Here is a 57671-nt window from a genome sequence, read left to right on the forward strand (position 1 = left end):
CAGTGGGTTAAGGATTTTTGTTATTTCGGAGACATTAAGAATTTTGTTATTCCCGGGCAGACGTTAGGGATTTTGTCATTGCCGAGCAGACGTTAGAGATTGTTGTCATTCCCGCGAAGGCGGGAATCTATTCATCAGTGGGCACGGCGCTTTGTTAGGAATGGGTTCCCGCCTTCGCGGGAATGACAGTGGGTTAAGGCTTTTTGTTATTTCGGAGACATTAAGAATTTTGTTATTCCCGGGCAGACATTAGGGATTTTGTCATTGCTGAGCAGAGTTAGAGATTGTTGTCATACCCGAGAAGGCGTTAGAGATTGTTGTCATTCCCGCGAAGGCGGGAATCTATTCATCAGTGGGCACGGCGCTTTGTTAGGAATGGGTTCCCGCCTTCGCGGGAATGACAGTGGGTTAAGGCTTTTTGTTATTTCGGAGACATTAAGAATTTTGTTATTCCCGGGCAGACATTAGGGATTTTGTCATTGCCGAGCAGACGTTAGAGATTGTTGTCATTCCCGCGAAGGCGGGAATCTATTCATCAGTGGGCACGGCGCTTTGTTAGGAATGGGTTCCCGCCTTCGCGGGAATGACAGTGGGTTAAGGCTTTTTGTTATTTCGGAGACATTAAGAATTTTGTTATTCCCGGGCAGACATTAGGGATTTTGTCATTGCCGAGCAGACGTTAGAGATTGTTGTCATTCCCGCGAAGGCGGGAATCTATTCATCAGTGAGCACGGCGCTTTGTTAGGAATGGGTTCCCGCTTTCGCGGGAACGACAGTGGGTTAAGGCTTTTTGTTATTCCTGGGCAGACGTTAGGGATTTTGTCATTGCCGAGCAGACGTTAGAGATTGTTGTCATTCCCGCGAAGGCGGGAATCTATTCATCAGTGGGCACGGCGCTTTGTTAGGAATGGGTTCCCGCCTTCGCGGGAATGACAGTGGGTTAAGGCTTTTTGTTATTTCGGAGACATTAAGAATTTTGTTATTCCCGGGCAGACATTAGGGATTTTGTTATTCCTGGGCAACGTTAGGGATTTTGTTATTGCCGAGCAGACGTTAGAGATTGTTGTCATTCCCGCGAAGGCGGGAATCTATTCTTAATATTATCTTTATAAAAAGGGGAATTAATTTGTTGGTTGTTGAAAAAATTATTGGGCATCGAGGAGCTTCGGCTTATGCTCCAGAGAATACTTTGGCTTCATTTGAAAAAGCTTTGACTTTAGGATGTCGTTTCATAGAATTTGATGTAATGTGCAGTGCCGATGGTGAGCCTTTTGTCATTCATGACGACAGTTTAAAGAGAACGACCAATGGACGTGGAGATGTTGGTTTGGTTGAAGCCAGTTATTTACAATCTCTGGATGCTGGCTCATGGTTTTCACGGCAATTTAAAGGCGAGCATATTCCTCATTTTAAAGAAGTCTTGAAATGGTTGTCTTTTTCAGGCGTACAGGCAAATGTAGAAATCAAACCGTATCCAGGTGCAGAAGAACAAACTGCTGTAGCGGTGATGAGTCACATTCAACGTTATTGGCCACAGGGAAAAGACTTACCTTTAGTGTCCAGTTTTTCCTGGGATGCTCTAGTGTTATGTCGAAGTATTGCACCAGAAATGCCCTTGGGGTTGCTACTGCACACATGGGATGAGCAATGGTTGCAAAAAGCAAAACAATTGCAATGTTTTTCAATTCATTTTAATCGCAGAGTGCTAACAGAAGAGCGTGCAAAAGCAATTAAAGCTGCAGGTTATATTCTATGTGCTTATACAGTGAATCGCCGGCGTTTGGCTAATAAATTATTTGGCTGGGGTGTTGATGCAGTTTTTAGTGATTATCCTGACTTACTAGCATGAAAAAATTATTTCTTTTTTTATTCATTATCTTTTCTACCTTCTCTGTTCAGGCAAAACGGGTTGAGTTGATATTTTGGCATGGGATGGCTGGGCATTTGGGGGATGAGGTTAGATTACTTGCAGATGACTTTAATCAAAGTCAAAGTGAATACTTTATTAAACCCGTTTATAAGGGAAATTATGTAGAGACATTAACGAGTTTTGCTGCTGCATTTAGAGCACATCATCCGCCTGCAATTGTACAGGTTTTTGAAGTTGGCACGGCCATAATGGAGTCACCTAAAGGGGTAATCAAACCGGTAGACGAGCTGATGTATGAACAAGGAATGAGCTTGCCCAAAGAGGATTTTATTCCATCCGTCCGTGAGTTTTATAGTAAAGATGGGCAATTGATGGCTTTACCTTTTAATCTCTCTGTTGCAACTTTGTATTACAATCTGGATATTCTTGCCAAAGTAGGTTATTCGCAGGCTAATTTTCCGCGCACTTGGGCCGATATGGAAGTGCTGGCAAAAAAGTTAAAAAAAGCCGGTTATGATTGTACTTATACAACAGCCTATCCAGGTTGGGTGCTTTTTGAATCTTTTTTGGCGATTCATGGATTACCGTTAACTCAAGGGAATCCTGCACGTGCTGTTTATGCAACACCACAATTAGTCAGCCATTTTGAACGTTTGAAGCGTTGGCATTCACTGCGTTATTTTAGATATGCAGGTAGAGTCGATGATGCCACCATTTTATTTACCAGTGGTATTTGTCCATTATTTAGCCAGTCTTCTGGGGCTTATAACAGTTTATCCGCTTTAGTACCCTTCCATTTGGGGATAGCCAGTATGCCTTTGGATACCGCAGTGAGTCAGGTACGACATGCTAATGTGGCTGGTGGTGCTGCATTATGGGCAGTAGCTGGGCAATCAAAGAAGCAATATAAGGGAATAGCTCAATTTTTTGCGTTTATCGCAAAGCCTGAAACACAAAAGCGCTGGCATGGGCATACAGGCTATCTTCCAATAGGTTTACAAGGGAGCTATGCTGATATTTTGCAAAGCAGTAACCATCCTGCTTTATTAATGGCACGTACTGATTTAGCCGGTGAGTTACACGAAAAACAGTTACAAGGTTTTGGACCACAAAATCAGATTCGCGGTATCAATGACGAAGTTTTAGAAGCGATGTTTGCAGGTCTTCTGAGCCCAAAGGAGGCGCTGCAGGAATCTGCTGTACGAACTGATCATGTCTTGTTACGCTTTGTGAGAAATACTAGAGGACAATAATGATAAGGAATTAATCATTTACACAGCGATTTTGAATATTTGTGGGATGAGTATAGTGGATTCTTTCGTAAGTCCTGTGAAGATAAAAAAACCTCCGCCGAGGCGGAGGTTTAAACGAAGTAAAAGAACATTTAATCCTTAATTTACAGAGTCATCTCTTGGTGGGTGATGCCAAGGTTCTCTTCCAACTGCTCTTTCGTTTCTTGCATTTTTTTCAGTGCAGAGGTTCCTTCCTTGAACAATTTTTCAAATTTATTTTCCTCAACTTTTAGTTCTTCTATTTCCTTTTCTACTTCTTCTAGGTTTTTTTGTATTTCGTTTAATACGTCTACCCTATTGGTTGCTTTTATTTCCAGTACCTCTCTCAAGAGTGTTTCTCTCACCCACTGGAGATAGAAAAATGGATTTCTAGCAAATTCCTGCGGAAGAGCTTGACCCACTTTTCCTCCTGGGATAAGCGATAACTCCTTCTCAGCCTTAGCTAACTCCTCAAGCTTGTTTTTTATTGTTCCTTCTGTTTCCAGGCTCTTCTTTATATCATCTAATCGTTCCTGGACTAACTTCAAGTCGCCCTGCAGTTTCTCAATATCACGGGGTAACGGTTTATATTGTTGAAACAGTCTAGAGGTTTGATAGCCTTTTACTGCACTTTGTATGCGAATAGCGGCTTGTTCTTCTGCTTGAGCCCGTTTTTCTCTGTTTTCCATAACTGCTCTTGTTTTTGCTGCCGAATCTTTAGGATGAATGATCTCTTCTACCGTGAGAATTAGACCTTTACCTTCATATTGGTTATCAATGTATTGCTGAGCACGAGCTGAAACATCTTTATTTCTGACACAACGACCCGTTGCCTGAGGTCCTGAAAGGATTCCATTAATCACATTGATATCTGATTCAATCACCGGTGAATGAGTATTTATAATTTGCACATTCAGGATGTCTCTAATACTTACTCCTGTTGCAATGACCTGATCGGCTACAATATGCGTCCTAAGTCCTACTTCAATTTGAGCAAGTTGCTCACCAATTATAGATGAATCCGTACTCATATCGATTGCAGTGGCGTAATTCTCGGTTGCTTTTAATGCCTCCAAGTTAACTGGAGTTGCCTTGGCCACAATATCAGATATAGGTTGTGACGCTTTGATGTTCGCCACCATTGCTTCTGCTCTATCCAAAATCAATTTGACTATGGCGTTTCTTTGTTCAGCAGGCAATTTAGAAATGGGGGCTCCCAGCTTTGTCAGCGCTTCATTTAATTTTACTCTGTCTTTTGCTTCACACTCTTTAAGCTTTGATAAAAATAGATCATGTATCTCGTCATTTTTTATCTTATATTTCGAAATATGCTGATCCCACTCTTTCAAATATTCTTCCAATTTATGAGTTCGGTCCTTCTCAGCAAGATCGGTAGGCTTTTCATTAAAGACAAGTGCAAGAGCATAGCTGTTAATTGTTCTTTGAATATCTTTTTGCTGTTCCGTATCGATATCTTTTTTCAAATCCACTGCACGCACAGGGACGTCTTTTTCTATTGTTTCTTTCTCAATTGCACCATTAAATTTCTTAGCCAACTGTAGTTTTGCTTTGATTTCAGAGTTTCTTCTAAATTCAGCGACTTGAGCTTGGTATTGTTCAATGGTAGCTCCATCTCCACGGGCAATTTTTTGATAGATTTCAGCTAATTTCTCACGCGTTGCTTTGTCATCAGAAAAACCCATATTGCGTTGACAACGGATACGGTTTAATTCCAATGCTTGCTCAATGGCTTGTTGTTCAGCCACACTATCTTCAATCTCTATATGTGCTTTCTTGATCTGTTCTTTTAATTCAACAGGATTAGTATAACCATTCATCCCTTCTTCGAGATAATAATCGTCAAAGTAATGGGCTACAGCTTGTGTAACTAAATCTTTCTCAGCTAAATAAGCTACTTCTGGTTGAATTGGACGAATTGTTCCTAACTCAATTGCAGCTCCAAGACTTAAATCATCCAAAGGTTCCCCTGGGAAAAGATCATACAATTTGGAAGTTGGTGTTGCTGTTAATGCCAGGATTGAATTGCGATCCTTTAATCCTTTCAAAATTTGAGCGTCTTCATCATTAAATGTATGACGATGGCTTTCATCAATTAATACCATGGAATTTTTTATTTCATCGGCAATATACTTGAATAAAGGATGTTCAGCTTGTAAAACGATTTGATCAAAATGATCTTCAGAAGTATTTTCGATCACTGAGGCGAAATACTTCTTGATTTCTTCAATATCCAACTCGGTTAACTGATCCCAATCTGCAACGTCAACATTTCGTTTAATGGTTTCCAAAGTGAAAACGCTAGGAGTATGCTTATTACCATTGACAACACCTGCACCAAGCATTTTTTGTGTTTCAAGCGATTGTTGATCAACTAATGTCTTATCGGGAACAATCATGACGGTGCGTCCAACAGCTTGAGCAATACCCGCCATAACAATACTTTTACCTGAACCAGTTCCCATTACTGCAAGCCGTTGTTCTTTCCCTTCTTTCAGACTGTTGTAATATTTTGCTAATATTTCAGTTTGATAAGCATGTGGAATAAAAGATTTGGTTTCTACGGATAACCCTTTCTTGGTTACCGCACGAAGATCGCCTTCTTTGTCATAGATTAATTTAACGGTAGCTGCTTGAGACGGGTCAAAGAATAATTTTCCTCTACTAACTTCTGCATTAAGTTTACTGGTAATATTCACAGTATACTCTTGTTTATCCTCTTGTATTCCATCATAGGTCATATCAACAGTATATACAGCGCCACCAATAGTGATTGCGGCTTCAAGATGTGGCTTGTTATCTTCTTTTTTTACCCATTGACTTTTTTCTTCTCCTGGTTTGCCTGCCTTTGCTAAAATCGCTTTCACGACATTTCCAATTTTAGGATCTTTCTTTGAGTTTTCTAAATCAATCGAATCCTTCGCTGAGCCAACTGTAACTACTGCTCCACCGGAAACTACTTCTTTAAGTAAGTGAACAGCTGCAACGGTATCGGTGTAATCTTTAAGATCGTCAATTTGTTTTTCAACAATTTTACTTTCTGCGCCCATATGATTTTCCCCTTAAGAATACATTTCTAACATTAAAGTTTAAGTTAGGTCATTGTGAGTTGTATTTGATAAGGTGAGTCACAATTTACCTAATAGGTGGGATTATACAAAAAAAATATTAAGTGACTATTAAGTGATTTTGTTGAAAATAAATTGATCATATGAGGGTATAATTAAAAGGAGCAGTGATGGTAAAGAAAAGATGATTTTGTGTTTTTATTATTTATTGTATTTTAAATTTCTTTTCTTTGTTAATATTTGTGGCGAGATGGCTCTTTTTTTGATAAAAATAAAATTTTATTGGTTTTTATTTTTGAAAAAAAGATAAGATGACACAGGATTGTGAGGCGAGGGCGGCAAATGACATATCTAAAGTTCAATCAAAGTGGGATAAAGAATAAAATTAATTCTCGTCTGGTCAGTTTAGGTCTGGAATCTGATGAGCGAATGATACAAACTCTAGAAGAAAACCCTCAATATATTAATCGCCTCACTTCCTTATTCAGTGTATTAAAGAAATATAATGTTGTATTGAATGATCTGCTTCATAAGGCCATCGCAAGTAATGTTGCTCAAGCTGGTGCTGTGGTCGATTTATTAGAATTTATGCACGAAGTAGGGATCGATCCCGAATTTATTTCCCTGGAACGTGTATTCGTGAGCGCAAAATCAGAAACAACTCTGAAACAAGGGATGCAAATACTTAAAACTAATAACTCACTTGATTCAGCGAGCTTGAATCTTATGTTTGCTTATCCTGAGGAATCTTTATTAATTGCTGATTTAATCGTTAATTTTCAAAAACACGCTTATTCCACTGAGAAAATAATTGAAAAGCTCCATCAATTTTCCGAAGGAAAGATGAGTACAGTAATCGAGCTCTTTACGTTGCTCTTAAGTAAGAACCTCTATTATTTTGAATGTTTCGATATTTTTTTAAGACAACAAAAAAATATAGATAAAATTTATGAAGGTGCAAAAAAACTTGTTGCTAAAGATAAACTGGCGCCAAGCTATTTCGAAGTTATTGAAAAAGATCCAATGAATGCCAATATTCTTGCTAATATTATTTTGTTATTAGATCTCGCATCATTAATTGATTATCGGAAAACAGAAGATGTATTAATAGCAAGCAAATTGGGAGTAGGGGCGTTTCATTTTTTGACCCACTTACAGCATGCAGATATGTTAGATGCTGAAAATTATAACAAAGTTTGTCGATATAATAGTCCTATTCTAAACCACCCTGATGTGATTAAATTGTTTAGTAGTTTTCCTTTGTTTGAAGAATTTGACAGAGAAGAATTAGAAAAAATGTTGTCTTTAATTACTAAAAAAACAAGTGCAGATGCTGATTTGGAAGAATTCATTGAAATGATTGAAAAACATCAATTTAGCAGCAAGCAACATCCCTAAGCAATAGAATTTTTTGCTTAATATAATCATTTTGTGTTATATTTTGTCCTTAGAGAGCAATTTAAGGACAGTTATGGTTGATATAACTAATAGCCAAGATCCCGAGCCAGTGGGAAGTAATAATACTCAAAAGAATAGTACTCAAATGATAATGCAAGTATTAACTAATGATGCAAAATCCACAGCACCCATCCCTGATTTTATTAACCGTCTAAAAAGGTTAAATTTGGGAACCGATCAGCACATGATTAGTCTTATTTCAGACCATCCTGATTATGGTAACCGACTAATTTCTTTATTTAAAGTTTTGAAAGAAGCCAAAGTTTTTATAACTAACGATCTTGAATTAATCATTTCCAAAAATATTAACAGTGTCGGTGGAGCTGTCAATTTGTTTGGATTGATTAAAGAATTAGATATTGATCCTCATGTGCTTTCATTGGATCGTTTATTTAAAGCTGCACGATTTGATTCAAACGTAGCACAAAGCGCGCGAGAATTACATCAGCTAGGTGTGCTTGATTTGGACACTTTTGAATTGTTGCTGACTTATCCAGGACAATCTCTTGACATTACACGCTTGATTATTAATCTTCAAGAACATGCCTACAATGCTTCAAGTTTAGTAGAGAAACTTCGTGATAGTTCGATTTCAGCAAATCATATGAGTATAGCGCTGGATCTGCTTAATTTAATGCTTGAAAATAATAGCTATTATTCAAATGCAATTAATATTCTTTTAAGACAAGAACAATATATCAATAAAATTTATGAAGGGGCTAAAAAACTTGTAGCAGAACATTACCCATTGTGTACCTATTTTGAGTTGGTTGAGGAAAACCCCCAAAATGCTAATATTTTCGCGAAAAATATTTTGTTATTAACTAATGCATCACTCATTGATCGTGACAATCTAGATGATTTATTAATGGTAAGCAAATTAGGTGTTGGAGCCTATCATTTCATGAAGCATTTGCAACTGGCAGGTATGTTAAATGCTGGAAATATGCAAAGAATCTGTCAGCCCAATAATATATTGAATCAAAATGAAATTATTGGAAAATTAAGTAATCTTCCTTTGATAGCGAGATTCGAAAGCGAAGAATTGGAGCGGATGTTAGAATTAGTGAGTAAAGCCGCAAGTTCCGGGACGGATATTCAACTCTTCAATGAAATCATAGAGACACATCTTATTCCATGTGCCGGATGTTCACATCCAGGACTACCGTGATAAATGAGTAAGCAGCTTGGCTGTTTGCTCTTTACTCCTCCAAATCAAAATTGAGTTCAAACGACGAAACTTTTTTCTTGTTTGAGGAAAGTTTAACACGTGAGCACTCATTCTATTCTCGAATGTTTCCTGACTCTTTTACTGAATTTTTGGCAGAGCATTTAATTGCAACTGGATTGCTTGCCGTCTTGCAGCTTCATCCTGCTTTTCTTTTATGGCAATGGAATCATTTATGGCATTAATCTTATGTTCCTGTTGGACAACTTCAGCGCTGTCTATAGATGTATTCGCATCCACGGGTACATCTGGATAAGCTACTTGCGGCGGATTATACCCCGGGGCATAAGTATACTGAATTGGTTGATTTGTTGTTCCAACTACATAGGCTGTTGGAGCACAGCCTATGAGAATAAACATCATTCCTAAGAGACTAACAGTGCAGGTTACCTTTATCATGAGACATCGCCTTTAAAGCATAAGGTGTAATAGCTTTTCACCTCAATTGTATAATTATAGATCAAGTATGTAATTATTTTTTATTGATGGTCTGCACGAAGGCGCAGCTGTGATTTGGATTTTCTGATAATGTTCATAACCCAGGTTCCTATTTACTCCACCTGGGCTATGACTCGATTATAATGGTTCCAGGAAATTACCTAGATTAGGTTTTTGGCCTAAGCGATATTGATAAACAATATAGAACGCCATAATATTTTTTAAATAATTACGTGTTTCTTGCCAAGGGAGCGTCTCTATCCACACATCAATCTCTTTAGGTGGGTGAGTTTTTAACCAATAAACTACTTGTTTGGGCCCTGCATTATATGCCGCGGCAATGAGTATTGGGTGATTGCCAAATCGCTTTGCAAGCTGTTTTAAATAGGCTACACCAATATTGATGTTCTTTTGGGATACAAACAACTGCTTTTGATCATTATAAGGAATCTTGTCTGCTTTTGAGACAACTCTCGCTGTATAAGGCATAACTTGCATTAGGCCTCGAGCACCAACTGAAGAAGTAGCATCATCCCTAAACCCACTTTCCTGACGAATAATGGCATAAATAAATTCTGGTGCTACAGCATATTTTTTAGAATAAAGGGAAATACTGTCTTTATAAGCTAATGGAAATCTTAGCGTAAGTTGATTATTTAAGGTTTCGTTATTACTTAAATAGACCGATTTACCATGCCATTGCAGTTTTTGATCGATCCAGTAGACCAGTGCGCTTGCTTCATCTTTAGGTAATTCACTGATGAAATCATTGAGCAAACGTGATGCTTGAAGTGTTTGCTTAGAGATATAGAGTGTTTGGATTTGCTCAATAAATGTTTGATAGGGTTTCAATACATCCAGGTTTGTTGTGGGAATTTCATTGGTAAAGCTGGGCTTTTTATTAAGGCGGAGGCTGGCAAGAAAACCATAATACTGTCTGTTTTTTGCTAAAGGTTCATAGAGGGTCCGTGCTTCTGCCGTTTTTCCTTGTTCCTCTAAAGAGCGTGCTAGCCAGTATTGCCAACAGGGTTCATCTTTACGTTTTGAATCATTAATTAGCTCAGTGACTTGAGTCCAGTTTTTTCTTTTTAAAGCAAAGCGTATTTGCCAATCCAATAATATATCATTGTAGTATTGTGGTTTGACTTTGGTGAACCATTGCAATGCATCTTCATGATTCCGCATGGCTTTATAAAGTGCGACATGAGCTAAAAAGGCCTGTTGTTGGGCTTGATTAAGCATTTTTTGAGTTTTGCTTTGTTGCCATAGCTTAAGCGCTTTATCCATATTAATCGAAACCATACGCTTGAGGCCATAAAGGTAAATGCTGCTATTTAATCCACCTTGGGGCAGCTTAATGATGTACTCCGGATTTTGATAAACGGCATTTAAATTATTTAACTCAGCTGTATGAGGTGTTTTATATTGTTTTAATAAATAACGAGCTAATTGGATATTGCGTTGCTCCAAAGCTAAATCAATTCGTTGAGTAATTAAATTTTGGTCAAAGTTATTATCGTTTAGAAGCAAAGCAAACAAGCTGTTGCAAGAGGGTGGCCTTGAATCACCGCTTAGCCATAATGGAATTGAAGCTTTTAATGCTTCTTGTTCTTTGCCTGTATTGTAGTTTGCAATTTGCTCATAGCAAACGAGATTCAGATCATTAGAGGGTTGATAATATTGGCTAAAGTGAGTCCAGTCCTTATTTTTAGCTAATTCATACAGCCATTTTTCACGCAATTTTGTTGATAAAGGCGTTGTGCCATTAATAAAATCTAAAAAGCTTACACTGGGCGTAGCCGTAGGGAGATTTTGGGTAAAGGATAAATAGGTATTAAAACGTTCCATATAGGCTTCCCCTGAGAGGGCAAGGCAAACCTGAGAACTAATAAATCCACATATGAGTAAAATTACTTTTTTCATAATTTTTCTTAATTAATTTTCTTTGATACATGCTAATTGATTTCGCATGGCATCAATTGTTTCTTTATAATTGTTGCTCTTGAATACAGCAGCGCCGGCTACAAATTGGTTCGCACCCGCGCGTGCCAAAGTAGCAATATTATCTATAGTCACTCCACCATCGACACATAGATCAAGTTGAGGATAGAGTTTGCGGATTTGGGGGATTTTATCAATAATTTCAGTAATCATCTTTTGACCTCCAAAACCGGGATTCACAGTCATTATCAGGATAAAGTCGAGTTTATGGGCACACCATGTCAAGACATCAATGGGTGTTGCCGGGTTTAATACAAGACCCGCTTCACATCCTAAGTCTTTGATGAGTGTTAAACTCCGGTCAAGGTGTATGGTGGCATCAGGGTGAATACTGATTCGTTTTGCTCCGGCTTTTGCGAACGCTTCAATCAGAGCATCAACAGGTTCAACCATGAGATGAACATCGATAGGGAGTTTCGGAAACCGTTTGAGAAAAGCGTCGCAGAATGCCGGTCCAAATGTTAAATTGGGCACATAATGATTATCCATGACATCAAAATGAATAAAATCTGCTCCTGCGTTCATTACGGATTCTACTTCATCGCCCAGACACGTGAGATCAGCAGATAAAATCGAGGGTAAAATATGATAATTCATATGTAATTTTTTAAATTTGGATTGGTACGTATATCATATGCTGTCTTGAGAAAACATTCTACGATGTTCAACAAACTGTAGTATTTTATTGTTCCTGGTTAATTATAGCAACCATTGCAAGCCTCCCTGTGGCTTGAAAATTTGGTCAAAATATGAGACAATATGTATCTATTTCTGCTCTTGCGATTTTTGCAAAGTATCTCAAGATTAAGCGGAATTTCAGAGACCTAATCATGCTTTTTAGGGAGAATAATATGAGTCAGAACTGGCCTACCAGAGACAAAGATTTACAAGCCGCCCGGGTGATTATGGAAGAATACGCCAGTGAGCGCGAAAGTGGCTCTTTAGGTCTTTTTGAAATTGTTGTGGATCAAGCGGAAAAAAAAATGAGTTTCCGTTTATCCGGATGGGTCGTTACCTTAGCAAAACATTATAATTCAATGTATGGCGTGAGTCAGGGTGATTTTGTAACCCGACAAGTCATTACACGGTGCATTACTCAAGGACAAACATTGCATTAATTCGCCATGCGCGCTTAGAATTCAAACAGGTATTTATTGTAATTTAGCTTATAATCCTCAGAATTTTGGAATTGGACGAGGGCTTGGTTGAGTTGTGTTAATAAGTCTGGGTCAGCAGGATTAACAGCTATCCCATAGCCATTACCATACATATAAGGTGGGCCTATTAATTTAAATGAGTCAGATGAATTAGATGCCCAATAAACAGCAGTTGCATTATCCATCAGAATAATATCTACATCTCCTCTAGCCAATGCTGAGAGTTGGTCATCAATATCAGGATACTCCTTAATCTTGGGATTTTTTACTCCCATCTCAGTCAGTTGGTCTAAAAATACAGTTCCAGATTCTATTCCTATCGTTTTAGTATTTAACAGATCCAGGCTAAAATTTTCTTTTGCAATAGTTTTTCTTTCTAAAAAACGCGAATAACTAAGTAGATAAGGTAAGCTGAAATTGATTATTTTTGCGCGGTCGCTAGTAATCGTTATCGAACTGACAGCAACATCCAGTTTTTGATTTGCAACGGCATCAATTAATTGAGCAAAACGCATCACATGGAAGGCACACGTTCTATTCATGATTTTGCATAGGCTGTTCATCATATCAACATCAAAACCATAGGCTTCATTATGAGTTCCTTGCATGACGAATGGGGGATCAAAGCTTTCAATCCCTACATTTAAAGGTTCACCCTGAGCAAAGAGCGAGGAAGTGAAACAAATAAATGCAATCTGGATTATTCGGATCATTTTGAATCTATAGAATTGTTATTGAATTTTATAGGTTATATTATAACGAGAGTACTAATTTTGGGAATGAAAAATAAGAAATTTATGCAAATAGAAATTCCTGAGTTATTGCAATCAAAAGCATGGTTCATTGAAAAGCATCTCTCAGAGATGCATCATCCTTTGCGCGAAATTGCCATCAAATTACTCCTTATTAGTGATTATGCATGTAGACAGATTCATTTATTAAAAGCGTTACTTATGGAGGATGATTGTCGTTCTTTGCTGTCACGTGAGGAATACTTTCATAATTTGAAGAGCCTGTCATTTCATGTGCCTCAAGCGACTTATTTGCGTTCGCTGCGTCAATTTCGTAATACACATTTTTTGCGCTTACTTCTTCTTGAACTATCTGGTATTGCCAATACGGAACAAATTATGCGCGCATGGTCTGATTGTGCTGATGCGCTTATTTTGCATGCAATTGCTTATTGCAAACAAGAATTGTCTTTACGCTATGGTATTCCGCGTGATGAAGCTGGGAATGAAGTTGAGTTATTTACGCTGGCGATGGGGAAGTTGGGAGGCCGGGAGTTAAATTACTCTTCAGATGTTGATCTTATTTTTGCTTATACGGTTGTTGGTGAAACTGATGGCGAAGAGCGCATCGATAATCAGCATTATTTTAGTCGATTAGTTCAACAACTCGTACAGACATTACAAAATGTAACCTCGGATGGATTCGTATTTCGAGTCGATTTAAGATTACGACCTAATGGCGATAGTGGTCCTCTGGTTTCAAGCTTGGCTGCAATGGAAACTTATTACCAAGAACAAGGTCGAGATTGGGAACGATATGCCATGGTTAAGACACGGGTCATTGCTGAGAAGATGGATGAGGTCCAGCTATGGTTTGAGCGTTTAATAGTCCCTTTTGTATATCGACGCTACGTGGATTTTAGCGTAATTGAATCTTTGCGTAGTATGAAGGCTATGATTGAGCGAGAAGTCCAATTAAATCCACGATTGGATGATATAAAACGGGGGCAAGGTGGGATTAGGGAAGTCGAGTTTGTTATTCAGAGTTTTCAGTTAATTCGTGGCGGTCGTTTGCCGCAATTACAAGAACAAAACGCCTTGGCGGCTCTTGCTGTTTTAAAGCATGAGAAACTCCTACCTCATACCGATGCTTTAAAACAAGCATATCTTTTTTTACGTAAACTCGAAAACACACTCCAGAGTTTAAATGATCAGCAGACTCACTCCTTACCTGAAGATCCGGTGAAGCAAAAACAAATTACTTTAGCTATGGGGTATCCTTCCTGGGACGATTTATTAAATAAATTACATCAATATCAGCGGATTATCAGTTATGCATTCCATTCAGTGCTTGGCACTGTTAAAGATTATGAAGATGAGAAAAGATTATTAGCGAATCAATTAGCCAGCCTTTGGCAAGGGCATGTTGAAACCACTATGGCCATTAATTTGTTAACGAGTTTAGGTTTTGCCAATGCAACCCATTGCTACCAAATGATTCATTCCTTCCGTCATAGCCCTCGTTGTCGACGTTTAACCCAAGGTGCTCGAATGCGTCTGGACCGGTTTATGGTGATGTTGCTTGCTGAACTTACTCATGTTGAAAAAACGGATGAAGTTTTATTACAGGTAATGCATTTGCTCGAAAATATTGTGGGGCGTAGTGCGTATCTTGCTTTGTTAACCGAGAATCCGCAAGTTTTAACAGAATTGTTGTTTTGGTTTGCCCAAAGTCCATTTATTACTTCCTTATTAGTGAACCAACCCTTTTTGTTGGAAGTATTGCTGGATCAGGGACAAGAATGGCGGCCTCAATCGTTGCATCAATTACAAAGGCTATTGGTAGAAAAACTAGCCCATCATCCTGATGTTGAAGTACAAGAGGAACTATTGCGTCAATTTAAGCTTACCAATTGGTTAATGGCTGCACGCGCCGAACTTTATGGTTTCTGCAATGCAGTGCGTATTGGCCAATTTTTGTCGGATGTGGCACAAGTGATTGTAAATCAGGTGTTAGTGATCGCAAGCGAGCAATTGTGTTTGCGATATCCGGAAATGGAACAAGCAAAATCACATTTTGTAATTATAGCCTATGGGAAATTGGGCAGTCGCGAAATGAATTATGCCTCTGATTTAGATTTGGTATTTTTACATTCGGCAAAACCTTCCGAAGAAGCATTGATTACTCGGTTAACTCAAAAAATTCTGCACATGTTGACTACTCGTTCCCAGTCGGGGGTGCTTTATACAGTAGATACACGTCTGAGGCCTTCTGGTGCAGCGGGGTTGTTGGTGAGTCATGTTGATGCTTTTGTTGCATATCAAAAAAATCAGGCATGGACATGGGAGCATCAAGCGTTATTAAAAGCACGTATTCTGACGGGAAATGCGAAGATCAGACACACCTTTTTGCAATTGAAAAAATCTGTATTGTTATTGAGGCGAGATAAGCCTACATTGTTGCAAGATGTATTGTCGATGAGATCCAAAATGGAACAATATCAAGAGCGAAATTCTATTTCTGGTGGTTTGTTGGACTTGGAATTTTTAGTTCAGTTTTTAATGCTTCATTTGGGAGAGCCTTCTTTTGCTCGGTATACCAATACATTAAGTCAACTTCATCATTTGTTTTTAGCAGGTGTTTTAAGTAAAGAGCAGTACAATTTTTTTAAGAAAGCATATAAGAAACACCATCAATTACTGCATCAGAATTTACTTCGTCCAGGCGCCATAAAGAGCAAAAACATGCAGGATGAGATATTGGCAATGTGCAAAGAAATTTTTAATCGTTTCCAGTAGCATTATGGACAGAACTTACGAAAACCCCAATCTCTTCGTTAAAAAATGTTTTTAATTCAGTCAATTAGTATATCTAAACTCCCTCATTAAAAACATTTTTTGCCTCGACCTGGCATTTTTCGTAAGTTCTGATGGAGTAATGATGAAACTAGGGAAATAGAGCGCCAGAAATGTTCACGTCCTAGCCCACTGAGCGGCTGCATTCGGCACGGCTTGCACGAAAACAATACTTCAGAAGCCTCACATACTGTGATGTATGCTAGGTTTCCTCAACATCATTTTCGCGCAGCCAGCGCTTAAATCAAACTCACCCCAGGCTTTCATGCTATTATTTGAATTCGGCGTAGAGGTCGTAATCATCACTATCAGTAATCATGACCTCCGCAAAAGATCCCACTTTAATGCCTGGGGTAGGTGGTAGAATAACAAGACCATCAATTTCCGGGGCATCACTTTGGCTTCGTGCGATAATCTGTTCCTGATTAACCTCATCAATTAATACGGTCTGAGTACTACCGATTTTATTTTCTAACTTATTGCGGCTAATTTCTGCTTGTAATTGCATGAAGCGATGATAGCGGTCTTCTTTAATTTCTTCTGGAACTGGATCACTTAATTCATTCGCTTTGGCCCCTTCAACCGGGGAGTATTTGAAACAACCCACCCTATCTAACTGTGCTTCATCAAGGAAGTCGAGCAGCTCTTCAAATTCTTCTTCTGTTTCCCCGGGAAAACCAACAATAAAGGTTGAGCGCAGTGTGATATCAGGGCAAGTTTCTCGCCAAGAAGCAATACGTAATAAGGTATTTTCGCTGCTTGCTGGGCGTTTCATTGCTTTAAGTACTCGCGAATTAGCATGCTGTAATGGAATATCCAGATATGGAAGAATCAACCCATCTCGCATTAAAGGGATAATCTCATCTACATGTGGATAAGGATAAACATAATGCAGACGAATCCAAATGCCTAACTCGCCTAATTGTTCGCACAAATCATAAAAACGCGTGTTAACTGTTTTGTCGTTCCAGGTTATTGGTTGATACCGTGTATCTATTCCATAGGCACTTGTATCCTGAGAAATTACCAAGATTTCGTTTACACCTGCATCTTTTAACTTTTTGGCTTCAGTTAAAACTTGTGCCATTGGATAACTTTGTAATTTCCCACGCATGGTAGGGATAATGCAAAAAGTACATTTTTGATTGCATCCCTCAGATATTTTTAAATAGGCATAATGGCGTGGAGTTAATTTGATTCCTTGAGGAGGAATAAGTTGTGTGAACGGATCTGCAGGCGGAGGCAAATGCTGGTGAACTGCATTGATTACTTCTTCATAGGCATGTGCGCCGCTAATATGCAGAACATCTGGGCATGCTTCTTTAATGATCTCTGCTTTAGCACCTAAGCAACCTGTGACAATGACACGTCCATTTTCTGCCATTGCTTCTTTTATTGTATCCAATGATTCTTTGACGGCACTATCAATAAACCCGCAGGTATTGATGACTACCACACCTGCATCTTGATAACTGGACACCAATTCATATCCTTGAGCACGCAGCTGGGTAATAATGCGTTCTGAATCGACCAGCGCTTTGGGACATCCCAGGCTAACAAAACCTACTTTATGATTCATAAAACTCTAACTGTAAAAAAAGTGAACGAATTATACCTCTTAATGAGTCTTATTGTCGACAGGATTATGGTGATTTAAATCATTTTTTAATTGCTGTACGTACCTGATTATTTTGGTTTAAAAAAAGTATACGCTTTAACCATGGTTTTATTCTATAAAGGAGAATTTTGATTCTTAGAAAGATGAATAACTGTTCATTTGCAGTGATTAGGATTAATTTGACTCATTAAGGTTATTCGATCTGATTTAAGGTTTTTAAAAATTCATTTGCAGAAACTTCGCCAACCAGTTTGTGATTATAGAGCTCTTTACCTTGGGCATCCAGAAAGATAAAAGTTGGTGGCGCCACAACATGGAAGTAGTTGAGCAGGGCTTTATGTTCGGCATTATTTGCGGTTACATCAATTTTAATTACAACAAATCGCGCCAAGGCTTCTTGCACCTGAGGGTCTTTAAATGTTGTTGCCTCCATTACTTTGCAGGATGTGCACCAATCGGCGTAAAAATCAAGCATGACCGGTTTGCCATAGGCGTTTGCTAGGGCTTGTTTTATTGTGCTCAAGTCCTGTTCCTGTTGGGGGTTAATTGATGCAGCACTTGCCGATTGTATAGTTAAGGGCTGTAAGGGATTTGTTGCCCCCATACTGGCGCCGACTAAAATCAAGAAACCATAGACGAGTAGAATGAGTCCTACTCCTTGATTGAATTTTTCTCGATGGGTTACAGAATAGGTCAGGGCGCCACTGTAAATTCCTGAAAAAATAAGTAAGCTTGCCCATAAGAGCATACTGAGCAGTGGGGGAGCTATCCGAGCAATGAGGTTAATAGCAACGGCAATAAAAATAATGCCGAACAGTGACTTGATGGTATTCATCCAGCTTCCTGTTTCAGGTAACCATTTGCCAGCAGAAGTACCGATGAGTAGAAGTGGTGTGCCCATCCCCAAGCCTAAGACAAACAAAGTCAGACAGCCGAGGAGAACGTTTCCTGTTTGAGCGATGTAGGTTAATACCCCAATAAGAGGTGCCGTAACACAAGGCGAAAGAATCAGAGTGGATAAACACCCCATGATTGCAGCCCCAAGATAGTGACCACCTCTTCGGTTACTGGAGCCGTGTATTTTCGCTTGCCAAGAATGAGGTAGCTTGAACTCATAAAATCCAAACATGGATACGGCCAGCACAACAAAAATCAGGCTAAACACTCCAATAGCCCAGGGTGATTGCATACTAATTTGCAGATTGGCTCCAAGCAAAGCAACTACAGCCCCGATGATTGAATAGGTAATCGACATGCTAAGCACGTAGCTTAACGAGAGAAAAAATGCTTTTCTTGTGGTAATTTCTTTGCCGTGACCAACGATAATTCCAGATAAAACGGGAACCATAGGTAAAATGCATGGAGTGAATGACAAAAGTAAACCAAAGCCATAAAAGGAAAATAGAATTAAGAACCAATTGTGGCTCGAAAAGATTTTAGTTACCCCATCATTTTGTGATTCTTCAGTGACTGTGGACTCGATATTTGGGGAAGACTCCAGGCTCGCTTGTGCTAAAGCCAAATCATTATCTATGGATAGTTGGATTGTCTTGGTTTCAGGAGCATAACAAAAACCATCATCAGAACATCCCTGATAATGTAAATCAATCAAGGCCTCTCCTGGCTTATTCCCTAAAATTCCAACGGGAATGGTGACTTGATTGCGATAGACGGAAAATTCATGTCCTAGTTTGTCTACTTTTTTCTCTGGGAAAGGGAAACGCAGGGTTCCTAAATGAAATGTACCATTCTTTTTCGTTGTTAATTTAATGCGATCGCTATAAAGAAAATAATGCGGCTTTACCTGGAAATTAATCGCAAATGTATTGGGATCAACCTTGCTTATATTCACATGAAATACTTCAGCAGCCGGAAGCGGGTTTGCGTGTAGAGCAAATGTAGTTATGCAACAAAATAACAACAAAAACCATTTTCTCATTCTGAAAACCTTTATAATAAGGGGCTTGAACATATTTATATGTAACTATATCAGAACATCATGTAGAGTGAATGAATTAAAAATTAAAATTTTTTTTATTTTAACCCTTGAAACTCTGTTCCTTGGCCCCATATGGCTTTCAGTAACATTGCAAATTGACTTTAAAGTTTAATTAATCAGGAGATAAAAGCATGAAAATTCGTCCTTTACACGATCGAGTTGTTGTTCGTCGTATGGAAGAAGAGCGTACCACAGCAGGTGGTATTGTTATTCCAGATAGCGCTACTGAAAAACCAATGCGTGGTGAAGTCATTGCGGTTGGTGTTGGTAAGATACTAGACAATGGTGATGTTCGTGCGTTAGCAGTAAAAGTGGGTGATATTGTCCTGTTCGGCAAATACTCAGGTACCGAAGTGAAAATTGACGGTAAAGAACTGGTTGTGATGCGTGAAGACGACATCATGGGTGTAATTGAGAAGTAATCGTTTCATTAGGAGAGAGAGATAATGGCTAAAGAATTACGTTTTGGTGACGACGCGCGTTTACAAATGCTCGCAGGTGTTAATGCATTAGCTGATGCAGTGCAAGTAACTATGGGCCCACGTGGTCGTAATGTTGTATTAGAAAAAGCTTATGGAGCCCCAACTGTAACTAAAGACGGTGTATCTGTTGCTAAAGAAATCGAATTTGACCAACGCTTCATGAACATGGGCGCGCAAATGGTTAAAGAAGTTGCATCTAAAACTTCTGATACTGCTGGAGACGGTACTACTACAGCTACTGTATTGGCTCGTGCGATTGTGGTTGAAGGTTATAAAGCAATTGCTGCTGGCATGAATCCTATGGATCTGAAGCGCGGAATTGACAAAGCAGTTGCTGCAATCACTAAGAAATTGCAAGCAATGTCTAAGCCTTGCAAAGACAATAAAGCAATTGCTCAAGTAGGTACTATTTCTGCTAACTCTGATGAGGCAATTGGCGCTATTATTGCTAGTGCAATGGATAAAGTAGGTAAAGAAGGCGTTATCACTGTTGAAGACGGTAACAGTCTTGAAAATGAATTATCTGTTGTTGAAGGAATGCAGTTTGATCGTGGTTATATTTCTCCATACTTCATCAACAATCAACAAAACATGACTTGTGAGCTTGAGCATCCATTCATTCTGTTGGTTGACAAGAAAATCTCCAGTATCCGTGACATGTTGTCTGTATTGGAAGGTGTTGCAAAATCAGGCCGTCCATTGTTGATCATTGCAGAAGATGTTGAAGGTGAAGCTTTAGCAACTCTGGTTGTTAACAACATGCGTGGTATTGTTAAAGTATGTGCCGTTAAAGCTCCTGGTTTTGGTGATCGTCGTAAAGCAATGTTGCAAGACATCGCAATTTTGACCAGTGGTGAAGTAATCTCTGAAGAAATTGGTAAGAGCTTAGAAGCTGCTACTTTAGAAGATTTAGGTACTGCAAAACGCGTCGTAGTAACCAAAGAAAATACTACGATTATTGATGGCGAAGGTAAAGCTGCTGATATCAATGCACGTATCGCTCAAATTCGTGCTCAAATCGAAGAAACTACTTCTGATTATGATCGTGAGAAATTACAAGAGCGTGTTGCTAAACTTTCTGGCGGTGTTGCGGTCATCAAAGTTGGTGCTGCTACTGAAGTAGAAATGAAAGAGAAAAAAGCTCGTGTTGAAGATGCATTGCACGCTACTCGCGCTGCTGTTGAAGAAGGTATCGTAGCCGGTGGTGGTGTTGCTTTAATCCGTGCACAAAAAGCTCTGGACTCTTTAAAAGGCGACAATGACGATCAAAACATGGGTATCAACATTCTACGTCGTGCTATTGAAGCGCCAATGCGTCAGATCGTATCAAACGCTGGTTATGAAGCTTCAGTAATTGTAAACAAAGTTTCTGAAAACAAAGACAACTATGGGTTCAATGCTGCGACTGGTGATTTTGGTGACATGGTTGACATGGGTATTTTGGATCCAACTAAAGTAACTCGTATGGCATTACAAAATGCTGCTTCTGTAGCAAGTTTAATGCTGACTACTGAGTGTATGGTTGCTGATTTACCAAAGAAAGAAGAAGCTGCTGGTGATATGGGTGGCATGGGCGGAATGGGCGGTATGGGAGGCATGGGCGGCATGATGTAAGCCTCTCTCCATTTCCATTCCTTTAAAAACCCGCCTTTATGGCGGGTTTTTTATTGAAAATAATGGAATTTTTGCTGTGTATCATCCAAAATGATGTTGAATAATAAAGTCAGGAGTCATGATGGGAGCAATGATTAAAAAGTTGGAAGTTGTTTTAGCAGATACATATGCTTTGTATCTTAAAACACAAAATTATCACTGGCATGTTAAGGGAATGCAGTTTAAAAGTTTGCATGAATTATTTGAAATGCAATATAAAGCATTGGCAGATGCTGTTGATGAAATTGCAGAGCGAATTTTAATTATGGGGCATAAGGCGCCGGCTACTTTTACGGCATTGAATCAATTAAAAACAATCAAAGATGGTGACTCAAATATTGATGCGAATCATATGGTGAGTGAACTGGCTCAAGATCATGGGGTTTTGGTTAAAGATTTAAACACAGCGGTTAAACTCGCACAGGAGCATGGTGATGAAGGGACGATTGCTTTGCTCAGCGAACGTATTGCAGCTCATGAAAAAGCACGCTGGATGTTAAATGCGTCTATTGGCTAAAATAATTTATAGTTATTCGTAGCCTGGGGGAAGCAAAGCGAAACCCAGGTTATATTCACGGTTTCACTCATTTTATCAAAGCTATATCTGTTATTTGTTCATTATCGTTTTCGTTTCGGCGCCTTTTTTTATGACAATGATGCTGATACGCCTGTTTTCAGGACTGTAGGGATCTTGTTGATTAAGAGGCTCAGTTGATGAAAAACCGGCTACACGCACGACTCTATCGGGATTCAAACCTGCCTTAACCAAAGCACGACGGGCAGCATTGGCTCTTTGAGCCGATAGTTCCCAGTTGGTGTATTCTAATTCATCCGGATTATGGTATGGATGTGCATCGGTGTGCCCTTCAATAGTAATTTTATTGGGGACGTTCTTAAGTAATTTTGCGATTTGGGTAAAGATCTGATCCATGCCCGGATTAAGTTTGTCTGAACCCACATCAAACATAGGTTTATTTTGATTGTCGATTAACTGAATACGCAACCCATTATTTACTACTTCCATAATTAATTGATTTTTTAAACCAGCAAGAGAAGGATCTTCTTTAATACTTAAATTAATCTTTGATTTCAACTCTTCAAGTTTTTGGGTTTCATTTTCAGTTGACTGAATTACTTGAATGTCTTGGGCTTTTTTATTCGGAGCAGATGGGTGATCTGTTGTTGAAACTTGACCATTCGTGTCTTTTACTTTAGGTCCACCTCCCTTAAGATTAATTTGCTGGTTACCCACATTTTCACCTCCAAAAAAAGTGATTTTCATTGGTTGTTTAAAATATTCGGCAATACCGTCTTTTTGAGCTTTATTCAGTGAGGCAATCAACCACATTAACAAAAAAAATGCCATCATTGCTGTTACAAAATCAGCAAAAGCAATTTTCCACGATCCACCGTGATGCTTGTGCTGATTTTTTTTTATTTTTCGAATTATAGGTGTTGAACCAGATTTTCCTTTATTGCTGTTATCATTCATTCTATAACCTCATTAGCCTGGAGTAGGTTCCGCAGAAGAACTCTCTCCTGAATCGGATGAGGATGCTGCTGGCTTGAAATTTTTAATTTCTTCATTGAGCTGGGTAAAGGAGGGACGTTGTGCGGAAAACAATACTTTACGTCCGAATTCCACTGCAATAATAGGTGGATTATTGTGTAAACTCGCCAATATTGTCGCTTTTATGCACTGTAGCATCAATTGCTCCTGATTGGCATGATGCTCCATTGCTGAAGCTACAGGACCAATAAATCCATAACCGATTAAAATCCCCAAAAACGTACCTACAAGAGCATGTGCAATGAGAACTCCTAATTCTGGCGGCGGCAAATTGATCGATTCCATGGTATGTACTACACCAAGAACTGCCGCAACGATACCAAAGGCGGGCATGGCATCAGCAAGTTTTGTTAAAGCATTAGCAGGAATCATTTCTTCCTCATGATGCGATTCAATTTCCATATCGATTAAGGCCTCCAGCTGAAAAGGTTGGAGATTTGAAGTAATGATTAATCTTAAGTAATCACAAATGAACTCAATAATATGATGGTTTTTCATTATTGAAGGATAAGCATTGAAAATAGCGCTTTCTTGAGGTGCTTCAATATCCCTTTCCAGAGACATAAGTCCTTGTTGGCGTGCCTTATTCAGCAGAGTGTATAATAGGCCTAACAGATTACTGGAAGTTTCCTTAACGGATTTTTCCCCACGAAAAACCTTGGGTAGTGCTTTTAACAATGATTTTAACACTGTAGCGCTATTCCCTACAATTAGTGAGCCTATGGCTGCTCCTGCAATAATAAGCAATTCAATCGGTTGAAAGACCGCAGCAAGATGACCTCCACCCAAAGCGAATCCTCCAAAAACACAGAGTAGTATGACGATATAACCAATTAGAATTAACATTTTTATTTGAACTCCAAATTCCCTTTAAATTCTTGCAAATTCTTTATTTAAGATAATCGTGGACAACACGACCATAAGGCAAGGTGAGATCTGTCAATAAATGTACACCATTTACGATGCGTTTTACGGGGAGATTTGCTACAGGAGCCAATGCATGATGTGCTAATTGCAATTGAGCTGGTCCTTGCCAAGCCCCTTTGATAACCACATTTTCAAGATAATATTCAACAAGCTCACAAATTCGAACACTACCATCAACATGAGGGATGATTTTAAGTAAATAATTTGGCGTAGCGAGTGATTCTGCTACTTTTTTTACATCCAGCGCTTCATATTTATAACCCATAGTTGCTGTAGCGATCCGACAAGGGCCATATTCGAGAGTGCCCAACAACGTTTCATGTACGACTTCCAGTTTGGGTTGTGCCAGCTTTTTGGGAAAGCCCCAAATTTCTCGACCACCAGCTATAGGAGGAAGATCATCTAAAAACATAGCATGGGTGTAATTTCCTATTTTACCTTTATAACGTACCGGGATGACTTGACCTGATTCTGTATAATCTCCAAATCCCGTTGAATCAGGCATGCGAATGAATTCAAACTTGACTAGAGGTTCTACTACTTCTAACGGTTCAGGAACCACTTCACGAAGCAGATCTATATCAGTTTCATAGGTAATAATTAAAAATTCCCTGTTGATGAAACGGTAAGGGCCACGAGGATAAGATGGACTGATGAGTGGCATGGCAAATGCTCGTTGAATTACATCCGCTTCATTCATTTTCAGACTCCTCCTTTAGATGTTTATTTGACGCCATATCATATACGGCAATACCCGTTGTATCTGGCATTTTTTTGTTCCAAGGTGATTTTTTGATGGCTTTTCTCCCATCAATGTAGCCGTGTTTTATGCGTTCCAAGATGCTTTTGTTTGAAAATTCATAATCTTTTGAAGAAAACTCAGTCTCATCATGTTCGTATAAAAAGCGAACTAAAGAAATTGTAGATTGATGCCCACGTGCCATACACAGTTGAAGTTCTGGATTTTCCTTTTCTTCTTCAGGAATATAACGCGAAAGAATATGAATGGTATTTTTTAAAGCATGAATTTGCTGATACGTTTGTACTGCTTTGGAAAAGCGGCTGGAATACTCTATGTCTTTTTTTCGTTTCAGTACGGCATCTAATGAAGTGGGATAGAGGCCATAAGAGTCAAATAAATGAATTGAGAAACACAATAAATTATGGGGGCATTGATTTGCAGATAATATATAAGTTACCGGGGAATTACTGGAAATTCCACCATCCCAATAATATTCACCTTCAATTTCAACAGCTGGAAAACCAGGAGGTAATGCGCCGCTGGCCATGATATGCTCAGGCCCAATTTTTGTATTTTGTGAATCAAAGTACACCATTTCACCAGTGCAAATTTCAACGGCACCAATGCTTATGCGTGTCTCTTGAGCGTTATTGAGTCGATCAAAATCAATAAATTGTTCTAGAGTCGACTTTAAGTTTTTGGTGTCGTAAAAACTCAAGGTATCAGGCGTGTCATAATATCCCATAAGCAGCGGTGGAAAACGAGGTGTAAAAAAACCTGGCTGGCCAAAAAGTAGTGCGGTTTGGGCGGATAGAATATGTTCAATTCTACGGCTTGCATCATCATTTGGAAGGAGTTTGCTCTCGATAAAAGAAGGAGTGGCTATGGTCTCCCAAAATTGATACATTTTTTCAACCCGTACCTTGGGTGGATTACCTGCTGCAATTGCCGCGTTAATCGCGCCGATTGAGGTGCCGGCAAACCAGTTTGGGTTATAACCAGCCTCATCCAAAGCATGCAAAATTCCCACCTGGTAAGCGCCTAAAGCGCCTCCACCTTGAAAACAACAAGCAACATGATGATGGGGCATTGTAGTCTTACTTTTTTTTGTTCGAGCCATAGGCCTTACTCCATGAACCATCCATGACTAACAATTAGCGACTGACCTGTCAGAGCATTTGATTCAAAAGAAGCAAAAAATAATGCAGTTTGTGCTACGTCATCGGTGGTAGTGAATTCTCCATCCACTGTATCTTTCAGCATTACATTTTTAATGACTTGTTCTTCTGTAATTCCTAATTCTTTAGCTTGTTCAGGAATTTGTTTGTCGACTAGCGGGGTACGTACAAATCCTGGGCAAATCACGTTAGCTCTTACGTTATGGGCGGCTCCTTCTTTGGCTACCACCTTACACAAGCCAATTAAACCATGCTTTGCTGTCACGTACGGTGCTTTCAGTTTAGACGCTTCTTTAGAATGGACTGAACCCATATAGATAATGCTTCCTCCCTTACCAGAAGCATACATATGTCTTAGTGCAGCTCGAGTTGTTAAAAATGCTCCATCCAATTGAATTGATATTAATTTTTTCCAATCAGAAAATGACAGTTGCTCTACAGGGCTGATAATTTGAATTCCTGCGTTGCTGACCATAACGTCAAGGCCGCCAAAGTATTTAGCAACATCATCCACGCCTTTATCAACCTGATTTTCATCGGTGACATTCATGGCAACGGCCATGGCTTCTCCACCTTTAGACTTTATTTCTTCAGCTGCAAGATTTGCTTGATCTAGATTAAGGTCTGCAATGGCAACTTTGGCTCCTGCTTTTGCATAGACTAAGGCGATTTCTTTACCTATGCCACTGGCGGCACCGGTAATTAGTGCTACTTTGTTTTTTAAGCGCATGATTACAATCCTTGTATAAGTATTATTTTGATTTAACGATCAACTATTTAGGCTTAATCTAAAATTCTTTTACAAAGTATAGCAATGGAAATTTGATATTGCCTTATATTCCTAAGATTTTTGTTATCATTTAGAAAATTATAAAAACAAATCCTTTTTTAATAGGTGGCCTCTTAACCTCATTTTGGAGGTTAAGAGGGAATTTTACTTGTATTAGTAGTAATATGGACGATAGTAATGATGATAGTAATAAGCGCGACGATCCTGTTCTTGGCCGATTGCATTTCCTACTAGTGCTCCAGCTCCTGCGCCAATTACAGTTCCAACTGCACTGCCTCCAGATACAGCATAGCCTATACCTGCTCCGGCAGCACCGCCAGCGGCAGTACCTACTTGAGTATTGGTGCATCCCCCAAGCATAAAAGCTGATAAACCAATAAAAAATAAGGGAGCGATAATTTTTTTCATAGTGTAACTCCTTTTATAGTGTTCAGGATTTTTGTATTGATAGAGCACAATTCAGTACAAAAAATCCTAGTTGCATCATCTTCACTATGATTCTAGTACAAAAATAACATTTTATGTAAAATAAGTGAGCATAAATTGTATTGCATACTATTTTTTAAATATCTAATTTTACTCTGACCCACATTTTCCAGTAGTATTAGTAGTATGAAGAATAATAAAAAACAGAGGACTTTATGTTTAAAGGAAGCATTGTCGCTTTATTAACACCCATGAAGAATGATCAGGTGGATGTCCCACGTTTGCGAGAATTGGTCGAGTTTCATATTGAAATGGGGAGCCATGGTCTTGTCGCAGCCGGTACTACCGGAGAATCAGGTACTTTATCACATGAGGAAAAACTACTAGTCATTAAAACAGTAGTTGATCAAGCCAAAGAACGAATTCCTGTTATTGCAGGCACTGGCATGAATGCAACCCGGGATTGTATTCAACTCACCCTTGAAGCTATGGAGTGTGGTGCTCATGCTGCGTTGATTATGACCCCTGCCTATATCAGACCGACTCAAGAAGGGCTATATTTACATTATAGCCAGATAGCAGAAGCGGTTGCTATGCCGATTATTCTGTATAATGTACCAACGAGAACTGCTTGTGATATGTTGCCTGAAACAGTAGCCAAGCTTGCAAAGATTTCCAATATTGTGGGAATAAAGGATGCTACAGGACAGATGACTCGCTTACAGCAAATTTTGCGTCTTTCAGAAGGCAGTATCGATGTGTATAGTGGAGATGATTTTACTGCTGCATCTTGGATGTTGGCTGGAGCGAAGGGAAATATTTCAGCAGCGGCTAATGTGGTTGCCAAATTAATGGCTAAATTATGTGACTCGGCTTTAGATGGTGATCATGCAGCATGTTTACGTTTAAACGAACAATTAATGCCTTTATATGAATTATTGTTTGTTGAAACGAACCCGATTGCAATAAAATGGGCAGCAAATAGAATGGGGCTAATGGAGAATGAATTAAGATTGCCATTAACCCGTTTATCAAAAGAACATCATGAGCCATTGGAAAAGATGATGAAGAATTTGGAGTTGATTTAAGTGAAAAAGTTGTTTTTTTTAATTTTTGTAACACTTGTGCTCTGTGGTTGTAGTCGTTATGCCAGTAATGGTGAACATCTTTACTTGAGTAGTCGTAATGGCCCCCCATTGGAAGTTCCACCGCCATTATCGAAAGCAAACATTAGTAGTTTTTATGATTTGCCTCAACAGAACCAGGATGCGCGTGTAAGTATCGCACCACCTGTATCATAAGGGGTTTATTATGACACCATCAGAATCAGCTGAGTTACTTATTGTACAGGAGTTATCGCAGCGTATTGTGGAAGCGCAGCGTAAAATCAGGATTCTTGATAGTATTAAATGGGATGAATCAATAAAAAAGGAATTTTTTAAACATAAAGGCAAAAAGCTTCCAGTTGTTGATAAAGAATATTACGATAAGAAGCCTATACCTTTCGATGTTCATGATAAACAAGAAGAATTCCGGATTATTTTGCGTGATACCCAGAATCAACTTGGACAGTATTCTACTTTAACTCGTTTAATACGCCGTCAGTGCGAAGAATACAGTCGGGCTACGCAAATGCTTGCCAAACGAGGTACCCCTGCATTTTCCGAGTTGGCAATGGAATTATATGGAAGTCCAAACGATGTATTCTATGCAGGTGGGCCACGAATGTCAGAGATGGGCACTTTGCTCTTTGATGTGTTAACAGGGCTTAGTGTCCAATTACAATCTGAAGCCGATGTAAAACGTTACACGCCCCAGCAGGCTCAAGAAATTTTGCAAGCGCGTTTAGGTCAATTTTTTGATAAACATCCTGGCAAGGTAACTGTGATGGTCAGTGATGATATGATTGCGGATGCTTCTGCAGGAGCAGATAGCATTAAATTGAGCCAGCAAGCAATGTTTAGTGATCGCGATCTTCGTTATCTTGAAGTACATGAAGGTTGGGTTCACGTTGGAACAACCTTAAATGGCTCCATGCAGCCCAATTGTTTTTTTCTTTCCAAAGGCTCGCCATCCAGCAGCGTCATTCAGGAAGGTTTGGCGGTGATTACGGAGATTGTAACTTTTTCTTCATATCCTAGCCGCATGTTAAAGATTACCAATCGCGTAATTGCTTTGGATATGGTGACACAAGGGGCAGATTTTCTCGATATTTATAATTATTTTATGGATTGTGGTCTAAGCGAAGAAGACAGCTACAATCAATCAGTACGTGTCTTTAGAGGAAGTACGCCTACAGGTGGTCCTTTCACCAAAGATTTGTCTTATGCCAAGGGCTTTGTATTGATTTACAATTACATCCGTTTTGCGATTAGCCGCAAGCATGTGGAGTCCATACCTTTATTATTTACCGGGAAATTAGTGCTTGACGATTTGCCTTTACTTACTGAACTTAAGGAGCGTGGAATTTTAACCAATCCTGTTTATCTTCCCCCCCCATTTCAAGATTTGGCAGCGTTAAGTGCGTGGATGAGTTTTTCTTTGTATTTGAATCAATTTGATTTAAATGAGATCCAAAAGAATTTCCGCTTTTTGATCGTTTAAAACATCCCCTAGCCTTGACGCGCAGCGGACCCCGGAAATGAATGTGACTCCGGGGCTACCGCTCCGCTTTCACCCATAGCAAAACCCGAGGATGAATATATGGAGAGTCTGGGTTACGGACTTTGCTTTCACCCAGGACTAAGACATTTAAAATTAAGCTTTACATGCTAAAGCTTCAACAAGCTCAACAGGTTCTTCTCTTAACCGTTGATGTGTAAAGAAGCGAGCGTGGTTATAACTTAAATTAGGTTTCTCTTGCTCTTTTATTGTTTTTGAAAGTTCAGGGTATTCATCCAAAAGCAATCGAGCTTGTTCTTTGATGTATGAATCATTAGATTTATTAATCATATTGAAATAATAGGTCGCTGTTTGTAAATCATTGGCATCATTTGAGTTCCCCAATATTTGCACCATAACCAGCATGGCATTAGTGCATTTCAAATTCGCGGCCTGGCGCATGGTTTGTTTGTACTCAGAAGATGTTGGTGGATAAATATGGGCTAAATGGTATAAAGCCATAGGATTATCTCGAGCTAAAACGATCATTTTAGGTAAATGTTGGAGCACAGCTTGTTGTAAAACATGATCGTTAGGTGAGCTGTGTAATTGATTTACCAGCGCAGCAAACTCATTACTTGAAGTGGCCATATCCTACCCCCTAACATTGACTACATTCCCTTGTAGGATAAAAGGTTAAGGTTAAGGCAAGATTAACGGAGGGAGGCTTTACGATTTTTTTACGTTTTCAAATGCTGCCCAGCCTATATGGAATAACATATGAGCCAAAATCGCTGCAATAAGCCCATGTTGCCAAAATAAATATCCAAAAAGTAATGATTGACAAAGGCTAAGTGTGATCAGCGAGTAAATGAAACGTCGGTTTGAAGTACAACCGGCAGCAAGGTACGCAGGAAGTTGGCTTATTGCTAATACCAATCCACTAATAAGCATTGAAATCCAGATGATCAAGTTAGGAAATTGCTTTGTAAAGAGTAATGCGAAAAAGGTTGCAAGGTTCATTAACCCCCATCGCCCAATAATTTCTTCTGCTACCCCGCCATAAAGAACACAGCCATCAACACCAAGGGCTGTGCGTAGATGAGTCATGACTTTCATGTTGTTCTTATCGATGATGCGTGCGATGAGACCATAATAGAGAACTAAAAAAAACATTAGTCCAAAAAAGGCATACAAAACAGTAGGTAGTAAAATAGGAAGTAATACACTTATTCCTGCTGTACCCTGTAACAGTGCCTCAAGTTTTGTATCATGTAATCCCGTCGCAGGAGATAACACGGCGCCTGCAAAACTTAGGATAAAGATCATGAATAAGGTTTGCAAAATGGCAAACCGACTCATCCTTTTTTTTAGTTCTTCGGAGTTATCAGGCAATAAAAAATAAATCAATCGTTTGATTGCAATGACTACCCCAGGGATGGATAAGCAGAACAAAACAGTGATTACAGGCCAATTGATTGTCATTTTTTATCCTTAAATAGCACTGCATAGAAAAATCCATCCATATCTTGTTCTCCCGGTAAAATTTGTTGACCATGTCCAGTAGCGTGGCCCCATGCCCTAGGTTCTTTAATTATCGTACAGTCTGGATGGGTTGCAACAAAATTTGCGATTTGCTGCTCATTTTCAGCGGACATCACCGAACAGGTGGCATAAAGCAGTAACCCACCTTTTGCGAGTAAGGGCCATAAGCAATTCAACATGTTATGTTGGATTTTAGTTATGGTAACGATTTCCTCGTCGTTCCGTAACAGCTTAATGTCCGAGTGGCGTCGAATGACGCCTGTTGCAGAACAAGGGGCATCTAATAAAATACGATCAAAGAGTTGGCCATCCCACCACGTGGCAGGGGTTAATGCATCACCTTCTACTAAATTGGCATGCAATTGAAGGCGATCTAAGTTTTCTTGAACGCGTTTCAATCGTTTCGGATCAACGTCCAGAGCAATACATACAGACAGGTTTGGTTCCTTTTCTAGAATATGACAGGTTTTTCCTCCAGGAGCACAGCAGGCATCGAGAACACGTAACCCAGGTTTTAAAGACAGTAAAGAAGCTGCTAATTGCGCTGCACCGTCTTGCACAGAAACTCGACCCTCTGCAAATCCGGGAAGTTGGCGTACATCGCAAGGTTTGGTTAGAGTAATCCCTTCAGCTGCAATAAGATGAGGTTTAGCGGCAAAGCCTGCTTCATTTAAAATCTGTAAGTATTCAGTAACAGAATTTTTTTGCACATTAACACGTAATGTCATGGGCGGATGCATATCGTTTGCTTGGGCGATTGCTTGCCAGTTATCAGGCCAATCTGTTTGCAAGCGTTCCAGTAACCATTGGGGCTGACCATGAATAAATCGGGGATCCTTGCTCAGGCGGTCCAGAATTTCATTTTGCTGGCGGCAGAAATTGCGCAAAACAGCATTAACCAACCCCTTTGCCCATGGTTTTTTGATTTTTTCAAGTAAGGATACCGTTTCTTTTACTACAGCATAATCAGGTACCTGCATGTAGTGCAATTGATAAAGGCCAATGAGTAATGCAATCCAAATTTCCAGTTCTTTTGGTCTTTTTTGAAGCAAACATTCTGCTAAGGCTTGTAAACGAAAATAATGACGGCAAAAGCCAAAGCAAATCTCTTTAGTCATTGGTGTAGCTTCGGCTGTTGCAGGCATAAGCTGGGATAAGGATGATTTATCAGTCAATAACTGGGTTAAAATTTTTAAGGCGTGCAGTCGTTCATTCTTGTTCATTAAAACACAAATCCTGCATGTACTTGTGCTTTAGATGAATTTAACCAATCGGCAATGGAGATCACTTTGGCACCTGGAAGTTGGATTCGTTCTACAAGCAAACTTTGGTCTCCTGTAGCAATCAACATGCCTTTTTTATCGATACTAATGACTGTGCCTGGCGCTTGTGAAAATGATTGGTCTACGACTTTAGCTTGATGAATGCGCAAAGTTTCCTCTCCGAGGGTTGTATAGGCGATTGGCCAAGGATTGAACGCGCGGATTTTTCGATCAATTTCTGCTGCGGAGTGTTGCCAATTGATGCACGCATCTTCTTTGTTAATTTTGCTGGCATAAGTGGCTAATTCATTATTTTGGATTTCGGGTTTTGCGGCTTGAGCAGCTAATTCATCCAGGGTTTGCAATAAAGGTTGCGCAGAGATCTGTGCCAGCTTGTCATGTAACGTTTGCGCGGTTTCTGATGCAGTTATAGGGCAGGCAACTTTATGAAGCATCGCGCCTGTATCCATACCTGCATCCATTTGCATAATCGTTACTCCAGATTCTGTATCGCCATGCAGTAGAACTGACTGGATAGGGGAGGCACCACGCCAGCGAGGCAACAAGGAGGCATGCACATTAATACAGCCTAAGCGAGGGATTTCAAGCACTGCTTTAGGTAAAATTAATCCATAAGCAATAACAACCATGACGTCTGGCTTTAATGCGGCAAGCTCTGCAATTGCCTCAGGATTCTTGAAATTCACCGGTTGATAGACTGGAATTTTCTGGTTTAAAGCCCATTCTTTCACTGCAGAAGCTTGTAATTTTCTACCACGTCCAGCAGGACGGTCAGGTTGCGTATAGATTGCTTTAATATGATGTTTTGAATGCAATAATGCCTCAAGACAAGGCAAGCCAAATTCTGGAGTTCCAGCAAAAACGATATTCAATGTGCTCATGGTAACTACCTGTTTCGATCAAGGATCGTCTTTAGAGGACGTATCTTAATGAATAATCTTATGGAAAATACAAGACTTATTTACGTGCATGTTGACGCTTGAATTTATCTAATTTTTTTCGTGCCATAGCTTTTTTCAATGGGGAAAGTAGGTCAATGAACAGTTTGCCATTCATATGATCAATTTCATGTTGCAAACATTCAGCGAGCAGGCCTTCTGCTTTAATCTCAAAAGGGTTTCCGTTTCTATCTAAAGCTTTTACAGTAACCTTTTCTGCGCGAATAACTGTATCATAAGCACCTGGGACAGAAAGACATCCCTCTTCAAATTTTTGTTCGCCTTCAGAAGTAATGATTTCTGGATTGATGATAACCAATTGATTCTGCTTATCTCCCGTAATATCAATCACAGACAAACGCAAACTCACACCAATTTGAGGTGCTGCCAGTCCGACACCACGTGCGTCATACATCGTTTCAAACATATCGTCGATTAACGTTTGCAATTTATCATCAAAATGCATAACCGGTTTTGCAACATCTCTTAATCGAGAGTCAGGTAAATATAGAATCGTATGAATAGCCATTGTTTATCTGGTTCTGTGTACAAATATCATGTTAATATTATCCTTCATATATTGTAAGGCTGCAAGATATTCCAACAAAGGATTGACTCTAATGAGATTTATTCTCTTTATATTCTTTTTTTCCCTCGCTAATTTAAACTATGCTCTAAGCTTAAAAAAAGATGCTCCGGCACGTTATGTTGTTCAACCGGGTGATAGTTTATGGACCATAGCCAATCGTTACCTAAATAATCCTTGGGAGTGGAAGGAACTCTGGCATGCCAACCCTGAGATAAAAAATCCCAATCGTTTATACCCTGGTGCAGTGCTCGTTTTAAGTTATTCTAAAACCAAACCTTACCTTAAGGTATTATCAAATGGCACAATTAAATTATCACCCAATGTTCGGCCCTTACCTTTAGATGAGCCCATTCCTGCGATACCTTTAAGCGATATTAAGCCTTTTTTAAATGAATCCTTGATATTGGATCAGGATGTGGTCAGTCGAGCACCTTACATTGTTGCGTTAGTAGGAGAGCACATGATGGGTGGTCAAGGGGATGAGGCCTATGTTCAAGGATTGCATCCATCTCGAGAAATACCTCCGGGGAGCATTCCTGCTTATTCCATTTTCAGAGGGGGGAAAGATTATGTGGATCCAAAAACTAAAGAGCTCTTGGGATATCGAGCTGATCTGGTAGGTTATGCAGAGTTGATTGCGGGCGGTGAGCCAGCAACTATTTTATTAACCAGCATTAATGAAGGTATTCGAGTTCACGATAGTGTTCTGATTAATAATAGCCCTGAATTTAATTTGTTCTTTGAGCCTAAAGCTCCTCTATTTCTCGTAAGAGGATATATCATTGATATGCCTAATGGGATGCCTAACGGGAATGTCGAGGAAGCTGCTGGTGGTGTGGCGGTGATTAGTTTGGGTGCCCGTGATGGATTGGAAGCTGGGGATGTTCTGGGTATCTATAGAGAGTCAGGCACCGTTAATGACCCTAAAAATCCTCTCATGCCTATTTTATTACCGCCTGAGCGTATTGGCGAGCTTATGGTATTTCGGGTATTTAGCAAAACCAGTTTCGCCTTGATTGTTCGTTCAACACGCGCAGTTTATTTATTAAATTATGTGGCTAATCCATGAGTAATTTACCTTATTATCTTGCATTAAACCGAATGGAACGAGTTGGACCGCGCACTGTAGCCAAACTACAAAAGCGTTGGCCTGATTTGCAGCACATGTTCCAGCTTTCAGCAATGGAACTCGAGCAAGCGGGCTTACCGCAGGCCCTGGCGCATACTATCGCTCACTTCGATATGAATGTGATTCAAGAAGATTTAAGTTGGTTGGCGGCAGCAGACGATCATCATCTACTTACTTGGGACTCCTCTGAATACCCTCCTTTATTGAAGGAAATTATGGATCCCCCCATTGTTTTGTATGCAAAAGGCCAGCTTGCTTGTTTAAATCAACCCAAATTAGCTGTGGTAGGTAGTCGTAATCCGACTGTAACTGGAAGTGAAAACGCACGGCAATTTGCAAAGGAGATCGCTTCACATGGCGTGACTATTGTGAGTGGTTTGGCTTTAGGTATTGATGCCCAAGCCCATCAAGGTTGTTTGGAGGCAGGGGGACAAACAATTGCGGTGCTGGGTACAGGAGTCGATCGCATTTATCCTCATCGGCATCGCTCATTGTCGCACGAAATTGCTCAAAATGGCCTATTAATGAGCGAATTCCCCTTGAAAAGCCCTCCTATCTCTGGACATTTCCCCCGGAGAAATCGTATAATAAGTGGTTTATCATTGTGCATTTTGGTTGTTGAGTCAGCAATCAAGAGTGGTTCGTTAATCACAGCGCGAATGGCTTTGGAACAAAACCGAGATGTTTTAGCGATTCCAGGCTCCATTCATAATCCTCTGGCTCGAGGGTGTCATTACCTGTTGCAGCAAGGAGCCAAATTAGTTACTTCAGTTGCCGATGTTCTTGAAGAGTTACGGATTGATTCGGAACAGCAAACAACTGATAAAGCTATTTTACCTCTTGCCAGCGGGAATAAAAACCTAGTAAAGTTCATTGGCTTTGAAATGACTACAGTGGATCAGATCATTTTACGTAGCGGATGCACCGTTGAGCAAGTCACTAGTGAGCTTGCAGAATTAGAATTAAATGGGGCTGTTGTATCTGTGCCCGGTGGCTATATGAGGTGTTAGTATATGAAAGATAACTTATTTGAGATGTTATTGAGTTTATTTGAACAAAGTCTTACCCAGCTGCAAGAAAGCCATAAAACCGCTGATCAGGATGCATCGGAACAACTAAATGAGGATGAAAACTTAGCTTCTGAAGAACAAGTTTTACATTTGAAATTACAACAACATACATCAACACGAGTCTTTACGTATGATGAGCAAATGAAACTGACTAAGGCCAGTTATCAATTTCTCATGCGTATGAAATTATGGAAAGTTCTTAATCCAGAATCATTTGAAATGATTATGAATCAATTGCAATTTTCTGAATCTCGTATCGTAACTCTTCAAGAGACCAAATGGACTATAAGAAATGCATTATCGAGTTCTTTGAATGAAGAACAATTGGCTTTTCTTGATTTAGTTCTTTATCAATCAGAAGATGAATTGACAATTCATTAAAAGATCGTCTATTACCTATATTACTAGAAGTTGGTGATATTTCATTTTCAGCACCATTATACCGTGTTTGCTCTTAAGCACGGGTATTTTTGATGCTTAGGGATGAAGTGAAAAGGATAAGGTTAACGTTATATGAGTAAACATTTGGTGATTGTAGAATCACCCGCTAAAGCGAAGACAATTCAAAAATATTTGGGTGGTGATTATGAGGTTGTGGCCTCTTATGGACATGTGCGTGATTTGCCAGCACGCAAGGGCTCCGTTAATCCCGAAAATCATTTTGCCATGACGTATGTTCCTATTGAAAAGAACTCACGTCATATCGAAACGATTGCCAAAATGCTCAAAAAGTCAGATTCCTTATTGCTCGCAACGGACCCTGATCGAGAAGGCGAAGCCATTTCCTGGCATATTTATGAATTAATGAAAGAAAAAAATCTAACAAAAGATAAGCCCATTCACCGGATTTTTTTCAATGAAATTACTAAATCAGCAATTCAGGATGCAATAAATAACCCACGTTCTATTTCGATGGATTTAGTCAATGCACAACAGGCGCGGCGCGCGTTGGATTATTTGGTGGGATTTAATTTATCTCCCCTGTTATGGAAAAAAGTGCGAAGAGGACTTTCTGCAGGACGAGTGCAAAGTCCAGCATTGCGACTTATTGTGGAGCGAGAAGAGGAAATCGAACGTTTTATTCCTCAAGAATATTGGAAGATTTTAGCTGAATGTATTCATACAAAGGTGTCCTTTGAAGCGCGTTTGACGCATTACAAAAATGAAAAATTACAGCAATTTACGGTAACCAAGGAAGAGCAGGCCCAACAAATCAAAGAGGATTTGGTTCGAGAAGCCCTCGGCTATTTACTCGTTACTCAAATCGAGAAAAAACAACGCAAGCGTAAACCATCACCTCCGTTTATTACATCGACTTTGCAACAAGAGGCTGCACGAAAATTAGGTTTTACCGCGCGAAAGTCGATGATGGTTGCACAACAATTATATGAAGGAATAGATATTGGAACGGGGACTGTCGGTCTTATCTCTTATATGCGTACCGATTCGGTGAATTTATCGGCGGAAGCAATAGAGGAAACACGGCAGTTTATTACGGAACGTTATGGTGCCGATAATTGTCCTGCAAGTCCAAGAGTTTACAAAACCAAATCCAAAAATGCTCAAGAAGCACATGAGGCGATTCGCCCCACATCGATTAAACGTACACCGGAAATGGTGCAATCGGCATTAACTGCTGATCAATACAAACTGTACAGTTTAATCTGGAAACGTACCGTAGCCTGCCAAATGGCTGATGCGATATTGGATACGGTTGCTGTAGATTTAAGCTGCGGTGAAGGCAATATGTTCCGCGCGAATGGTTCTACAATTACCTTCCCAGGATTCCTCTCGGTGTATGAAGAAGGTCGTGATGATACCAAAGATGATGAAAATGAAGGTTCATTATTACCTGCATTGAATGTCGGTGAAAAAGTCAAAGTACAGGACATATTAGCCAATCAACACTTCACAGAGCCGCCACCAAGATACTCGGAAGCAACTTTGGTTAAGGCACTGGAAGAATATGATATTGGACGACCGTCAACTTATGCATCCATTATTCACACATTGCAACAACGCGAATATGTTATTGTTGATAAGAAAAGATTCTTTCCAACGGATGTTGGTCGGATAGTAAACCGCTTTTTGACGGGTTATTTTACGCGGTACGTAGATTATAAATTTACTGCAGAACTTGAAGATACGCTTGATGCTATTGCGCGGGGTGAAAAAGAATGGATTCCGGTCTTAGAAGAATTTTGGCAGCCATTTGTGCAACAAATTACAACTACGGATCAACAAGTACAGCGTAAAGATGTAACCTCTGAAGTTTTAGATGAACAGTGTCCGAAATGTGGAAAACCGTTGTCAATAAGACTAGGTAAACGTGGGCGTTTCATTGGTTGTACTGGCTATCCAGAGTGTGATTACACCCAAGATATAGCAGGTCAGGATAATGAAAAAAATGAACCTGAAGTTGTCGAAGGAAGAGTATGTCCAGTATGTTCCAGTTCATTACATATAAAAACGGGACGTTATGGCCGTTTTATTGGCTGCAGTAATTATCCTCAATGTAAGCACATGGAACCTATAGAAAAACCAGCTGATACAGGCGTGGAATGTCCCAAGTGCCACGAAGCAAAAATCCTACAGCGCAAATCAAGAAAAGGGAAAATTTTCTATTCCTGTGGTAATTATCCTAAATGCGATTATGCGTTGTGGAATGAACCGATTAACCATCCATGCCCAAACTGCAGTTGGCCAATTTTGACTGTGAAAGAAAGCAAAAAATTCGGTCGACAAATCCTATGCCCACAGGATGGATGTGGTTATTCTACCAAGGAAGAACTAGAGGCAATGAAATAAGATACATTAAGCCTGGGTACAGTGTTTGCTGCACCCAGGTATCAATGTTTTGATCAATAAAAATCAATAGTTGTCGTAGTCACATCTAAAGGACCTACAGGATAAGAATAAACCGATACGGGTTCAACAACTGGTGCAACAGCGGGTGTAACAACACGCGTAACAGCGACAGGTCTGTATGAAACTACAGGTCTATATCTAATCACGGGTTTGTAGGTAACTGCTGATGTATATGCGATTGCCGGAGTATATACCGGTGTATATGCGGTGGTACAGCAACATCCTGCCATCAAAACAATACTTCCTAACAAAATTATCCATTTCATTATGTAGCCCCCTTTAATGGATGCCTACAAAAAGTGTAGATTATTTAGTCATAAATCACAAGAATTGAGCTATCTGGTTTTTTGGGGCGTTATTAAGATGCTGGATCTTTCTACAAAAGGGAGAGGGCCTGGTGGGAGGGAACTTATACCCATTGAATACAAACTCATTCTTCCTGTTCATTTTGAATCAGTATATACTCATCATCATCTTCTTCTTAGAAATAACTCAAACAGGATGTAGTGATGTTAGACAGGACCATTGTAGTTGATGAGCAATTTTTAAAGCGAGTACAACAAGCAGATTTTCCAAAACCTAATAGTACAATGAGTCCGGAAACGGCGGAATTGGATAAGAAAACTGCTATAGAGCTCTTTGATTCGCAAATCAAGTCACGTCTTCTTGATTTGATTGCCAGGCAGCTTAAGGAAAAGGGTTTATCATTTTATACTATAGGCAGCAGTGGACACGAAGGTAATGCAGTTTGGGGACAAGTATTTCGTCCCGATGACATGGCCTTTTTGCATTATCGGAGCGGGGCTTTTTATTTACAGCGTGCCAAGAAATTACAAGCTACTGACGGAGTGAGGGACATTTTACTTTCTTTAGTTGCCGCAGCAACTGATCCCATTTCAGGAGGACGCCATAAAGTTTTTGGAAGCGTTCCGCTAAATATCCCGCCACAAACCTCGACTATTGCATCACATTTACCTAAGGCTTTGGGCGCTGCATTATCGATTACGCGAGCCAAAGAATTAAATATTCACAGCAATCTAAATCCAGACTCCATCATTATCTGTTCCTTTGGTGATGCATCAACAAATCATGCTTCAGCGCAAGCTACCTTGAATGCATGTTCATGGATTGCCCAACAAAATTATCCTGTACCGATCGTGTTTATTTGTGAAGATAATGGAATAGGAATTTCAGTACCCACACCATCACAGTGGATTGAGCGTTCTGTCAGTGCTCGACCAGGTTTGCATTATATTGCATGTGATGGCTTGAATATTGCTGATGCTTATGCGAGTGCACAAGAAGCAGAATACTTGGCGCGTGTAAAAAAACAGCCTGTTTTTTTACACATGCGGTGTGTGCGTTTATTAGGTCATGCCGGTTCTGATATTGAATCACAATATTGTACACAAGCTGAAATTGAAGCCAGGGAAGCTCAAGATCCTTTATTGCATACTGCTGGTCTTTTATATCGTGAAGGCTGGATGAGTATTCAAGACATACTGAGTCTTTATCGAGATAATAAAGATTTAATTGAAGCCAAAGCAGTGGATGTGATAAGACAGCCTAAGCTCTCCAGTGCTGAAGCTATAATGTCTTCATTGATTCCCAGTGTACCGAAGAAACAACCATTCCCTTTGCCAAGTGAAGAGAAGCGTGCAGAAGTATTTGCCAATGCATTTTCACAATTAACTCAAAAGCGAAATTTATGTCAGCAGATTAATTTTGCATTGACTGATTTAATGCTGCAATATCCTAATATGTTGGTATTTGGAGAAGACGTAGGCAAGAAGGGTGGGGTGTATCGAGTGACGGCTGATTTACAGGCGCGTTTTGGACAACGCCGAGTATTTGATACGATTTTAGATGAAACCACAATTTTAGGAACTGCAATTGGCATGGCGCACAACGGATTTATTCCCGTGCCAGAAATTCAGTTTTTGGCTTATTTGCATAATGCAGAAGACCAACTTCGTGGTGAGGCCTCCACTTTATCCTTCTTTTCCAGTGGCCAATATCAAAATCCTATGGTTTTGCGGATTGCTTCATTAGCTTATCAGAAAGGATTTGGTGGTCATTTCCATAATGATAATTCTATTGCTGTATTACGTGATTTGCCTGGAGTGATTGTCGCATGTCCTTCAAATGGTCCAGATGCAGCAAAAATGTTGCGTACATGTATGCGTCTGGCTTATGAAGAGGGACGGGTAGTTGTCTTTTTAGAGCCGATTGCTTTATATATGACCAAAGATTTACATGAGCCTGGTGATAATGGATGGCTATTTAATTATCCAGAACCAGATGCTCTGATTCCGCCGGGAGAGGTAGGTGTTTTTGGAGAAGGACCAACCGTTATCTTAACCTATGCCAATGGTTATTATTTATCACGGCAAGCGGCTAAGGTATTGCAAGAAGAACACAATATTCCTGTGAAAATAGTGGATTTACGTTGGCTTAGTCCCTTACCGGCCGAAGCAATTTTGAAAGAAATAGCCAAAGCAAAACAGGTATTAATTGTCGATGAAGGCAGACAAAGTGGTTCAGTAAGCGAAGGCTTGATGACCTTGCTATTAGAAGAAGCCTCATCCAGGTTGAAAATCAAACGCATTACCGGTAAAGATTGCTTTATTCCTTTGGGTAATGCTTGGCAGTATTTGTTACCCAGTAAAGAAAGTATTATTGAAGCGGTTATTGCGTTACAGTCTGATAAAAGGGAGAAGGAAAGTGGACGACTTGTTGTTTCTTGATGAACAGTTGAATGGCGATGAACGCATGATACGTGATAGTGTCGCGCGTTTTGTCTCCAATGATGTAATGCCTTTGATGGCTGAGTCTTTTGAAAATGCTCAATTTCCACGAGAGCTTATTAGAAAATCTGCAGAACTGGGATTGTTGGGTTTGACCTTACCCGCGGAGTACGGTGGTGCCGAAGCATCTTATGTCTCTTACGGATTGGTTTGCCAGGAGTTAGAACGCGGCGATAGTGGATTACGTAGCTTTGTTTCGGTACAAAGTTCCTTATGCATGTTTCCTATTTTTCGTTTTGGTTCTGAAGAACAACGGGTGCGTTTTTTGCCAGGAATGGCTGCAGGTGAGATCATTGGCTGCTTTGGTTTGACTGAGCCTGATTTTGGTTCCGATCCGGCCGGTATGAGAACGACTGCAAAGAAAGTTAAAGGTGGATGGACTCTAAATGGTGCAAAAATGTGGATCACCAATGCACCAATTGCGGATATTGCTATTGTTTGGGCAAAAACAGATGAGGGTGTTCGTGGTTTTATTGTAGATACTAAATCAGAAGGATTAAAATGCCCTGAAATCAAGTTAAAGATGTCATTACGCGCATCGATTACCGGTGAATTGGTTTTTGATAACGTTTTTGTCCCCGATGAAAATTATCTTCCTGGCAGTGAGAAAGGTTTAGGCGCTCCTTTAAGTTGCTTAAGCCAGGCGCGATATGGTATTGCTTGGGGCGCCATGGGCGCTGCAATGGCCTGTTTTGATATTACTCGCGACTATCTGTTAGAGCGTAAACAATTTAACCAGCCTTTGGCATCGTTTCAGCTTATTCAAAAAGATCTGGCAGATATGTATACTGAAATTATTAAGGCACAATGTCTTAATTTACAGATAGGCCGAATAAAAGATAATCATCGTGAAAGTCCCGTGATGATTTCCCTGGCTAAAGGTAATGCATGTCGTGAAGCATTAAACATTGCGCGAAAATGCAGGAATTTATTGGGAGCAAATGGAATCAGCCTTGAATATCATGTGATTCGTCACATGCTTAACTTAGAATCAGTCTTTACGTACGAGGGTACGGATAACGTTCATACTCTGGTACTAGGAAAACATATTACTGGAATTAATGCTTTTGCTTAAACCAGGCACGAAAAGGTTAAGCACCAAGATCAATGACTTTAATGGCAACCCGGAAACTCAGCCCGGGTTGCCATTTGTTTCGCCCAGCACAAGTCATTGGCATCGGTAGAGTTTAACAGGGGTTCCTTCTTCAAAGTGGAACTTATTCTTCATGCAATGGGATTGTGTGAAGTAAAGCAGGTTTATTGGGCAACTTACAGGAGTATCTATGTTTAAAATGATTTTAAAAAGAGCGTTAGTATTAAGTTTACCTGTATTAAGTATGAATGTGCAGTCCGGGCCAAGCAAGGAGTTTTTAGCCAATCAGTGCTATGAGCTTTCACGAGTGGTGTTATCCTTGGCAGATAATCAGGAAAAAAAGATTTGCATTAATAAGCTTTATATGGCCTCCGTACAAATGAGCACCGCATCTTTTTTAATTATGGAAGACACTTCTGATGTAGCAAAAGAGATATTGAATAATGCAGTAGCAGCTCTGCAATATGCAGAATTACTAAGCTGCAAACAATACATTCAAATTGCACACTCTAAATTTGAGGCTCAGAAGATTAAAACATTATTGTAATAATTGATACTCTTCAAGTGCTTACAGAAGCCTTGAAGAGTTGTTAGGAGCTTTTAAGTGTATTCATATTTAAAAATTATTTTCTTAGTTCTCATTGTTTTTGTTGTTGGCGTTATGGCAGGAGTTCATTTTCATCCGTCAATTCATGAATACATGGAAAAAATTTGGAATAAATTCACGCAAGAGAAAGTAGCTGAGGAAGTTCATTTTTGTCCTCCACCTAATATTGTGCAAAAACATCAATATGATCCCGAAGCATTTCAAGTAGAAAAATTATACTGGCAGATGGAGTATCAGGGCTGGAAAGCCCCTGAGAATATAGGTTTTATGCAAGCACTTATTAATTCAAATAATAATTTAGTGTGTTATTACCAATGGCCAAGTCCAAAAGATAAAGGTACTTATTTATGGATGACCATACACTTATCTCCCTCGGTACATCAAAGTGTGAAGCCTTACGGTCCATACTGGTCAATTCAAAAGAAAGAAAAGCAAGCACGGTGTAATTCAGGAATAAATGCCTGTGGCATTATCCTTTTAGAAAGCACTCAATGAATCATTACCTCAAAAATAAATGCACTAGCAGTATCCTGGTGCAGCGCAGCTCAACCCGGGTTAAGAGGAGCAAAGATCTCGGATTCGACCGCGTTGCCCCAGGCAAAAAACAACTATCATCCAATAACCCCTTGTTATTTCTCCCAGACTTAGTTATCATTTGCCGACCAAGTCGGGGCGTAGCGCAGCCTGGTAGCGTACTAGCATGGGGTGCTAGTGGTCGAAGGTTCAAATCCTTCCGTCCCGACCAAAAAATCCCCTTTAAAATCAATCAGTTACACATCCAATTTTAAATCAATTTTTATATAAAAATATTTTTCTGGGTACTTTGCTGGGTACTTTTTAATTTACCATAATTGGGGTTGAGCCAATAGTTCGGACAAAAAAAAGCAGGCTGAAAGCCTGCTTGTCTAATATATTGGTAGTATTATAATGCATCTTTTTCACCATTTAAAATAGTTTGTTCAATCCATTCATCTATTTCATCGCTATGCCACGCAAGTGTTGTGCCATTAAGTTTGACCGGACGGGGAAATTTACCTGTAAGCCACCAGCGGCGTAGGGTGACTCTGTTTCTGCCGATCATTTTTTCAAGGTCTGGTACGAATAATACTTTTTGTGAAATTAGCTGTTGTACTCCTTCGATCATGGTGATCTCCTTTGTATCCAATTTTGTTCGGTTTATGGTATCGGCTTGGTTGTCGGACTTACCGCTAGTAAATGTTTTAAACATAAGCTTGCTCTCCATAAAAGTGCCTTCGTAATCCAGTAAGAGAGCTATTTTCCTGATTCTTATTTATTTCAAGAACAATCTGATATAGCTTCATAAGCTCAATTTCAGATTTAAAATTGTTTGGAACTGAATCGTTGCAATAGATCATTCTAAGGTTATCAAGAGATGAGTTTGACAGCTGAGCGATGTGTTTGAGGGTGTAGTGTGTTGAGTCTAAGATATACTGAATCATTCCTTTGTAAATGTTCAGCTTTGAATGGTGTTCCATAGATTGACCTCCTCCTTACTGCAAAGTATGTATATAAATGCTGGTGATTGCGCTAATTGGGTAATAATTTCTACAAAGTCACTAATAATCTACATGAAATTGGCGTAAATTATGGTAGTATCTATTTTTACATCAGTGTAATTAATTACGCCGGTGTAATTTATTACATGAATGTAACTAAGTCAAGGTATGTCTAATACTATTTTGAATGAATCGAGCCAATTGTTATTGGCGCAGACACTTAACGATTTAATTGGGCGTGATAGAAAACTCTCACCGGCTGCACTCGCGCGAAACTTAGGAATCCCAACCAATAAAATCACCAGAATTTTGAATGGTGACGTGACCGATCCGAAAGCCAGTACTCTAGTTCAGATTGCAAACTACTTTAATATCAGCATTGAACAATTACTCGGTTTAGAACCTATCGTTCGCAAAGGGGAATATGAGCAGCAAGAAGTAACAAGACCTTTACCTGTTTTTGAATTTAGTAAGGTAGCGCAATCAAACTCACCAAAAGAATGGTATCGATGGGCAGAGAATGATGTTGATGGGGAATATTATGCTCTTGCAATCGATACTGATTTATATGAACCAACATTCCCACAAAACTCGCTACTCATTATAAATCCAGATATCAAACCAGATGATCGTTCATATATTGTTGTTAAAAAGAATGGTTCAACACATTACTCAATAAGAAAATATGTTGTTGAGGGGAGCGAGAGTTATTTGTATCCCATCAATCCCAAATTGCCTGTAGAAATTTATGATGAGAGTTTATACACTGTTGTAGGCGTGATCCTTGAGGTACACCAAAAATTGCGCTCTAAAAAGTAAGTTGTTTAAGTTGTAAGGATGTAACCATGGAAAAATGGAGCCCCAAAAGTAAATTTCTACGCATTATCTATCAGCAAATCGTTGTGCGATTCACTCGACAGGTGAGAGAACCCTATCTAATCCGGATTGATCGAATCTTTACTGATCCAGATACCAATATATTATCAGTGGCGTTTCACATCGCGAACAAACGTGTTAATCAGGAGATGTCAGTAGCCAATTTTGTAAAGTCGGATATGATTTATCTCATTGATCCCCGTGTTGTCTTTGATATGGGACAGCAATTTGGTGCACATGCTGAACAGCTCACCATCTTGGAAAAGAAGCAACTGAATTTTAAAACAAAATGTTTTACTGGCTTAAAGCGAGTGTTTGTTGATGAGTAGCCAATTGATAGGTAAATCAAAAACGCCACTTCAATTTAAATTGTTTCATACATTGATAGGCTTTACAGTCTTCTTCACCTTAATTACTGTTCCTGCAGAAGCACAAGTTATCAATTTATTTGGAATACCAATAGCATCAGAATTTCTGTGGTGGCCAGTTGTATTTTTTTTCTTTCAGCTGATACAAAACATTTATGGCTTTGCCTACCTGCGCCATGCCGTGTACTTGGTGATTTTATTTCGCGCTATCTACATTTTGTTTTTAAAATTTGCTATTTGGTTACCTGCATCTTCATTCTGGCAAATGCAGGATATCTATACGCAGGTGCTTGGTAGGAATTTATTCTACCTCATTGAGAGCTCGATGTTTTTATGGGCTGCTGTTCTTTTGCCATCCGCTTTTTCAAAAGCCTCTAACGAAAAAGAAGCCAGTCATGTGATGTTAGCTTCTCTCATGATATTTTCGCTGCTAAATATGTTATGGCTTAGCCCTAAAGATATAGTCGGTGCTTCTCAGCTTATTATTCCACCTTTGATTTATTGCTTTTTAAATATTTTTTCACGTGTGTTGATGGGTATTATTGCGAATGTTGAACAATCGGATCGTAAGAAGAACGTAAATAAGCAAGTGTTTAAATTTCAGCTGCCCAGTGTAGCGGATAACAAAACTAATAATATTTTCAAATATCACCACATTCTTTTCTGCTCCAGCATCGTATTTTTTATTGCATCTAAAACGATGGCGGCTAAATTCATCTCAATTGGTTTTTTGACTATTAATGTGGGTGGAATTGTATTTTCTTTGGCTTATCTCGCTGCTGATATGATGACGGATGTCTATGGTATCGAGCGTACTAAACAAATGGTTCTGTTCGTTATATTTTGCAATTTACTTTTTGTGTTCGATGTTTGGATAACTAACCTGCTAGCCGTAGGTGTGAATAGCTCATTTAAATTAATTTTACATAATCAAGCGCGAATGTTTATTGCTTCGGCGACAGCTTTTTTTCTAGGGATGACAATTAACTCGACTGTAATTTCAATTATAAAATTAAGACAGCGAAGGAGGGGGATTTCGCTTAAAAAAGAATTTATTACCACGGTTTGGACAAGAATCGCAACATCCTCCGCTTTTGGAATCATAATTGATGTTAGTTTGTTTTCCCTGGTAGCATTTTACGGTATTGTACCAACTGATAAACTGGCAAGTGTTATCCTATTTGAGGATGCATATAAAATATCTTATGAAATCGTGTTGGCGCCAATATCAATTCTATTAATCTATTTTCTCAAGGTGAAAGAAAAAGTGGATATCTATGATGAATTATCTAACCTGAATCCATTTAGAATTGATACCGATTACAAAATTAGTGCTAACAAGTTTGATGAAAATTATATTCAACCAAAGAGAAGCAATGATGGATAAGAATATTTATGATTTTATGGCAGAAACAATAAAGATAGCATCAGAAAACCCAATAGCCCCATATGGTGCCATAATTGTTTATGATAACAAAGACATTCTTTTAAAATCAGTTAATAGTGCGCACCATCATCCTTTGATGCATGGTGAATTGTCGGTTATACATACGCTGTTTAATAATGGTTTTGATGGTGATGTCAGCAAATTGAGCCTCTACACAACTGCTGAGCCTTGTCCTATGTGTGCCGCTGCCATTTATTGGGCGATGATACCTAAAGTAATTTACGGTAGTTCAATATCTTTTTTACACGATTTATTTGGTAGGCAGATTCAGCTTAGGGCTGAGGAAGTTCTGTCTAAAACGCCAGATTTTTATAGCTGTCACTTGATTGGTGGAGTGATGGAAGACGAGTGTAATAATCTATTTATTAAAGCAAAACAATTAAGAGAGTAATCGTTATTTCATTAACTGAAGAATAACCTTCTATAATGAGTAATTAGTGTATGAATATGCTTGGATATCATTGTATAGAGCCTAATTTTTAATTCTTTCAGAGATTATTTGCACAAGTTCTGAAAAAAATTAAATAAAAGCTTGCATGCATTATTTATATCTATTAAATTTCGCGCGTTCTTTATTCTTCATAAGAATAACATTCTCGGTTTAGAATGTTCCTGAAAAATGTATATAAACGGAGTTACAGATGGATACTATTATCAATAATCAATCTTCTGAAATCGATCTAGATAATGATGAAACTGTTGTGTTTGATGATGTAGGCGAATTTGATGCGTCTATGTTAAGACCCATGCAGGAAGATTAATCTAAATTTCCTTTTGTTTCTTTTATTCTTGTTAAAGGATTGTCGCGGGGTAAATATGTCAGCTAATTCACTACTTTCCACATCTATTCCAGATGAAGAAGGGGCGAAAAAACTTATAATTTATGCTGCAGAGAAACAAAAAAATGATTTATTGGATTTATTGAAGAATTGTGAAAAAAAACTCCGCTATGACCTAAATGATCTTGCGGAGTTCATACAAGAAATAGATTGTAGTCAAAAACTTTCTCCAGCATTTTTTTTATACACCCAAGAATTGCGCGATGCCATAAAATCCACATCTATTGATAAAATAATGGATGCTATTCAACATGTATCATGGTTGAAAACATATGGAATATATGAGCAAGAATTACGAATCAGTTCTGTTTTATCGGAGTTTTGGGAAACTTCTTATGTCTCAAAAATGAGACGATATGAACAAAAAAATATTTGTGGTGAGACCACATTGGTCAGACCAGTTTCTAGCAAACAATTAGAGTTTCATGCTTCTAACATAAGAAAAGCAATTGACCTGATCAATACAGGTGATATGGATGTTGCTCATGAAATATCGATACTTATCTCTTCCATTAAAATCTTTCAAGGCAGAGTACTTCGAGGTCAGGCATCAGGAGATACAATGGGTGCTGTCTGGTTAAGAATACCTGATCCCCATGATGATCAAGTTGGCTATTGGATAGAGCATATCGTTCATGAAGTATCACATTTACGATTACATGCAATGTTTTTTCAGGAAAAGTTTGTTCTAAATCCTGATGATGAGTATAAATTTAGAGCTCCAATACGCGACGATTTAAGGCCGATGCTGGGTGTTTTTCATGCTACTTTTGTTTTGGCCAGGATGATTCGGGTCTTTAAGAAATTATCATTTAAAGGCTATGCTTCAAGATTTCGAGATCGACTTCAACTATGCCAATTACAATTTGAAATTGGTCTTAATTCTGTTTACTCGAAGGATGCGGAATTAACTGATAATGGGAAACTAATCCGTGAGAGTTTTAAGGAATGCGCTTTAATACTGGAAAATTAGAAATAGAAAAAATTCCAATAAGATTTTCTTGGTTTTATCATCCGCTCGATTCAAATTTGATTATTTCTGATAGTGTCTCTTCGATTAGAGATAAGCAATCCATTTCACATCGTTTTTTTGGCCATGCTGCGGGCTATGACTTAGAAGAAGTAGTCCATAGATCCAGCTATGAGGTTTTGGAAAGGATGCTTTCTTTCAGTGCAAGTTACTCAGAAAAAAAATTGCATGAGGGCTTTCTGGCAAAAACTATTTTTGCAGAGGAGACTCAGGAAAAAAGAATATCTGCTGAATCAATATTAGTACGCACAAATAATGAATTGGCTTCAGCCAGTGGTTTAAGTCTGCATGTTAATTTAGACCTTGCAATTCAACATGCCGTTTATGAACTTATTGAACGAGATATATTGTGTAGACTTTGGTACTTTGATTATCAGTTGTATCAAATAAAGAGGGAACTCGTAAAAGATGATTATTTCATTGAGTATTATACTGTTGTAAATATTCCTGTCCCTTTTGTATTGGCCATTGTTAAATCCAAAAACAATTCGATTATGTATTGTGGTTCTCGCTGTAGTGCAAGTTGGGAATATTCCTTAAAAAAAGCTAGAGAAGAGGCTTTATTATTAATTACTGATCTACTTTGTCGTCAGCGGAACAGTAATATAGGAAATCGTTTGGATACTATTCAAAGATTAAATACCTTGTCTGGAGAAATTGCCGCGCAACAAGAAGAGCATTTGGAGCGTAAGTTACTGTCCAATTTGGACAAGCAACATTTTGAAGATACAAGTTTTGAAAAAATCATTTCTAAATATTTTAAAAATTTAAGTCTTTTATATGTTGCTGAACTCAGACAATGGGGTAGTTATTATCTGGTAAAAGCATTCTCTGAAGAGTTACTTACAAAACCTTTAGTTAGGACGATGGTACAAAATAACAAGATATCGGCTGTTCCGCCAGATCCCTTTTGTTGAGAATGAATAATGAAACAAATATCTGACATAAAATGGTTGGCATTAAGCGCCGGAGTTTCATCTTTAGGTTGCGCTATGTCGATAATATTTATTCCATTAATGATATACAACAAAACTCATAATCCATTAATAATGGCCTTGCAGGTATTCGTTCAACTATTGGGTAATTTTGTTGCTTGCCAAGTAATTGGACGTTTTAAAATAGGAAATAACGATAAATCCTCTTTAGTGATATGCAATTTTCTTCTAGCAATAACGATTCTGATTTTAGCCTGGGTTAGTGACTCTCTTCTCGTTCCAAGCTTCTTTATGGTGACCATGTTATCGTCAATTCTTAATACGTGTAGTCGTGGTTATTATGAAAGTTTAATTGGAACAATTAGTCATGAGTCAGCAAACTCTCGTCAAAATCTAATTGGCATTACAAAATCCTATGAAAATTTTGGCACAATCTTGGGGTCATCTTTGACTGTACCCTTGTTGGCATGGGGATCTTCTTCGACTGTTTTCATTATAGATTCTGTAACCTATCTATTCGCTGCAATGTTAGTAAGTAACTTAAGGTGTGTAGGCCAAGCTTTTACACGTATGTCTACACAGCCAATTACCTTATTCATTTTGTTTAAACAAAAATCTAGAAATTTGACTATTTCGCATGGTTTTCTTGCAATGTCTTTATTTCTGCTAAATGGCTCTGTCATTTATGTCTTAAAAGAATCTTTTAATGTAAGCGATAGATTAATATCTTTTTATTATGTTTCTCAATTTACATTTAGCTTCTTGGGAGCTTTTATAGTTTCTTTAATTACGAAAAAGCGAATTATCAATTCATCTCAAGCACAATGGTTGCGTTTATCTTATGCAATACCGTTTCTTATTATCGCAACCCATAATTCAGTCTACCTTTTTGTTATAATGATTTCTTTTTTAGCGTTTGTTCATACATTTTCGCTGCCTGTATGGCAAAGTTTCTTTCAAGATTGTGCTGAAGAGGCTTCTGATTGGCGATTGATTGGTGCTGCTCGCAAGACCTATGTTTCTATTATTGGTGGGCTAGGCAGCTTGCTGGCAGGTTTGTTATTAACCATTACGGATTATCAAAAAATATATTTGTTAGCTAGTGCATGTTGTATTTGTTCTGCATTATGCTTTATAAAATCCTCAATAAGGATGGAGCCGTCAAAATCATGATAGTTGAATGTAAGACACTTGGTGATACTGAATTAGGAATTATGTACAGTCAATTATTACTAAATAGTAAGTTACTTGCTTTAATTGAAAACCAAAGTGTCACTGAACCCATACAAATATTCAAAGTTTCAAATGAAAAATTAGCTGTATTTAATCCTAAAAAAAATAGCTTATTTTTTTCTGCAGCTACAGATCCTAAAAGTGCTTTAGATATTTTCATTCATTTAAAAGCGAATTACATCATTAAGATTATTGAAGGTGCTGAAGAGTTAGTCGATAAAATCGGGGATTACTTACAAACATTAAGTGAAAAATACAGTAGCGCAAAAATGCTTTTGATGTCTAAAGAAGTAAATGAATATATTACTTCGCTATCATCAGATTTTGAATTTCTTAAGGGAGAATCCCTTAACGATTTTGGCGCAGATGTTCTTGTTGCCAAGTTTTCCAAGGAGCGATTGAATGTGGCTCTGGATGAAGAAGAGGCCAAGAAATTAATTTTATCTTCCTCAAGAGAGTTTATGGGCTTAAAAGTAAGCGACGAGGTTGTAAGTATTGCAGCATGGATCAGAGAAATAAAAGGTTATCGTTGCCTCAGTTATGTTTATACAGATGAAAAGCATAGAGGGCATGGTTTTAGCCAATTACTTTTATCCAAGTTGTTAAATGATATTTGTGGTAAATATAAAGGAGCATTTTTATTTGTAGATGAATCCAATATTCCTGCATTGAACTTATATCGTAAATTTGGATTTAAGGAATCTGGTTGTTTATCACAAATGAAATTGAATTAAAAAGATGTTGGATTTAGAACAGATAAAAGAGATAGATGTACTTGTCATTGGTGGAGGGAATGCTGGACTTTGTGCTGCAATTTCTGCTGTGTGCAAAACTCCAAATGTCGTAGTAATTGAAAAAGCCAGTTATGAGGAGCGTGGTGGAAACAGCTCTCTTACAATGAATTTTAGATTTGCCCATTCAGATATTGACGACCTATTAATGTTATTAAATTTATCTGAAATAAATGAAGAACAAGTAGCGCGTTTAGAAAAACATTATTTAACTTACTCAGAAAATGAGTTTTATAGTGATTTAATGCACGTTTCAAATAATCGTGCTGACTCTGAATTATCCTCAATTCTTGTTAAAAACTCATATGATACGGCTCGCTGGTTACATAACCTTGGGCATAGATGGGAAATAAAGCCACGTATACTCGCTGGTAGCTTGCCTATTAGGATTGTTGGCGGTGGCAGAGAATTACAGAATATCAATTTTTCTGTGGCTGAGCGTCATGGGGTTCATATCGTTTATGAATGTGAACTTATAGATTTGGTGGCATGTGATAATTACGTTAAGGAAGCAAAAGTATTATATAGAAATAAGCAAATTTCTATCAAAGCAAAAACAATCATCCTCGCGTGCGGGAGCTACGAATCAAACTCATCAATGAGGAAAAAATATCTTGGTACTCATTGGGAGGATACCGCATTAAGAGGTGTTCCATTTAATACCGGGCAAGGGATTGTGTCTGCTTCAAATATTGGTGGCGTTCTTTATGGCGATTACTCTGAATGCCATGCAACGCCTCAAAATAGCCGTTTAAAATCCTATATGCTTCCTGGAGAAAATGAGGAAAGTCAAAATAACTCAAGATATGCATTCAATTATGGTGTTTCAGTGAATAATCAGGGGCAAAGATTTTTTGATGAAGGTGAAAACCTGCCTAATTTTCTTTATGCAAAGCTGGGAAGAAAAATCATTGAACAGCCTAATCAACTGGCATATCAAATTTTTGACCATAAAACAGCAAGATTTTTACCTCAAAGTTATTTTGAAGATGGAAATTATGTTGAAGCAGGCTCACTGGTTGAATTGGCGAAAAAGCTTGATATTAACTGTATAGAATTTGAAAAAAATATTGATCATTTCAATCAAGCAACAACCACGAGAAAAATTAATTTGAGTAGGTTAGATGGAATAAGTACTCTCAATCTTGATTTGCCAAAAAGTAATTGGGCTATTGCAATTAATAAACCTCCCTATTTCGCTTTTCCTGTAAAGGCGGGAATTACATTTACTTATGGTGGTTTGAAAATTAATAAAAACACCCAGGTAGTTAGAGAAAATAATACTCCTTTTCATAATTTATTTGCTTGCGGAGAAATTGTTGGAGGATTGTTCTGGGGGAATTATGCTGGGGGCAGTGGTCTTATGGCTGGATCCGTATTTGGAAAAATTGCAGGAGAGTTTGCTGCTAAATTGGTTTTAGAATATTAGAGTTGAGACTATTACATGAGTGATGATGCTCCAGTTTGTCATAAGACTATTTTTTCTCAAAAAGCATATTTCTATAAACATTCCAGGCCTAAATATCCGGATTCTGTTTTTGAGTATCTGGCTAGATTATTAAAGTCTGGTTCAAAAATCGTTGAATTTGGATGTGGCACGGGTATTTTTACAAAAGACTTAATTAAGTACGGTTATGAGATTTATGCAGTGGAACCTTGTGCTGAAATGCTTGCAGAGTGCAGGGCAGAGCTAATTGACTATGATAAGTTAACTTTTATAGAGTCTAGTGCTGAAGAGGTTAGTTTACCTGCGGCTAGTATTGATGCTTTTATCTTTCCACAATCATTACATTGGATGAATATAGATAAGTTAAAAGATATAATTGCCAATGCTGCAAATAATCATTTTAAAATAATTACTGTGTGGAACTCACGTAACAGCTGCAAAACAGATTGCGCAAAAGAATATAATAAAATTATTAACAACCACAAAAAAGAACATGCTCTAGCAATTCAGGTACAGACTGATTCGTATGAATTGCTGAATCAATTATATGGCAAAGAAAAATATAAATTATTTAAATTTCATCATACTCACCAAGTTACTCAACAAGGATTGGAGTATCTGTTTCTATCCACGTCCGATATTGATTTGAATTTATTTGATTTAGTTATTAAAGAGGAATTAAGTTCTTTTTTTTATCAATACAATGTTAATGGTTTTGTTTCTATTGAATATGATTGCTTCATGGCCATATCACGTAATTAGTATCTAGAGTATTAGATATCCTTCTCATTAATATTCTAATTTCCTAATTAGGTTGAACAATTATTGGTATACTTAATTAAAGATAGGGCCACCCAACAATAAGTATTTCTATTAAATAATTGCTTTTGATAAAGTTCAAAAAAAAAATTATTTAAGTGTCGTATTTATTAAATACAAAATGCTCTATAATTTATCATATGTAATGGATGGAAAATATTATGAATCCCATGAAATTGACAGCAGTTATTGAACAGGACGAATTTGGTTTCTCTGCCTACATTGAACAAATATCGGGTATAAATACCCAAGGCGATGATCTAAATGAAGTTAGAGATAACTTAAAAGAAGCCTTGTCAATTATTGCTGACATCAAAGGAATTCATGATTATAAAATTACCAAGGAAGTTATAATTGATAAATCGTCATCAATTCATCAAACATCTAGAGAATCATGATTGTAAGCTACATCGTCATGGTAGCAAACATGATATTTATATCAATACAATTAATAAATTGGGTATATCGACTGTACCTAGACATGTACAAATTAATCCCAATACAGCAAGAAAGATTTGTAAAGATCTTTTGATCCCCGTATTTCCATAAAATATTTTGCTACCTTAAAATATGCTCGAGAGAAATAAAGATAAACAAACAAGAACCAATCAAAATGACGGTTGATGACAGCAATGCATACCTACTAAATGTCCGAGCCTGTTGTGTTATATCACGAGCCTCAGCCAATGAGCTAGATATCATATTTTTCATAGCAGATCGGAAGAGCACACGATCCTTCCATTGAGAGGAAATACTCTCAATTTCCTCTCTGAACTTCGCTAGCATAGCCTCTTGCACGCGGCGGTTTTCCTCAAGCAGTTTTACATTCATGGTCTGAAGGATAAGGATTGGATCATCTTTGCCTAAAACCACACCATGTCTTACAGCGATGTCCTGAATGACCTCATTAAATTTATCTGACATTAGATCACCATGGCATTATCTAATTGGCCGAACAACTGATCGCGAATGATCTTTAATCGCTGACGGGTCATAAGGTTTTTTTCTGGCATTGCCAGTACTTCATTAAAAGTTAGTTTTTGTTGTAGCATCTCTGTTAGATCCCGGCTGTAGGTTTCTTTTTTCAGGTCAGGAATTTGAATTAAGGCTGATATTCGATCTTTGTTATCTCGGTAAGCTTTCATTTGTTCAAAGGCTTTGCCCTCATGCTCTATGGCTCCCCAATAGGGATTGAGCCAGACGACAAACTGTGCTTCATTTGAAAACTGGTCAATCAGCTGTGCAAAACCATTAATGGTGTCCAACAAGGCCTGGCCGCCGGTGATGACCGTATGAATCACCATTTCATGGCCTAATTCTTTTAATAAAGCTGGAACTTGGTTGCTTATGAGGTAATGAGATAGCGGTACAAAAGAACTGGCACCGTTGTCAATGACTACATCATTAGTTGTTACGACAATTTTTTCGATGAGGGCATCGAAAAGCCGTGGGTTGATTTCATCGCCGCTCATGACTTGAATATGGTCAACATTTAAGGCTTTAAAACCATGAAAGGTTGAATTGATAGGGTCGGTGTCAATGCACAATGGGGCTTGGCCTTTGTGATATTTGTATTGTGCAGTGGTTGCTGAAATAAATGATTTGCCGACACCGCCTTTTCCCTGCAGTGTGATATGTATTTTTGCCATTACAAGAGTTCCTCCAAGTTGGGTTTGGGATTAAAAGTAAAGCCGCGAATTTCGTTTTTTGCCTTACTTTTAGCCTGTTCATCCTTGGTGTTCTCCTGCATAGATGGCTTTTTTTCTGCAGCAATCAAACGTGCTACATAGCCACAAAATGTTTTATATGAAAATGAGATTTTGCCTTCTTCAACTAAGGTTTCCCAGACAAGCTTTATAGACCAGCCGTCGGCTAGCGCTGAAGCGATATCTTTTTTTAGCGCAAGAAAAGCGGCTTTGTTGACCGATTTATCAGAGCATTTCCTATTTATCTGCTTGGCTGCGATTCGTTCGCTGAGGGAGTTTCCCATGTCATATTGTCAATTTATTGTTGTTCTCTTCGATGGTATGAAATATTACGTTAGACTGCAATAGGGTATGTAATTTTCCTTCCTTTTAGCGTAATTAAATAAACCATTAAACGTACTTAAGTGTAACTTATCGTAATTAATGGTAATTATAAGTAATTAATAGGGCGTTACGAAAAATAACCTTGAAATTACATAAAATTACCTGATAGTATCCCATTTAATGAACTTAAAACGCAGGGCAAGATAGGTGAAGTTAGCTAACCAGCAAGCTGGCTACCAAACCTCATTAATCTTATTCGCACCTTCGGTGCTCAACAAAAAAACTGTGTTTTGAGATCAAATCGATACTCAAAGGATTGCATAACCAC

57 protein-coding genes and 1 tRNA gene are annotated in these 57671 nt (G+C 38.6%); 34 read left to right on the forward strand and 24 right to left on the reverse strand.

The genetic code is table 11. From position 1 onward, the window contains the following. The first annotated feature begins 1129 nt into the window (after positions 1 to 1129). Positions 1130 to 1849, forward strand: coding sequence for a glycerophosphodiester phosphodiesterase (gene ugpQ / locus DGG96_RS16140; RefSeq protein ID WP_110142827.1), 720 nt, complete (start codon positions 1130 to 1132; stop codon positions 1847 to 1849). Next, positions 1846 to 3123, forward strand: a complete 1278-nt coding sequence (locus DGG96_RS16145; protein ID WP_110142821.1) for an extracellular solute-binding protein — start codon at positions 1846 to 1848, stop codon at positions 3121 to 3123. The genes ugpQ and DGG96_RS16145 overlap by 4 nt, the downstream gene beginning before the upstream one ends. Before the next feature lie 143 nt (positions 3124 to 3266). Here the strand turns inward: DGG96_RS16145 and DGG96_RS16150 are convergent, their stop codons facing one another. Next, a complete protein-coding gene (locus DGG96_RS16150) occupies positions 3267 to 6209 on the reverse strand; it encodes a DEAD/DEAH box helicase family protein (protein ID WP_110142820.1) in 2943 nt (980 codons plus the stop codon). Between the two features lie 360 nt (positions 6210 to 6569). Between DGG96_RS16150 and DGG96_RS16155 the strand changes: the two genes are divergently transcribed. Further along, complete coding sequence (locus tag DGG96_RS16155) at positions 6570 to 7625, forward strand: hypothetical protein (protein WP_110142819.1); 1056 nt, start codon at positions 6570 to 6572, stop codon at positions 7623 to 7625. A gap of 73 nt (positions 7626 to 7698) precedes the next feature. Further along, positions 7699 to 8856, forward strand: a complete 1158-nt coding sequence (locus DGG96_RS16160) for a hypothetical protein (protein WP_110142818.1) — start codon at positions 7699 to 7701, stop codon at positions 8854 to 8856. 138 nt (positions 8857 to 8994) lie between these two features. Here the strand turns inward: DGG96_RS16160 and DGG96_RS16165 are convergent, their stop codons facing one another. The 3 genes from DGG96_RS16165 to rpe all read right to left on the reverse strand — a co-directional run bounded on the left by DGG96_RS16165 (position 8995) and on the right by rpe (position 11949). Further along, entirely contained in the window at positions 8995 to 9312 is a 318-nt protein-coding gene (locus tag DGG96_RS16165) for a hypothetical protein (protein ID WP_110142817.1), read from the reverse strand. Between the two features lie 177 nt (positions 9313 to 9489). Further along, positions 9490 to 11274: a transglycosylase SLT domain-containing protein gene (locus tag DGG96_RS16170; RefSeq protein WP_110142816.1), complete on the reverse strand. Its 1785-nt coding sequence runs from the start codon at positions 11272 to 11274 to the stop codon at positions 9490 to 9492. 12 nt (positions 11275 to 11286) lie between these two features. Further along, positions 11287 to 11949 (reverse strand): ribulose-phosphate 3-epimerase, encoded by a 663-nt coding sequence (gene rpe / locus DGG96_RS16175; RefSeq protein ID WP_110142815.1) that lies wholly within the window; start codon positions 11947 to 11949, stop codon positions 11287 to 11289. Between the two features lie 254 nt (positions 11950 to 12203). Between rpe and DGG96_RS16180 the strand changes: the two genes are divergently transcribed. Next, positions 12204 to 12470: a hypothetical protein gene (locus tag DGG96_RS16180; protein WP_110142814.1), complete on the forward strand. Its 267-nt coding sequence runs from the start codon at positions 12204 to 12206 to the stop codon at positions 12468 to 12470. A 14-nt stretch (positions 12471 to 12484) separates the two neighbouring features. Here the strand turns inward: DGG96_RS16180 and DGG96_RS16185 are convergent, their stop codons facing one another. Next, positions 12485 to 13222 carry a transporter substrate-binding domain-containing protein gene (locus tag DGG96_RS16185; protein ID WP_110142813.1) on the reverse strand — a complete coding sequence of 246 codons (738 nt, stop codon included), beginning with the start codon at positions 13220 to 13222 and terminating at the stop codon, positions 12485 to 12487. A gap of 84 nt (positions 13223 to 13306) precedes the next feature. On the opposite strand from DGG96_RS16185, the gene glnE reads away from it, so the two are divergent. After that, on the forward strand, positions 13307 to 16039 hold the full coding sequence (gene glnE / locus DGG96_RS16190; protein ID WP_233590587.1) for a bifunctional [glutamate--ammonia ligase]-adenylyl-L-tyrosine phosphorylase/[glutamate--ammonia-ligase] adenylyltransferase: 2733 nt from the start codon (positions 13307 to 13309) through the stop codon (positions 16037 to 16039). Between the two features lie 328 nt (positions 16040 to 16367). Here the strand turns inward: glnE and rimO are convergent, their stop codons facing one another. Both rimO and dsbD read right to left on the reverse strand, forming a co-directional pair. Next, entirely contained in the window at positions 16368 to 17675 is a 1308-nt protein-coding gene (gene rimO / locus DGG96_RS16195; RefSeq protein ID WP_110142811.1) for a 30S ribosomal protein S12 methylthiotransferase RimO, read from the reverse strand. A 232-nt stretch (positions 17676 to 17907) separates the two neighbouring features. After that, positions 17908 to 19653 carry a protein-disulfide reductase DsbD gene (gene dsbD / locus DGG96_RS16200; protein WP_110142810.1) on the reverse strand — a complete coding sequence of 582 codons (1746 nt, stop codon included), beginning with the start codon at positions 19651 to 19653 and terminating at the stop codon, positions 17908 to 17910. A gap of 191 nt (positions 19654 to 19844) precedes the next feature. Here dsbD and groES point away from each other — a divergent pair, with 191 nt between their 5' ends. The 3 genes from groES (at position 19845) to DGG96_RS16215 (ending at position 22365) form a co-directional block, all read left to right on the forward strand. Next, positions 19845 to 20135, forward strand: coding sequence for a co-chaperone GroES (groES, locus tag DGG96_RS16205; protein ID WP_110142809.1), 291 nt, complete (start codon positions 19845 to 19847; stop codon positions 20133 to 20135). Between the two features lie 24 nt (positions 20136 to 20159). Next, the gene (gene groL / locus DGG96_RS16210; RefSeq protein ID WP_110142808.1) at positions 20160 to 21809 is read left to right on the forward strand and encodes a chaperonin GroEL; all 1650 of its coding nucleotides are present in this window, start codon (positions 20160 to 20162) and stop codon (positions 21807 to 21809) included. 121 nt (positions 21810 to 21930) lie between these two features. Further along, the gene (locus DGG96_RS16215) at positions 21931 to 22365 is read left to right on the forward strand and encodes a Dps family protein (RefSeq protein ID WP_110142807.1); all 435 of its coding nucleotides are present in this window, start codon (positions 21931 to 21933) and stop codon (positions 22363 to 22365) included. A 90-nt stretch (positions 22366 to 22455) separates the two neighbouring features. On the opposite strand, the gene motB is transcribed toward DGG96_RS16215, so the two are convergent. The 6 genes from motB to DGG96_RS16245 all read right to left on the reverse strand — a co-directional run bounded on the left by motB (position 22456) and on the right by DGG96_RS16245 (position 27463). After that, on the reverse strand, positions 22456 to 23340 hold the full coding sequence (motB, locus tag DGG96_RS16220; protein ID WP_110142806.1) for a flagellar motor protein MotB: 885 nt from the start codon (positions 23338 to 23340) through the stop codon (positions 22456 to 22458). A gap of 12 nt (positions 23341 to 23352) precedes the next feature. Then, a complete protein-coding gene (motA, locus tag DGG96_RS16225; protein ID WP_110142805.1) occupies positions 23353 to 24264 on the reverse strand; it encodes a flagellar motor stator protein MotA in 912 nt (303 codons plus the stop codon). Positions 24265 to 24307: 43 nt separating this feature from the next. Then, on the reverse strand, positions 24308 to 25045 hold the full coding sequence (locus DGG96_RS16230; RefSeq protein ID WP_110142804.1) for an acetoacetate decarboxylase: 738 nt from the start codon (positions 25043 to 25045) through the stop codon (positions 24308 to 24310). After that, the gene (locus DGG96_RS16235) at positions 25038 to 26207 is read right to left on the reverse strand and encodes a patatin-like phospholipase family protein (protein WP_110142803.1); all 1170 of its coding nucleotides are present in this window, start codon (positions 26205 to 26207) and stop codon (positions 25038 to 25040) included. The genes DGG96_RS16230 and DGG96_RS16235 overlap by 8 nt, the downstream gene beginning before the upstream one ends. 5 nt (positions 26208 to 26212) lie before the next feature. Then, positions 26213 to 26995: a 3-hydroxybutyrate dehydrogenase gene (locus tag DGG96_RS16240; RefSeq protein ID WP_110142802.1), complete on the reverse strand. Its 783-nt coding sequence runs from the start codon at positions 26993 to 26995 to the stop codon at positions 26213 to 26215. A gap of 213 nt (positions 26996 to 27208) precedes the next feature. Beyond that, a complete protein-coding gene (locus DGG96_RS16245; protein WP_110142801.1) occupies positions 27209 to 27463 on the reverse strand; it encodes a glycine zipper domain-containing protein in 255 nt (84 codons plus the stop codon). A 233-nt stretch (positions 27464 to 27696) separates the two neighbouring features. On the opposite strand from DGG96_RS16245, the gene dapA reads away from it, so the two are divergent. From dapA to DGG96_RS16260, 3 genes are read left to right on the forward strand one after another with little or no spacing between them, the layout of a single operon-like run. Next, complete coding sequence (gene dapA, locus DGG96_RS16250; RefSeq protein WP_110142800.1) at positions 27697 to 28569, forward strand: 4-hydroxy-tetrahydrodipicolinate synthase; 873 nt, start codon at positions 27697 to 27699, stop codon at positions 28567 to 28569. Next, positions 28570 to 28782: a hypothetical protein gene (locus tag DGG96_RS16255; RefSeq protein ID WP_110142799.1), complete on the forward strand. Its 213-nt coding sequence runs from the start codon at positions 28570 to 28572 to the stop codon at positions 28780 to 28782. A gap of 10 nt (positions 28783 to 28792) precedes the next feature. After that, entirely contained in the window at positions 28793 to 30085 is a 1293-nt protein-coding gene (locus DGG96_RS16260; protein WP_110142798.1) for a flavohemoglobin expression-modulating QEGLA motif protein, read from the forward strand. Positions 30086 to 30238: 153 nt separating this feature from the next. On the opposite strand, the gene DGG96_RS16265 is transcribed toward DGG96_RS16260, so the two are convergent. The 5 genes from DGG96_RS16265 to def all read right to left on the reverse strand — a co-directional run bounded on the left by DGG96_RS16265 (position 30239) and on the right by def (position 34377). Beyond that, on the reverse strand, positions 30239 to 30733 hold the full coding sequence (locus DGG96_RS16265; RefSeq protein WP_110142797.1) for a hypothetical protein: 495 nt from the start codon (positions 30731 to 30733) through the stop codon (positions 30239 to 30241). A gap of 78 nt (positions 30734 to 30811) precedes the next feature. Then, positions 30812 to 31567: a CPBP family intramembrane metalloprotease gene (locus DGG96_RS16270; protein ID WP_110142796.1), complete on the reverse strand. Its 756-nt coding sequence runs from the start codon at positions 31565 to 31567 to the stop codon at positions 30812 to 30814. Then, positions 31564 to 32850: a 16S rRNA (cytosine(967)-C(5))-methyltransferase RsmB gene (gene rsmB, locus DGG96_RS16275; RefSeq protein ID WP_110142795.1), complete on the reverse strand. Its 1287-nt coding sequence runs from the start codon at positions 32848 to 32850 to the stop codon at positions 31564 to 31566. The genes DGG96_RS16270 and rsmB overlap by 4 nt, the downstream gene beginning before the upstream one ends. Next, positions 32850 to 33791: a methionyl-tRNA formyltransferase gene (gene fmt / locus DGG96_RS16280; protein WP_110142794.1), complete on the reverse strand. Its 942-nt coding sequence runs from the start codon at positions 33789 to 33791 to the stop codon at positions 32850 to 32852. Before fmt ends, rsmB begins: the two co-directional genes overlap by 1 nt. A 76-nt stretch (positions 33792 to 33867) precedes the next feature. After that, positions 33868 to 34377 carry a peptide deformylase gene (def, locus tag DGG96_RS16285; RefSeq protein ID WP_110142793.1) on the reverse strand — a complete coding sequence of 170 codons (510 nt, stop codon included), beginning with the start codon at positions 34375 to 34377 and terminating at the stop codon, positions 33868 to 33870. 91 nt (positions 34378 to 34468) lie between these two features. Here def and DGG96_RS16290 point away from each other — a divergent pair, with 91 nt between their 5' ends. The 4 genes from DGG96_RS16290 to topA all read left to right on the forward strand — a co-directional run bounded on the left by DGG96_RS16290 (position 34469) and on the right by topA (position 39444). Then, a complete protein-coding gene (locus tag DGG96_RS16290; RefSeq protein ID WP_110142792.1) occupies positions 34469 to 35506 on the forward strand; it encodes a LysM peptidoglycan-binding domain-containing protein in 1038 nt (345 codons plus the stop codon). Beyond that, a complete protein-coding gene (gene dprA / locus DGG96_RS16295; RefSeq protein ID WP_110142791.1) occupies positions 35503 to 36576 on the forward strand; it encodes a DNA-processing protein DprA in 1074 nt (357 codons plus the stop codon). Before DGG96_RS16290 ends, dprA begins: the two co-directional genes overlap by 4 nt. 3 nt (positions 36577 to 36579) lie before the next feature. Beyond that, on the forward strand, positions 36580 to 37017 hold the full coding sequence (locus tag DGG96_RS16300; RefSeq protein ID WP_165831602.1) for a DUF494 family protein: 438 nt from the start codon (positions 36580 to 36582) through the stop codon (positions 37015 to 37017). A gap of 132 nt (positions 37018 to 37149) precedes the next feature. Beyond that, complete coding sequence (topA, locus tag DGG96_RS16305; protein ID WP_110142790.1) at positions 37150 to 39444, forward strand: type I DNA topoisomerase; 2295 nt, start codon at positions 37150 to 37152, stop codon at positions 39442 to 39444. 53 nt (positions 39445 to 39497) lie between these two features. On the opposite strand, the gene DGG96_RS16310 is transcribed toward topA, so the two are convergent. Continuing rightward, the gene (locus DGG96_RS16310; RefSeq protein ID WP_110142789.1) at positions 39498 to 39770 is read right to left on the reverse strand and encodes a hypothetical protein; all 273 of its coding nucleotides are present in this window, start codon (positions 39768 to 39770) and stop codon (positions 39498 to 39500) included. Positions 39771 to 39786: 16 nt separating this feature from the next. Here DGG96_RS16310 and DGG96_RS16315 point away from each other — a divergent pair, with 16 nt between their 5' ends. The 6 genes from DGG96_RS16315 to DGG96_RS16340 all read left to right on the forward strand — a co-directional run bounded on the left by DGG96_RS16315 (position 39787) and on the right by DGG96_RS16340 (position 44756). After that, positions 39787 to 40011 (forward strand): hypothetical protein, encoded by a 225-nt coding sequence (locus DGG96_RS16315; RefSeq protein ID WP_110142788.1) that lies wholly within the window; start codon positions 39787 to 39789, stop codon positions 40009 to 40011. A 2-nt stretch (positions 40012 to 40013) separates the two neighbouring features. Beyond that, a complete protein-coding gene (locus DGG96_RS16320) occupies positions 40014 to 42251 on the forward strand; it encodes a dehydrogenase E1 component subunit alpha/beta (RefSeq protein ID WP_110142787.1) in 2238 nt (745 codons plus the stop codon). Further along, positions 42229 to 43386: an acyl-CoA dehydrogenase family protein gene (locus tag DGG96_RS16325; protein WP_110142786.1), complete on the forward strand. Its 1158-nt coding sequence runs from the start codon at positions 42229 to 42231 to the stop codon at positions 43384 to 43386. The genes DGG96_RS16320 and DGG96_RS16325 overlap by 23 nt, the downstream gene beginning before the upstream one ends. 208 nt (positions 43387 to 43594) lie before the next feature. Further along, on the forward strand, positions 43595 to 43951 hold the full coding sequence (locus DGG96_RS16330; protein ID WP_110142785.1) for a hypothetical protein: 357 nt from the start codon (positions 43595 to 43597) through the stop codon (positions 43949 to 43951). A gap of 57 nt (positions 43952 to 44008) precedes the next feature. Beyond that, entirely contained in the window at positions 44009 to 44506 is a 498-nt protein-coding gene (locus DGG96_RS16335; RefSeq protein ID WP_110142784.1) for a hypothetical protein, read from the forward strand. A gap of 173 nt (positions 44507 to 44679) precedes the next feature. Continuing rightward, positions 44680 to 44756, forward strand: a tRNA-Pro gene (locus tag DGG96_RS16340). Positions 44757 to 44933: 177 nt separating this feature from the next. Here DGG96_RS16340 and DGG96_RS16345 read toward each other — a convergent pair. After that, positions 44934 to 45155 (reverse strand): helix-turn-helix transcriptional regulator, encoded by a 222-nt coding sequence (locus tag DGG96_RS16345; protein ID WP_110142825.1) that lies wholly within the window; start codon positions 45153 to 45155, stop codon positions 44934 to 44936. A 76-nt stretch (positions 45156 to 45231) separates the two neighbouring features. Then, positions 45232 to 45507, reverse strand: a complete 276-nt coding sequence (locus tag DGG96_RS16350; protein WP_110142783.1) for a hypothetical protein — start codon at positions 45505 to 45507, stop codon at positions 45232 to 45234. Between the two features lie 189 nt (positions 45508 to 45696). Between DGG96_RS16350 and DGG96_RS16355 the strand changes: the two genes are divergently transcribed. The 12 genes from DGG96_RS16355 to DGG96_RS21450 all read left to right on the forward strand — a co-directional run bounded on the left by DGG96_RS16355 (position 45697) and on the right by DGG96_RS21450 (position 55862). After that, a complete protein-coding gene (locus DGG96_RS16355; RefSeq protein ID WP_110142782.1) occupies positions 45697 to 46347 on the forward strand; it encodes a helix-turn-helix domain-containing protein in 651 nt (216 codons plus the stop codon). 26 nt (positions 46348 to 46373) lie between these two features. Continuing rightward, positions 46374 to 46733 carry a hypothetical protein gene (locus DGG96_RS16360; RefSeq protein ID WP_110142781.1) on the forward strand — a complete coding sequence of 120 codons (360 nt, stop codon included), beginning with the start codon at positions 46374 to 46376 and terminating at the stop codon, positions 46731 to 46733. Continuing rightward, positions 46726 to 48159: a VUT family protein gene (locus DGG96_RS16365; RefSeq protein ID WP_110142780.1), complete on the forward strand. Its 1434-nt coding sequence runs from the start codon at positions 46726 to 46728 to the stop codon at positions 48157 to 48159. Before DGG96_RS16360 ends, DGG96_RS16365 begins: the two co-directional genes overlap by 8 nt. Then, positions 48149 to 48610 (forward strand): nucleoside deaminase, encoded by a 462-nt coding sequence (locus tag DGG96_RS16370; protein ID WP_233590590.1) that lies wholly within the window; start codon positions 48149 to 48151, stop codon positions 48608 to 48610. Before DGG96_RS16365 ends, DGG96_RS16370 begins: the two co-directional genes overlap by 11 nt. 425 nt (positions 48611 to 49035) lie before the next feature. Beyond that, positions 49036 to 50031 carry an aKG-HExxH-type peptide beta-hydroxylase gene (locus tag DGG96_RS16375; RefSeq protein ID WP_115504293.1) on the forward strand — a complete coding sequence of 332 codons (996 nt, stop codon included), beginning with the start codon at positions 49036 to 49038 and terminating at the stop codon, positions 50029 to 50031. Then, the gene (locus DGG96_RS16380; protein WP_110142779.1) at positions 50007 to 51005 is read left to right on the forward strand and encodes a YcaO-like family protein; all 999 of its coding nucleotides are present in this window, start codon (positions 50007 to 50009) and stop codon (positions 51003 to 51005) included. The genes DGG96_RS16375 and DGG96_RS16380 overlap by 25 nt, the downstream gene beginning before the upstream one ends. Positions 51006 to 51014: 9 nt before the next feature. Then, entirely contained in the window at positions 51015 to 52196 is a 1182-nt protein-coding gene (locus tag DGG96_RS16385; protein WP_110142778.1) for an MFS transporter, read from the forward strand. Continuing rightward, positions 52193 to 52990, forward strand: a complete 798-nt coding sequence (locus tag DGG96_RS16390) for a GNAT family N-acetyltransferase (RefSeq protein WP_158618879.1) — start codon at positions 52193 to 52195, stop codon at positions 52988 to 52990. Before DGG96_RS16385 ends, DGG96_RS16390 begins: the two co-directional genes overlap by 4 nt. A 4-nt stretch (positions 52991 to 52994) precedes the next feature. Then, positions 52995 to 54476, forward strand: coding sequence for an FAD-dependent tricarballylate dehydrogenase TcuA (gene tcuA / locus DGG96_RS16395; RefSeq protein WP_110142776.1), 1482 nt, complete (start codon positions 52995 to 52997; stop codon positions 54474 to 54476). Positions 54477 to 54491: 15 nt separating this feature from the next. Further along, a complete protein-coding gene (locus DGG96_RS16400) occupies positions 54492 to 55256 on the forward strand; it encodes a class I SAM-dependent methyltransferase (protein ID WP_110142775.1) in 765 nt (254 codons plus the stop codon). Positions 55257 to 55474: 218 nt separating this feature from the next. Next, positions 55475 to 55711 (forward strand): type II toxin-antitoxin system HicB family antitoxin, encoded by a 237-nt coding sequence (locus tag DGG96_RS16405; RefSeq protein WP_110142774.1) that lies wholly within the window; start codon positions 55475 to 55477, stop codon positions 55709 to 55711. Continuing rightward, the gene (locus tag DGG96_RS21450; protein ID WP_199742194.1) at positions 55668 to 55862 is read left to right on the forward strand and encodes a type II toxin-antitoxin system HicA family toxin; all 195 of its coding nucleotides are present in this window, start codon (positions 55668 to 55670) and stop codon (positions 55860 to 55862) included. Before DGG96_RS16405 ends, DGG96_RS21450 begins: the two co-directional genes overlap by 44 nt. Before the next feature lie 9 nt (positions 55863 to 55871). On the opposite strand, the gene DGG96_RS16415 is transcribed toward DGG96_RS21450, so the two are convergent. From DGG96_RS16415 to DGG96_RS16425, 3 genes are read right to left on the reverse strand one after another with little or no spacing between them, the layout of a single operon-like run. Further along, the gene (locus DGG96_RS16415) at positions 55872 to 56237 is read right to left on the reverse strand and encodes a conjugal transfer protein TraM (protein ID WP_110143669.1); all 366 of its coding nucleotides are present in this window, start codon (positions 56235 to 56237) and stop codon (positions 55872 to 55874) included. Further along, positions 56237 to 56962, reverse strand: coding sequence for an ArsA-related P-loop ATPase (locus DGG96_RS16420; protein ID WP_110142772.1), 726 nt, complete (start codon positions 56960 to 56962; stop codon positions 56237 to 56239). Before DGG96_RS16420 ends, DGG96_RS16415 begins: the two co-directional genes overlap by 1 nt. Continuing rightward, positions 56962 to 57303: a TraK family protein gene (locus tag DGG96_RS16425; RefSeq protein ID WP_110142771.1), complete on the reverse strand. Its 342-nt coding sequence runs from the start codon at positions 57301 to 57303 to the stop codon at positions 56962 to 56964. Before DGG96_RS16425 ends, DGG96_RS16420 begins: the two co-directional genes overlap by 1 nt. Positions 57304 to 57671 lie beyond the last annotated feature (368 nt).

This window comes from Legionella qingyii (genome assembly GCF_003184185.1).

What these genes read in the sequence shown, in the direction of transcription:
- DGG96_RS16320 (WP_110142787.1), top strand. Translation starts at nt 40,014, where the DNA reads ATGTTAGACAGGACCATTGTAGTTGATGAGCAATTTTTAAAGCGAGTA.
- DGG96_RS16380 (WP_110142779.1), top strand. Translation starts at nt 50,007, where the DNA reads ATGCGCTTTAATACTGGAAAATTAGAAATAGAAAAAATTCCAATAAGA.
- DGG96_RS16265 (WP_110142797.1), bottom strand. Translation starts at nt 30,733, where the DNA reads ATGGCCACTTCAAGTAATGAGTTTGCTGCGCTGGTAAATCAATTACAC.
- DGG96_RS16415 (WP_110143669.1), bottom strand. Translation starts at nt 56,237, where the DNA reads ATGTCAGATAAATTTAATGAGGTCATTCAGGACATCGCTGTAAGACAT.
- DGG96_RS16425 (WP_110142771.1), bottom strand. Translation starts at nt 57,303, where the DNA reads ATGGGAAACTCCCTCAGCGAACGAATCGCAGCCAAGCAGATAAATAGG.
- groES (WP_110142809.1), top strand. Translation starts at nt 19,845, where the DNA reads ATGAAAATTCGTCCTTTACACGATCGAGTTGTTGTTCGTCGTATGGAA.
- DGG96_RS16155 (WP_110142819.1), top strand. Translation starts at nt 6,570, where the DNA reads ATGACATATCTAAAGTTCAATCAAAGTGGGATAAAGAATAAAATTAAT.
- DGG96_RS16390 (WP_158618879.1), top strand. Translation starts at nt 52,193, where the DNA reads ATGATAGTTGAATGTAAGACACTTGGTGATACTGAATTAGGAATTATG.
- dsbD (WP_110142810.1), bottom strand. Translation starts at nt 19,653, where the DNA reads ATGAGAAAATGGTTTTTGTTGTTATTTTGTTGCATAACTACATTTGCT.
- DGG96_RS16300 (WP_165831602.1), top strand. Translation starts at nt 36,580, where the DNA reads ATGAAAGATAACTTATTTGAGATGTTATTGAGTTTATTTGAACAAAGT.
- DGG96_RS16355 (WP_110142782.1), top strand. Translation starts at nt 45,697, where the DNA reads ATGTCTAATACTATTTTGAATGAATCGAGCCAATTGTTATTGGCGCAG.
- DGG96_RS16365 (WP_110142780.1), top strand. Translation starts at nt 46,726, where the DNA reads ATGAGTAGCCAATTGATAGGTAAATCAAAAACGCCACTTCAATTTAAA.
- DGG96_RS16145 (WP_110142821.1), top strand. Translation starts at nt 1,846, where the DNA reads ATGAAAAAATTATTTCTTTTTTTATTCATTATCTTTTCTACCTTCTCT.
- glnE (WP_233590587.1), top strand. Translation starts at nt 13,307, where the DNA reads ATGCAAATAGAAATTCCTGAGTTATTGCAATCAAAAGCATGGTTCATT.
- DGG96_RS16240 (WP_110142802.1), bottom strand. Translation starts at nt 26,995, where the DNA reads ATGCGCTTAAAAAACAAAGTAGCACTAATTACCGGTGCCGCCAGTGGC.
- groL (WP_110142808.1), top strand. Translation starts at nt 20,160, where the DNA reads ATGGCTAAAGAATTACGTTTTGGTGACGACGCGCGTTTACAAATGCTC.
- DGG96_RS16420 (WP_110142772.1), bottom strand. Translation starts at nt 56,962, where the DNA reads ATGGCAAAAATACATATCACACTGCAGGGAAAAGGCGGTGTCGGCAAA.
- tcuA (WP_110142776.1), top strand. Translation starts at nt 52,995, where the DNA reads ATGTTGGATTTAGAACAGATAAAAGAGATAGATGTACTTGTCATTGGT.
- DGG96_RS16360 (WP_110142781.1), top strand. Translation starts at nt 46,374, where the DNA reads ATGGAAAAATGGAGCCCCAAAAGTAAATTTCTACGCATTATCTATCAG.
- DGG96_RS16400 (WP_110142775.1), top strand. Translation starts at nt 54,492, where the DNA reads ATGAGTGATGATGCTCCAGTTTGTCATAAGACTATTTTTTCTCAAAAA.
- rsmB (WP_110142795.1), bottom strand. Translation starts at nt 32,850, where the DNA reads ATGAACAAGAATGAACGACTGCACGCCTTAAAAATTTTAACCCAGTTA.
- DGG96_RS16405 (WP_110142774.1), top strand. Translation starts at nt 55,475, where the DNA reads ATGAATCCCATGAAATTGACAGCAGTTATTGAACAGGACGAATTTGGT.
- rimO (WP_110142811.1), bottom strand. Translation starts at nt 17,675, where the DNA reads ATGAATCATAAAGTAGGTTTTGTTAGCCTGGGATGTCCCAAAGCGCTG.
- DGG96_RS16290 (WP_110142792.1), top strand. Translation starts at nt 34,469, where the DNA reads ATGAGATTTATTCTCTTTATATTCTTTTTTTCCCTCGCTAATTTAAAC.
- DGG96_RS16315 (WP_110142788.1), top strand. Translation starts at nt 39,787, where the DNA reads ATGGATGCCTACAAAAAGTGTAGATTATTTAGTCATAAATCACAAGAA.
- rpe (WP_110142815.1), bottom strand. Translation starts at nt 11,949, where the DNA reads ATGAATTATCATATTTTACCCTCGATTTTATCTGCTGATCTCACGTGT.
- dapA (WP_110142800.1), top strand. Translation starts at nt 27,697, where the DNA reads ATGTTTAAAGGAAGCATTGTCGCTTTATTAACACCCATGAAGAATGAT.
- dprA (WP_110142791.1), top strand. Translation starts at nt 35,503, where the DNA reads ATGAGTAATTTACCTTATTATCTTGCATTAAACCGAATGGAACGAGTT.
- DGG96_RS16150 (WP_110142820.1), bottom strand. Translation starts at nt 6,209, where the DNA reads ATGGGCGCAGAAAGTAAAATTGTTGAAAAACAAATTGACGATCTTAAA.
- DGG96_RS16330 (WP_110142785.1), top strand. Translation starts at nt 43,595, where the DNA reads ATGTTTAAAATGATTTTAAAAAGAGCGTTAGTATTAAGTTTACCTGTA.
- DGG96_RS16245 (WP_110142801.1), bottom strand. Translation starts at nt 27,463, where the DNA reads ATGAAAAAAATTATCGCTCCCTTATTTTTTATTGGTTTATCAGCTTTT.
- DGG96_RS16350 (WP_110142783.1), bottom strand. Translation starts at nt 45,507, where the DNA reads ATGGAACACCATTCAAAGCTGAACATTTACAAAGGAATGATTCAGTAT.
- DGG96_RS16260 (WP_110142798.1), top strand. Translation starts at nt 28,793, where the DNA reads ATGACACCATCAGAATCAGCTGAGTTACTTATTGTACAGGAGTTATCG.
- motA (WP_110142805.1), bottom strand. Translation starts at nt 24,264, where the DNA reads ATGTTAATTCTAATTGGTTATATCGTCATACTACTCTGTGTTTTTGGA.
- DGG96_RS16345 (WP_110142825.1), bottom strand. Translation starts at nt 45,155, where the DNA reads ATGATCGAAGGAGTACAACAGCTAATTTCACAAAAAGTATTATTCGTA.
- DGG96_RS16160 (WP_110142818.1), top strand. Translation starts at nt 7,699, where the DNA reads ATGGTTGATATAACTAATAGCCAAGATCCCGAGCCAGTGGGAAGTAAT.
- DGG96_RS16270 (WP_110142796.1), bottom strand. Translation starts at nt 31,567, where the DNA reads ATGACAATCAATTGGCCTGTAATCACTGTTTTGTTCTGCTTATCCATC.
- fmt (WP_110142794.1), bottom strand. Translation starts at nt 33,791, where the DNA reads ATGAGCACATTGAATATCGTTTTTGCTGGAACTCCAGAATTTGGCTTG.
- DGG96_RS16370 (WP_233590590.1), top strand. Translation starts at nt 48,149, where the DNA reads ATGATGGATAAGAATATTTATGATTTTATGGCAGAAACAATAAAGATA.
- DGG96_RS16180 (WP_110142814.1), top strand. Translation starts at nt 12,204, where the DNA reads ATGAGTCAGAACTGGCCTACCAGAGACAAAGATTTACAAGCCGCCCGG.
- DGG96_RS16170 (WP_110142816.1), bottom strand. Translation starts at nt 11,274, where the DNA reads ATGAAAAAAGTAATTTTACTCATATGTGGATTTATTAGTTCTCAGGTT.
- motB (WP_110142806.1), bottom strand. Translation starts at nt 23,340, where the DNA reads ATGAATGATAACAGCAATAAAGGAAAATCTGGTTCAACACCTATAATT.
- DGG96_RS16385 (WP_110142778.1), top strand. Translation starts at nt 51,015, where the DNA reads ATGAAACAAATATCTGACATAAAATGGTTGGCATTAAGCGCCGGAGTT.
- DGG96_RS16165 (WP_110142817.1), bottom strand. Translation starts at nt 9,312, where the DNA reads ATGATAAAGGTAACCTGCACTGTTAGTCTCTTAGGAATGATGTTTATT.
- DGG96_RS16215 (WP_110142807.1), top strand. Translation starts at nt 21,931, where the DNA reads ATGGGAGCAATGATTAAAAAGTTGGAAGTTGTTTTAGCAGATACATAT.
- DGG96_RS16230 (WP_110142804.1), bottom strand. Translation starts at nt 25,045, where the DNA reads ATGAATGAAGCGGATGTAATTCAACGAGCATTTGCCATGCCACTCATC.
- DGG96_RS16310 (WP_110142789.1), bottom strand. Translation starts at nt 39,770, where the DNA reads ATGAAATGGATAATTTTGTTAGGAAGTATTGTTTTGATGGCAGGATGT.
- DGG96_RS16185 (WP_110142813.1), bottom strand. Translation starts at nt 13,222, where the DNA reads ATGATCCGAATAATCCAGATTGCATTTATTTGTTTCACTTCCTCGCTC.
- topA (WP_110142790.1), top strand. Translation starts at nt 37,150, where the DNA reads ATGAGTAAACATTTGGTGATTGTAGAATCACCCGCTAAAGCGAAGACA.
- DGG96_RS16375 (WP_115504293.1), top strand. Translation starts at nt 49,036, where the DNA reads ATGTCAGCTAATTCACTACTTTCCACATCTATTCCAGATGAAGAAGGG.
- DGG96_RS16235 (WP_110142803.1), bottom strand. Translation starts at nt 26,207, where the DNA reads ATGGCTCGAACAAAAAAAAGTAAGACTACAATGCCCCATCATCATGTT.
- def (WP_110142793.1), bottom strand. Translation starts at nt 34,377, where the DNA reads ATGGCTATTCATACGATTCTATATTTACCTGACTCTCGATTAAGAGAT.